Here is a 56,549-nt window from a genome sequence, read left to right on the forward strand (position 1 = left end):
CCCCGATTAGACGACTTCTGTTGGATCGCCGCCCAGGAACCGAACGTCTACGGCGGACTCGCCGTCGCGGCGCCGATGGCGCAGAACCGACCGCGAAAGTTCGGCGAGATAATGGGCGAACTGCTGTTCTGGCTCGGCGAGGATCGCATCATCTTCGGCTCCGACTACGCCCTCTGGAACCCCGACTGGCTGGTCGAGACGGTGATGAACGCCGAACTCACCGACGAGCAGAAAGACGAGTACGGCATCGAACTCTCGCCCGACGTGATGCGAAAGATCATGGGCGAGAACGTCGCGGAACTGTACGACATCGACATCGAGGCGAAAAAAGAACAGTTCCAGTCCGACGACGTCACCGAGGAGTTTGGGCTCGGAGACCACTACGGCGCCCCCGACGCCACCGCAGACTGATGTCGAGTCGAACACACAGCGAGGACGGTCCGTCCGTCCCGGACGTACGCGCCCGACTGGACCGCGTCACCGACCCGGAACTCGACGAATCCATCGTCGAACTCGGCTACGTCGACGACATCGTTCTCAGAGGCCCGGCCGTCGACGTGACGTTCTCGCTCCCGACGGCGTGGTGTTCGCCCGCGTTCGCGTGGATGATGGCGTCGGACGCCCGCGACGAGGTCGAGTCGCTCCCCTCGGTCGAGACGGCGACGGTCACGCTCCGGGACCACATGCACGAGTCGGAGATCACGCGCGGGGTCAACGCACGCGAGTCGTTCGCGTCGACGTTCCCGGACGCCGACGGCGACGTCGCCGGTATCCGCGCCTCCCTCGACGACAAGGCGCGCGTCGGCCGACAGTTCGAAGCGCTGAACGAACTCCTGGAGGCCGGCCTCACCGAGCGACAGATCGTCGCGCTCCGACGCGAGGACGTCTCGCCCGAAGACGGAGCGGTGTTCGTCCGGGACGGTTCGGTCGGTATCTCCGTCGAGCGGGAACCGCTCGCCGAGTACGTCGAGAAGGTCGAAGCTACGGGACTGGTCGAGACGGGCGAGGACGTGCTGTTCCGAACGCCGGAGGGTGACCCCATCCCCGCCGACGAGTTCGACCTCGTCCACAAGCGGAGTCGCCTCGCGAAGGTCAACATGACCGGGCAGGGAAACATCTGCGATGCGCTCAACGAAGCGCGGTTCGACCCGGACCGACCGGAGACCTACGGACCGCAGGCGGACGAGTCCTGAAGCTCCCTGTCCGTCTCGTCGGCTCTCGGAGGGTCCCAGTGGGTGGGTGGAGACGACGTACGACGGTTCGACCCGCGGATTTATAATGAATGATACGGAACTACCTCTTGCACCATGTTAGCAGCACGTTTGCACGAGTACACCGAGGACATGAGCGAACCCCTTTCTATCGACGAGGTCGACCGACCGTCCGTCGACGTCTCCGACGGCATCGTCGTCGAGGTGGAGGGGGCGGGATGGTGTCAGACCGACAACCACATCATCGAGGGGATGTGGACCGACTACGTCGAACAGACGCTCCCGATGACGCTCGGCCACGAGAACGCGGGCACCGTCGTCGAAGTCGGCGAGGAGGTAAACACGGTCGAGGAGGGCGACCGAGTCATCTGTCACCCCGTCGCGACGTGCGGGACGTGCCGGGCGTGCCGGCTCGGAAACGACATGTACTGCGAGGATCTGTCGTTCCCGGGACTCACGACGGACGGCGGCTTCGCGGAGTATCTCCTCACGAACGAGCGCGCCGTCATCCCGCTACCGGGCGACGTCGACACGGCGGACATCGCGCCGCACGCCGACGCCGGCATCACGGCCTACCACGCAGTGAAGAAGGCGGCCGACGAACTGAACCCGGGCGATACGGCCGTCGTCGTCGGCGTCGGCGGCCTCGGGCACATCGGGCTACAGTGTCTGGACGCGATGAGCGCCGCCGACATCGTCGCACTCGACGTGAAGGAGGCCGCCCGCGACCTCGCGTCGGAACTCGGCGCGAGGCACGTCCTCGACCCGACGGCGGAGGACATCCCCAGCGCCGTCGACGACCTCACCGACGGGAGCGGCGCCCAGCAGATTATCGACTTCGTCGGCGCCGACGAGACCACCTCGATGGGCCCCGACATCGCCGCGCCGGGAGCCGACCACCACGTCGTCGGCTACGGCGGCCACGTCCACGAGCCGTCTCAGACGCTCGTCGACGGCGAACTATCCTACCGAGGGACGCTCGTCGGCCGCTACACCGAACTGCAGGAACTCGTCGCCCTCGTCGACCGAGGGGACGTCGAACTCCGAACGAGCCAGTACGACCTCTCCGATATCAACAGCGTCGCCGAGCGCCTCGAACACGGCGAGATAGAGGGTCGGGCGGTCATCATCCCGTAGTCCGCCGGGCGTCGACCGCCCCCGCAGCCGCCGCACTCGAACGGCGCGCACTCCGGCGGTTTTCTTTCGATTCCGTCGAACGGCTACGACTGCCGTTCGCCGACTCGACGACCGATTCTGTCGGCGGTCCGGAGCGCGTCTCGGACCATCGGCGGCGTCACCTCGAACGGCTCGTTGTGAATCGTCTCTTCGGGGTCGCACGCCGCCTCGGCGACGGTGTCCAACTGCGCCGTCGTCGCGTCGTCGAGTCCGATATCGGCGAGCGTCACCGGGAGGCCGAGCGCCAGCGAGAACTCGACGTAGTCCTCGACGAAGCCGTCCTCGCGGCCTTCGAGCACGAGTTGCGTGACGGTCCCGACGTTCACCTTCTCGCCGTGTGTGGCGTCGTGCGTCTCCTCCAGTTGCGTCAGCCCGTTGTGTACCGAGTGCGCCGCGGCCAGTCCGCCGCTCTCGAAGCCGAGACCGCTGAGCAGCGTGTTCGCCTCCGCGACGGCCGCGACGCTCTCGGTGACCGCGCCCTCCTCGACGGCGTCCACGGCGGAGAGCGCGTGGTCGCGGAGCGTCTCGTAGCAGAGCTTCGCGAGTCGGTGTCCGGCCCGCGTCGGCGTCCCGCCGACGACGTTCTGACCGCCCGACCGGTACGTCGCGTCGGCCTCGAACCACGTCGCGAGTCCGTCCGCGACGCCGGAGCGGAAGAACCGGGTCGGAGCCCCGGCGACGATCGCGGTGTCCAAGAGAACGAGGTCGGGGTGTTGGTCGTAGAATCTGTACTCCTCGAACTCCCCGTGCTCGCTGTAGATGACCGACAGCGCACTCGTCGGCGAGTCGGTCGACGCGACGGTCGGCATGGAGACCATCGCTCCGCCCGTCTCCTCGCGGACCGCTTTCGCCGTATCGAGCGCCTTCCCACCGCCGGCACCGACGATGACGTCCGTGCCGCGTCCGTCGACGACGTCCGCAACTCGCTGTATCTCGGTCTCGGAGCTCTCCCCGTTGAACTCGAGCGTCTCGGCTTCGATATCCGCCGCTTCGAGACTCTGAACGACCCGCTCGCCGACGAGGTCGAGCACGACGTCGTCGGCTAGGAGGAGACACGCCGTCCCGAGCGACCCGACGTGTTCTCCGATATCGTCTACCACGCCCCGTCCCTGTACGTACGCCTCCGGTGACTCGAATACCTGCGGCATGCGAAGGACAACCACGCCGAAGGTGTTAAGAGTTCCCGTGGATGTGGCGGTGGTCGTGCCACGGGTCCGTCGGCTGATAGCGACGGAACGTGCGATTCTACGCACGGATTCAGGAGAACTCCGAAACGCTGGTTCGAGTCTGCGGCGTCGAGCGAATTCCACGATTCGAGTGAGTGTACAGGCATCACAGAATAGGTGTGGAAGGTCGTTTCTGGCACCATAATTCTGAATATATCTACATATGTCGGATAGATAGTATCAATATCCCAGATACAACTATACTAAGAGCGTTTGGTGAAACTGAGCGCCTTTTGAGAGGAATTCGACGACCGAAGTAGCCAGTCGAGACGAGTTCGAGACTCCGGGATCGCGGTCGATCGGGACCGGAGCGGTTCGTTCCGCCGTTCGCGAGGCGCCGGGACGACTCTCGCCGTTCGACGGCGTCCGTCGCGGTCGACTGCCCCCCAGAGAACGACACCTCTATTATCGCCCACGAGCGAAATCCGCCGATGAACAACGTTAGCATGCGGTGGTGTACGGATGAGTGAGGCGGACAGTACCGTCCAGTCGTACACGCTCCGTCTCGAACTCGTGGACGAACCGGGCGAACTGCTCCGTTCGCTCCAGCCCATCGCCGAAAAGGGCGGGAACCTCCTCTCGATCTTTCACGAGCGCGGAAACGTCACCCCGCGGGGTTACATTCCGGTCGTCGTCGACGTCGAGGCCACCCCGGACCGCTTCGAGAAGATCGTCGACGCGCTCAGCCGAACCAACGTCAACGTCATCCAGGCCGGCACCGAGCGGTACAGCCAGGAACTGACCGTTCTCCTCTCCGGGCATCTCATCAACACCGACTTCTCGAACACGCTCTCTCGCATTCAGGAGACCCGAAGCGCCACCGTGACGGACATCTCGATCTCTGCACCCCAAGGCTCCACCGAGATTTCCAGCGCGCGCATCCGGATGGCGACGCAGTCGGGGTCGAAAAACGAGGTATTGGCGGCCATCAGAGAGGTCGCCGAGGAGAAAGACCTTCGTCTCGTCGAACCGCTCGTCACCGGTGGTCACGCGTGAACGTCGGCGTCGTCGGGGCCGGCGACGTCGGCAGCGCCGTCGTCGAACTCGCCGAGGCGTACGGACACGCCGTGACCGGATTCGCGGACTCGCGGAGCGCCGTCGTGGACGCCGACGGTATCGACGTGGCGTCCGCCCTCTCGACGAAGCGCACCGAGGGTACGGTCGGGTCGGGCGACCCGGAGGCCGTGTTGGATGCCGAGTACGACGTGCTCGTCGAGGCGACGCCGACGACGCTCGGCGACGCCGAACCCGGATTCTCTCACGTTCGGACCGCGCTCGAACGGGACCGACACGTCGTGCTGGCGAACAAGGGTCCGATCGCGGAGCGGTACGGCGACGTTCGGGAACTCGAAGCCGAGAGCGCCGGGTCGGTCCGGTTCGAGGCGACGGTCGGGGGTGCGATCCCGGTTATCTCCACCATCGAGGGGTTCGGAACGTCGCGGGTCGACTCGCTCCACGGCGTTCTGAACGGGACGGCCAACTTCGTCCTCTCGCGGATGAGCGCCGAAGGACTGGACTACGAGCACGTCCTCGCGGAGGCGCAGGACTTGGGCGTCGCGGAAGCGGACCCGACGTTCGACGTCGACGGGACGGACACCGCGCTCAAGGGAGTCATCGTCGCCAATCTCCTCTTCGACGGGGAGTACAGCATCGAGGACGCTTCCGTGGACGGTATTCAGGCGCTCCCCGGGACCCTGCTCGAACTGGCGCGGGAGGACGGCCAGACGATTCGGCTCCTCGCGGAGGTGCGTAACGGGAGCGTTCGGGTGAGTCCGCGTCTCGTCCCCGTCGAGAGTCCGGTCGCCCCCACCGGAACGCACAACGCCGTGCAGTTGGACATCGAGAACGCCGGTCAGATGAACCTCTCGGGTCGCGGAGCGGGCGGCGTCGAGACGGCGAGTGCAGTCCTAACCGACATCGGGCGTTTGAGCGGAAAACAGACGAAACGATAACTTCGGAATCGGGTCTTCAACGGGGCTACTCTGACAGCGGAATCTCCTTCGGTACCGATACCTCGCTCCGAAGCGTGTCCATCACGTCGTCGTCGACGCTGTTGTTCTTCGTGAGTTCGATGAGCGACGCGAGTTTTTCGAGCGGAATCTGGCCCGGCGCGTAGTCGACGTCGTCCGCCAGCAGCGGCGCGTATCCGAGTTTGGAGCCGTAGAGATGACCGATGACGCGGGTGTGGCTTCCGATCTCACCCATCGAGATTCCCGCGACGTCGATTCCCTTCTGCGTGGCGGCGTGGACGGCTTCGAGAAGCGTGAGCGTGTCCGATTGGTCCCGCGGGAACGTCGCCACCTTGGCGATGTCGCCGTACGCCGCGCACTGTTCGATGATGGCGTCGAGCACCGCTCTCTCGGGCGTGTCGTCGAAGTCGTGATGGGAGATGATGAGTTGCACGTCGTTCTCGCGGAACTCTGCGGCGAGCCACTCCTTCGAGCGAATCGTCTCGTACTCGATATCGACGAACTTCACGGAGTCGAACCGCGACGCGGAGAAGAGGTCGTCGAGTCGTCCCGTGTCGTTCGCCTTTCCGCCGAACCATCGCGCCCGGTTCGTCGCGATGATCGGCAGTTCGCCGTCGTACGCCTCCAGTTGTTCGATCGGATTCTCCGCTTTGTCCATCCGGAACTCGATGAGGTCGGCGATTCCTCGAGCGTCCTTCTCTCGTGTTAGGTCATTTGTTGTTGCAGCGAGAGCCGATTCCTCGATTTTCATGTGAGGTCTTATCACTCTGTCGGGTATAAACGTTGGCTCTTTCCGCAATATCGCGCCCGTGTGTCTCTCGCTCGCGAACGCCACGGGCGACTGACCCGACAGCCCCGAAGCGAAAACAGTACAAGAAATTATATTCACTACGCAGTATCTGTTTCAAGTCGAAATAGAAGATCACCACACGATAGCGGCTACAAACTTTCCGCGAGTTCGTCTCCGCGGCTAATTCCTTGCGCATCCGCGATCGTATTTAGCACATCGTTGAGTTGTTTCAAGCTGATGTCTCCCGACCCGGTGTCGGGTCGGATGGGGGCGTAGGCTAATCTCGACCCGTAGAACGCGCTGACCACGCGAGTGTGCTTCCCGGCCGCTCCGCTCCCATACCCCGCAATGTCCGTCTCGCCCCGCGAAGCGTCGTTCAAACACTCCAGCAGTACCAGCGCGTCTCTCTCGTCCTCGACGAGGATGACGACTTTGATGAGGTCCCCGTGCTCTCCGCACTCGGAGATGGTCTCCCGGAGTTCCTCTTTCGACGGAGCCGCTTCGTTGCTGTAGCTCGATATTAGTAATTGGATCTCTCGGCTGCGGAGCCGTTCGAACGTTTCGCCCCGTTCGTCCGCATCGGCCAACGGCACTTCTACTATCTCCACGACGCCCGGTGGCGCGGCGGCGGCGATGCTGGCCACGTCGTCCGGCTCAAGCGTATCCCCGCCTTCGGTGGCCGCTCTTGGTGAGAGGATAAGCGGGACGCCTGGGGTATAGTTCGAGAGTTGGGCCCGCGGGTCCTCCGCACTCCCCAATCGGAACTCGACGTAGTCCGCCAGCTCGCGGACCGCTTGTACCGTTGCTAAATCGTCGGTCACACCCACCAGTCGACACTCATCAACGTCCATGTCATACGTAGCTCTCTGCGGATTCAAAAATGTTTCTCAGGTTCGGAACCTCGTTACCTCCTCTCTGTTTCGATGGATGCACGGAACGATCGTTCCTTACTGTAGCGTTCTCCCCTCCTTTGAGCATCTTGCAACGATGAAATCTGCCCCGTACCGGCCGCTCTCGGACGAATCAGTGATACTATTACAGTACTAACCATGTAACATCTGCCAGATACTGTCCAACGCATTGCTTCAATAATATCGAACCGAGGTCTTGGTGGGCGAACCGTGCTCTTCGCGGAACTACTGACGGAAACGCAAATGTCAAAATCGACCGAGGGGCGAGACCGTACGGCGACAGCGTGAATCAGTTGTCTCTGTTGTCCGAGTTCTCTCTCGGAGTCAGTGTTGTCACTCGCGCAGCGTCGCCGTGCACTTACTGGATGGAGTCTTCCGGTCCGACGATGGTTAGGTTGTCGAACAGTTCGTCGTAGCCGTTGAGTTCGTACAGGTACTCTCCCTCAAGCACTTCTTCGCGCACGGAATCCTCCGAATCGAGCTTCGCGCGGGAGCGCTCCAGCACGTCTTCGGCTCCTTCGGGCGGGATGACGGCTACTCCGTCGTCATCGCCGATAACGATGTCGCCCGGGTCCACGCTCACCCCGCCGCACGCGACTGTGACGTTTATCGAACCCGGGTCCTGCTTGAGCGGTCCTTGAGGGTTGACTCCGCGTCCGTACACGGGAAACTCCATCTCGGCGATTTCCCGGCTATCCCGGTACGCGCCGTCGATGATGATTCCGGCGAGTCCGTTCGCCTGACAGGACGTGCACATCAGTTCGCCGATGTGGCCTGTTTCGGTGTACCCGTTGCAGTCGATGACGAGGACATCACCGGGTTCGGTCATCGTGATGGCCTTGTGGATTATGAGGTTGTCCCCAGGCGACGCGTTGACGGTGACCGCCGTTCCAGCCATCTCCACGCCGTCGTACGCCGGCCGGACCCCCGAGTCCATCGTCAGTCCGATGTTCCCGGTGACGTCGGAGACGATGGTGCTCGGAACGTCTTCGAACGCCGCAACCACGTCGCTGTCGGGACGGTCTACGTCATGCTCTACCGTGTGCATGTGGCGAACGATGCGTACGGCTCACGTTAAACTATCGGTGTTCCGAGAAAGACCTGACCGCTCCCCTCCCATCGATGTGGGCGGGTCTTTCAACGAGGGGCGACCGAACGGTGAAGCGGTCGCGCGACGGAGGCGGGACCAGCGCACTCTGATGAGAATATGGGCTCCCGAAATCTCTGCACTTCCCGCTGAGCGCGTCTCCGTCCCCGAATTCTTCTCTCTCCCAATCCATAGAATTATATCCGCAGGGCTGCCACGATGCTGTATGCGTGGATTAGCGAAGACGGAGCGTACTGAAGGGTACGTCGAACTTATCGAACGGGAGCGTCCGACACCGGCGTCCGACGAGGTGCTCGTCGAGGTGGAGTACGCCGGCATGTGCGGTAGTGACGCCGGCATCTACAAGTTCAAAGCGCCCTTCGAGCGGATGAACCTCCCGACGGTCATCGGCCACGAGTACTCGGGTCGCGTCGCCGAAGTCGGCGCCGACGTGACGGCATTCTCTCCCGGCGACCGAGTCGTCGAGCGACCGATTCGGCCGTGCGGCGACTGCTATCAGTGTCAGATAGGCGAGGAGAACGTCTGTCAGCACACGGAACTCACCGGCATCGACCACGACGGCGCCTACGAGGAACTCATCGCCGTTCCGGAGCACGTCCTTCATCCAGTCCCCGACGGCGTCTCGGCGAAGCACGCCGCGATAGTCGAACCGACAGCCATCGCGACGCGCGCCGTCATCGAGAACTCGCGGGTCAGCCCCGGTGACCGCGTCTTGGTCGAAGGGCCGGGGCCCATCGGACTGCTGTGCGCGCAGGTCGCCGACGCGCAGGGTGGCGACGTGGTCATCTCCGGCGTCGGACGGGATTCGAAGTACCGTCTCCCGCTCGCTCGGGAACTCGGATTCGAGACGCTCAACGTCGCCGAAACGGACGTCGCGTCGCACCGCGACCGGCTGACGGACGGCATCGGGTACGACGTGGTGTTGGACACGACGGGCCACCCGTCGGGGTTGACCACCGCCGCGGACGAGACACGCAAAGGCGGCCAGATAGTGCTCGTGGGGCAGACCGGCGAGACGACGATGCCGTACTCGCCGCTCGTCCGCGCCGAAGTCGACCTCCAGTGCAGTTACGGGGCGACGTACGAGGACTTCGAGCGCGGACTGCGACTCATCCAGTCCGGAGACATCGACTGCGAGACGTTCATCGACGACCGATTCTCGCTCCTCGACGCCGACGGGGCGTTCGAGGCGTTTCTCGCCGGCGAGACCTGCAAACCCGTCTTCGACGTCTTGGAACTGTAGTCTTCAGTGGCCTTGACTGCGGACTGACGAGCAGAGCGACGATCGAATTCCTTCGAACCCGCCCGTACACCATTCTGTGAGCCGTCGTGCGCGAGGTTGGAGATTGCTCTCCGAAGTCACGACCGAAGAGGAGAGCGGCCGGCGTCCTATACTCGCGTACCGACCGTCGCACCGCGTTACCGGTCGTCGAACCCAAACGACGTTCTGACCGGGGTCATCGTTTCGACTCGGGGGAAGGGTCCTCCGCCTCGGGCGGACCGTCCCACCGACACCCGTCGTCCTTCGGTTCGTATCCGAGAACCTCCTTTGCGTGCTCGGTGTCGAACCACCGAGACTCGTTGTCGCTGACGGCGTAGAAGGTGTCGTACGTCACCGTCTCGTTCTGGAGGCAGCACTCGATGAGGTGGGCGAAATCTCGCTGGGAGGTCCACGTCGCTTTCAGCCGTTTCACCATCCGTTCGTACTCCTCGCTCCCGCGCTCCCAAGACCCCGTTTGCGATTGGTCCCAGACTTCGTCGCCGTCAAGTTTGTGCTCGTCACCCCTGTCGACGCCCCGTTCGGCGTCGCCATACGGATGGTCGTACCGCTCGGTGCGGACGCTGGAGATGCGGAGCGAGAACAGCCGTTTCGGATACGAGTCGCGTCGCGCGTGCGACCGGAGGACGTTTTCGCCGAAGACCTTCGACGCGCCGTAGTATCCGTCCGGTTTCGGCAGCGACTCGTGATCGAGCAACAGCGGATGGTCCTTCTCGTAGAGTTCCGGCGCGTGGTCCTCCTCGTACAGACCCATGACCCGTTGTGAGGACGCGTACACTAACTTCTCCACTTCGGCGTCCTGGGCCGCCTTGAGGACGTTGTACGTGCCGACGATATTCGGTTGGACGATGTCCTCGAACTCCGCCCCGGCGTCGGACTGAGCGGCGAGGTGGACGACGGCGTCCTGCCCGTCGAAGGCGGGCCGGATCTCCTCGTAGTTGCTGACATCGGCCACGTGCGTCTCGTAGTCGGGGTGCTCGTTCCGGTCGAGGAAGGTGAACTCGTATCGCTCCTTGCCCACCAGGTGGTTGCGCAGGGCTTCTCCCGCCTCGCCGAACGGACCGGTAATGAGGACTCTTTGCGTACTCATCGATAATGGAGGTTGAGACTGGAGATATTTATAGCTTCTGCGAAGTGGAATCGGTCCCTCAGGCTCCGACGAGACCTTTAACAGGTGTTTTCGGAAGAAAAACCACTATCTCTACTTCAATAATATTGAACCAGTGGCGAACGTGAGAATTACGAACATAGGAGCGTAACGGAAAACGGGAGAGGGAACGAACGGTACGGCGATAGAGTCAGAAACGAGAGAGCTACCGTTGGGAGAGTTTGAGTTCGATGATGTTCTTTTTGTTCAGTATCGCCGGGGCGAGCGTTTCCTCGATGCGCTCGTCTCCCATCCGGCTGAGGGGGCCGCTGATGCTGATCGCGCCGACGACGCCGCCCGAGTTCGATAATATTGGAGCGGCGACGGCGCTGACCCCGACGAAGTGCTCTCCCCGGTTCACGGCGTACCCTCGTTCTCGCGTCTCCGCAAGTTCCTCGAACAGCGCCGCTCTGTCGACGATGCTCTCCTCGGTGAGCGCCGGGAGCCCCCGCAGGTCGAGGATAGCCTCCACTCTCTCGTCGGAGAACTGAGACAGCATCGCCTTCCCGAGCGCCGTGTTGTGCAAGTAGAGGTGCGCACCCAAGGCCGCGTTGTCGTCTATCGATTCGGGTCCCTCCGACTTGTAGAGTTGTACCATGTACCCGTTCTGTTCGGTCCCGACATTCGCGATTTCCCCGGACTGCGTTCGGAGGTCGTCGATCTCCGATTTCGCGGCCTGATACAGCGGCAACTGGTCGCGCAGTTGACCACCGGTGCGGAGAAAGAGGAAACTGCACTCGTACCGCCCGTCGCGCTTTATCACGTAGTCGTTCTCGACGAGAGTGACGAGGTGGATGTGGGCGGTGCTCATCGGCGTGTCGAACTCCTCTGCGACCGCCGAGAGCGTGGCCGGCCCCTCCGTCCGCAGATACTCCACGATGTCGAACGCTCGAGAGACGCTCTTCAACTGCCGCGCGCCCGACGGGTCGTTCTCGCTCATACCTCCGCATTCGGTCGTCGTATCTTAAGTGCTAGGAATCACTTCAACGATGTTGAAGTGGGGTGTGGCCGAACACGCGGACGGCGGCACGGAGTCTGGGAGAGAACGGCTGTACCCTCGCTCATCGGTAGTTTTATTTTTTCCGCGAAGCGAGTCGCCTACGAACATGAGCGCGGAGAGCGTCGTCAAAGGTATATCGCTGATCCAGTTCGAGCACGTCCGCGTGTACGTACTGGAGGACGTACCGAGCGGAGAGACCACCCTCATCGACACGGCGTTCGAGGAGAACGGCGAGGAACTCGTGGCGGTGCTCCGGAACGAGTTCGGCGGCGTTGACCGCGTCATCCTGACGCACGGTGACCACGGGCACCACGGCGGACTTCCGTATGTGATGGATGCGTTCTCGCCGACGCTGGCGGCTCCCGACAACGAGACGAAACTGTACGAGGCCATCGAGTACGAGCCGGACGTCCGCTACGAGGACGGGGATGTCCTCGACGGCAATATCGAGGTGATACAGGTCCCCGGCCATACGCAGGGGACGTCCGCGCTGTTGCTCCGAGACCGGGATATCCTCATCTCGGGGGACGCACTCGACGGCGCGGACCGCGCCGGTCTCCCGGCCGGCTACCTCCTCCCGCCGCCGGCACTCTTCAACGACGACCACGAAGCGGCCGAGATCAACCTCTATAACCTGCTTCAGTACAATTTCGAGACGCTGTTGGTGTTTCACGGATCGAACGTGTTCGAGAATCCAAAGGGGAAACTCGACGACTTCCTCGTCGAACGCGAGTGGGACCCGCGCCCCTGAGCAACCGGTTGCTGTCGAGACGGTACGGAACGCTCCTCCTCCCGCGTCAGTTTTCGTCGTCGACGAACGACGTGACGACGGGACAGGTCGCGTCCAGCAGGATGGACTGTGCGACGCTCCCGAACAGAACCTTCCCAGTGGGAGAGCGTCGTCGGGGCCGAACGACGATATACCGGGCGTCCCGCTCCTCGGCGTAGTTGATGATTTCGTCGGCCGGATCGCCGACTAATCCGACGGTCTCGTACTCGACCGAGATGTCGGTCACCGCTTCCTCCGCCATCTCCGCCGCCGCGCTGCGGACCTGGCCCATGTCGAGGGGTTCGTCCGCCTGCGCGCTGGTCCGCCCCAGGTTCACGAACTCCGAGCGGGTCAGCGCGTGGACGAAGTGAATCGTATCGTCGAACGCCTCTGCCAGTCGCTCGGCCTCTCTTACCACGGTCGTCGTTCTGTTCGATTTGTCTACCGCTCCGACGATTACCATGCCTCCTACTGATTCGTAGCTCCCACATCATTGTTTCGCCCTCGAACGTCGATTTCCCGTCGCGTCTCTTGTCATCGGATGATAGAAAAACCTAAATGATAGTCCCCACACGATAGAGTAGAGATGACAGACGACAGTATCTCTGCCAGCGCTGGGGACAGCCAGGCGAGTACGTACGGTGGCAGTGTGAACCGACGGAACGTCCTGAAGGCTCTCGGTGGGACGGGCCTCGTGGCGACCGCGGGATGTACCGGGCAGCTATCCGGCGGGTCGAACCAGGAGTGGCCGTCCCGTCAGGTCGAAGTGGTCTCTCCGTGGTCGGCCGGCGGGGGAGCTGATCGGACGAGTCGGGCGGTCGCAGACGCCGGGGAAAGCAATACCGACGTCTCGTGGAACGTCAGCAACCAGACGGGCGGGTCGGGGTCGGTCGGGATGAGCGCGGTGGCGAACGCGGAGCCGACCGGACACACGCTCGGCTGCACCGCTCCCGAAATCTGCCTGTATCAGCACCTCGGAATCGCGGACCTGGGTCCGGACGACATCACGCCCATTATGCAGTACACCCAGATGCCCGCAGCCATCGTGGTGAGGGAGAACTCCGATTACACGACGGTCGACGAGTTCCTCTCGTACGCGAAGAACAACAAGGTGCAGATGGCCAACTCGGGAATCGGATCCTCGTGGCACATGGCGGGTGCCGCCTGGGCGTACGAGGCGGGCATCGACGTCCAACACGTCGCCTACCCCGGTGCGGCCCCGGCTATCACCGCGACCGTGAACGGCGAAGCGGACTGCGCGACGGTCGGCGCGGTGGAGGTCGCTTCGCAGGTCCGCGACGGCCCCCTCACGGCGCTCGGCGTCATGTACGACGAACAGCTCGAATCGCTCCCGAACACGCCGACGATGCAGTCGCAGGGCATCGATATCGTCATCGGATCGTGGCTCGCGCACTTCGCGCCACCGGACCTCCCGGACGACGTGAAGCAGTCCATCGTCGAGACGTACAACACCGTCTACGAATCCGAATCGTTCAAGACGTTCATGGAGAACAACAACTTCATGCGCGTCAAACGGGGTCCCGATGAGCTCCAGAAGTTCCTCGACGAGAGATACAAGTACTACGGTCAGCTAGTCGAGAAGCTGAACATCCAGGCCTGACCACTTCACAACCGACGACCCGAGGGACCGCGGGAGTCTCTTCGGTCGACACCAGTACCTTTTTATAAATCATGCGTGAAAATTTCACACAGTCACCAAATACATGAGCACCAGTAATGCACGTTCGGGGAATCGACCGACTGACCCCCGAGAGAGACGCGTTCGAAGCGAACGACGACGGAACCCGATGCCGACCGCTGTGTCGTCTTCTGCGATGGGAGACCCGCGACCGGTCGATACACGGACCGCGTCGACTCGGGAGTACCACCTCGAATCGGAGTCACACCATCTCGTATGAAACTCAGCACCAACGCGCTACGGTCGAGTCCGCTCGCAATCGCCTTCATCGTCGGTGCGGCAGTCGTGATACTCTTCGCGTCCCGCTTCCCGAGCGGCGGCGAGGTGGGACCGGGCTTCTTCCCCATCGGCATCTCGACCGGCATCATCCTCTTCGCGCTCGTCGAATTGGTCACCGAAGATGACGGCGGACTCGACGTGAGCGACCACGACCTTCGGGCCGCCGGCGTTGTGTTGGCCCTCGTCTTCGGATATCTCGTCGCGATGCCGCTCGCGGGATTCCTCGTGGGGACGATACTGTTCCTGCCGGTCATCCTCTACTACTCGGGCGTCCGCTCGCCGACGACGATAGCCGTGATTTCGCTACTGCTCCCTCTCGCGCTGTTCTATATCTTCAGTCAGTTCTTCTTGGTCCCGCTTCCGGAGGGCGTGATACCGTTCTCCAGACTGCTCCCCCGGCTTCCCGTCTGGGTGATGCTATGATAGAGTACATCATCGCCGGGTTGACGAACGTCCTCAACCCGTTCACGCTCTTCCTGATGGTCGCCGGCGTGCTCGTCGGTATCCTGATGGGGTCGATTCCGGGAATGACGGCAACGATGACCGTTGCGGTCCTGCTCTCGTTCACGTTCACCATGGACCCCGGCAACGGGATGATGCTCCTGCTCGGAATCTACGGCGGCGCGGTGTACTCGGGGTCGATTCCGGCGATTCTCATCCGCACACCGGGGACGCCGTCCGCGGCGGCGACCATCTTCGACGGCTACCCGCTCTCCCAGAAGGGCGAGGCGGGCAGAGCCATCCGAATCAGTACCGTCGCCTCGTTCATCGGCGGCGTGATCAGCGTCATCGGGCTGATGTTCTTCTCGCCCCTCATCGCAGACGCGGCCCTGCAGTTTCGCTCGCCGGAGTTCTTCGCGCTTGCGCTGTTCGGGCTGACGATAATCGCCAGCGTCAGCGGTGATTCGCTACCGAAGGGGATGATATCCGGCCTCCTCGGGATGCTCGTCGCCACGGTCGGCATCGATCCGCTCACCGGTTTCCAGCGGTTCACGTTCGGCGTCCCGGAACTGCTCACCGGCGTCCAGTTCATCGCGGTCATGATCGGATTGTTCGGCATCGCGGAAGGGATGAAGGCGTACTCCTCGGGTATCGACGACGAGGGGAAGAAAGTCGATCAAGACATCGATGGCATCCTCCCGTCGCTCTCGGATCTGAAAGCGATCGGTCCCGTCTCGACGGCGTCCGGCATCGCCGGCGTTCTCATCGGTTCTATCCCCGGCGCGGGTGGTGACATCGCGGCGTTTATCACGTACAACGAGGCCACTCGATGGATAAAGGACGCCGTTCCCTCGTTCGGCGAAGGCAACGTGCGCGGCATCGCGGCCGCGGAGTCAGGGAACAACGCGAGTACCGGCGGCGCGTTGATTCCGACGCTCACGCTCGGCATTCCGGGTGACTCGGTCTCGGCTATCCTCATCGGCGCCCTGATGGTTCACGACGTTCAGCCCGGTCCGGCGCTGTATCAAGAGGAGACGACGCTGCTGTACACCATCTTCGTCGGGTTCCTCCTCATCTACGTCCTCATCCTCGTGTTCGGATTGCTCGGGGCGCACTACTGGGTTCGACTCATCAACATCCGCGAGTCGCTTCTCTGGCCCGCCATCTTGGTCCTCTGTGTCATCGGTGCGGTCGCCCTCCGAGGGAACCTGTTCGACGCGTGGGTCATGCTCGGTGCAGGTGCGCTTGGATACGTGCTCCGTCTCCGCGGGTATCCGTTGGCGCCGATGGTGCTCGGACTCATCCTCGCGCCCATCGCCGAGACGAATCTCCGACGTTCCCTCTCGCTGTCCGGCGGGTCGTTCGACATCTTCTACACCAGTCCGATCGCACTCGTCATCATCCTCCTCAGCGTCGCGACCATCGCTGTCCCGGCGGTTCGCTCCCTGTCTTCGCGCTCTTCCGCCTGAACGGCGGTTCCTTCTTTTTGTTCTATCCTCGTTTTACAAACATAAGATTGTACCCGGACAGTTAGAACCGCCTCTGCTTTTTCTGATGATAAAAACCACAATATGTACTTAAAATTGCGCAAAGGAGGATATAAAATAGGGGTAGGAGAATATAATTGGGAATAGCTACATATGCCCGTATATCTGGAGTTATAGGTCCACAATGTGTTTGCATTTATGTTCATGAGAGGTCAACCCGACGCAAGAGTTTCCTCTCGATGGCCGCCCACTACCCAAACCACCGCCGTTTTTCCTCCTGCTCTCGATTTCTCCGCTCATCGCTCGATCTTCTCCCAACCTCGCACCATTAAAATACAAGTTATAAATATATAAGATTAATTCTATTTTCCTCAACACTTTACTGGCCGCCCTCTCGAGAGTAGTTTGTCATGTCCTCGCTTACCAGACGCTCCCTCCTCAAGGGAGTCGCCGGCAGCACACTCGCTCTCGGTGCGATGGGAACCGCCACGGCCGCGGACGGCCGCGAGCAGTACGTCGTGACCGCGCCCGGCGACGGCGCTCTGAAGAGACTCGAACGGCGCGGCGCGGAGGTGGTCGCCTCTATCGCCGACGATACCGTCCACCTCGTCCTCGCGGGCGAGGAGACGGATCTGAACGGCGTCGGCGGCGTCACGTCCGTCGACCCGAACGGGGGGTATCGACTGCTCGGCCCGGCGAAGCAGGCGACCAGTACGGCGGAGTCGCTGGACGACCAGTACGCCTCGCTCCAGTGGGACAAGATGGCCGAGACGACCGGCGCGTTCGAGGCCCACGACACCGCGACGGGCGACGGCAGCACCGTCGCCATCATCGACACCGGCATCGACGAACAGCACCCGGACATCCCCGCCGTGATGGAGAAGGGAAGGCTGTTCCGCGCGGACGGGCTGACGAGCCCCGACGGCGAACCCACCGTCGCGGGCGACGAGACCATCGAGGCGAATCTCCATCCCGATTCCGAGGAGGTGGAGCCGTACGTCTGGCGCGGCCCGCCGGAGACGCGCACCCAGTCGGCGGCCGACGACGTGCAGTCACACGGGAGCCACTGCGCCGGCATCGCTACGGCTAAAAACGACGTCGACGCCGACGGCGTCCCCGAGGACGTGGGCGTCGCCGGAATGGCGCCGGACGCCGACGTGGTTCCCCTCCGCGTGTTCTACTGGAAGAAACTGGAGGAGTACGAACTCGACGCCGACGGCGACGGCGAGGTGGAGGAGACGATTCCGGTCGTCACGACGCTGTTCACGACTGACTTCGACATTTTGAGCGCCATCGACTACGCGCCCGACGCCGGCGCCGACGCCGCGAACATGAGCCTCGGCGGCGGCGTCATCAAGGGTGCAGAACACAGCACCGGCGAGCACGTCGCCTACCAGCGCGTGACGCAGGACGCGGTCAAACGAGGAACGGTGGTGACCGCCAGCGCGGGTAACGCGAGCGCGAACCTCCAGCAGGGCGGCTTCTACACGCTCCCGAACAGCGTCCCCGGAGCGCTCAGCGTCAGCGCGACCGGACCGAACAACGAACTCGTGTTCTACTCGAACTACGGCACCAGCGACATCGACGTGGGCGCGCCCGGCGGCGGGTACGAGACGCTGGAGAAGACGCTCGCGGCGGACACCGAGTGGCCCTTCCCCACGAACCTCGTGCTGTCGACGGTACCGCCGGACCTCAACGACGGACTCGCCTACGATTGGTACGCCGGGACGTCGATGGCCGCCCCGCAGGTGGCCGGCCTCGTCGCCCTTGTTCGCGAAGTCGCCCCCGATATGAGCGCCAAGAAGGTCCAGAACGTCATCGAACGGACCGCTCGGCACAGCAACGGCAAGAGCAGCCCCGAACTCGGCGCGGGCGTCATCTACGCGCCGGACGCCCTCGAAGAGGCCCAGCGCTAGCACACCTGCCGACCCATCGTTTTTCGGTATCGTACGACACGCTCGCGTCCGATTCCCCCCGGTATAGACAACATACCAGATACATCGATATCCAAAATTGATAATCCGACGAATACCGTTATGAAGCCGCTTCGGTTTTTCCCGTATACACTATGGAACATGTCTCGCAGCGGGTGGAATCGCGTCTTCCCGATCGAATTCGGCAGAACTACTTGTGGCGATTGGTGGCCATCTTCCTCGTCATCAGCGTCATCGTCGGCGCCGTCGGCATCTATCAATATCAGCAAGTGGAATCGACGGTCGAGGCGGAGGCGGAGGAGCGACTCCTCCAGACGGCCAAGGAGAACGTCGAGGTGCTCTCGGCGTGGCGCGCCGACCACATGAAGACGGTCGGACTGCTCTCTAACTCCGAGACGTTGACGGGCGACGACGAGGCGCGGATGAACGCCCACCTTGCCTCACAGCACGAGCAACTCCCGGCCGACATCATCGACCTCTCGGTCGTCGACCTCCAGTCCGGCGAGGTGCTCGCGAGCACGTCCGAGGGACAGGCCGGAACGACGATGGACCGCGTCACCGCGGCCGCACCGGTCTCTTACGTCGACCCGAACGCCGTCGGGTCGACCGCGAAGCACCAGTGGCAGGGCGACGGCGCGAACGTCATCTCCTTCTTCAGCCCCGTTCCGGGCGCGACCAACCGCGTGCTCGTCTACTCGGCCGAGACGGCGACCGTCGACGAACGCCTCAAGGGCGCCGAGGGGTCGGTCACGCAGTTGATCGGTACGACCGGCACCATCGACTTCGACGGCAGCGGCGAGAACGCCGGCGAGCAGTACCCGGTCGAGAACTCCGAGGCGGTCGAACGAGCGTGGGCGGGCGAGTCGGGCGTCGTCGTCCAAGACGCCGCGCCCGGCTTGATGGAAGAACGGCACCTCGTCGCGTACGTTCCCTACCACGCGGGTCTCATCCTCCTCGTGCACGAACCCACCTCCTCGGCGTTCGCGCTGGGTGACCAGGTTGCCGGCACGGTCGCGTTGCTCATTGGGGTAACGGTGGCCGGATTCGTCGCCCTCGGCCTGCTCATCTCGCGCAGCACGACCAAACCCCTGCGCGACCTCTCCGAGAAGGTGCAGTCGCTCCGCGAGGGCGATCTCGACGTCGACCTCTCGACCGGCCGCGAGGACGAGTTCGCCGGGGTGTTCCGCGGTATGGCGGCCCTCCGCGACGACTTGCTCGACCAGCGACGCGACGCCGAACGCTACGGCGACGTGATGAACGTCGCCGCGGATGGAGACCTCTCCGCGCGGATGGACGCCGACAGCGACAGCCGCGACATGCGGACCATCGCCACCTCGTACAACGGGATGATGGACGAGATAGAGGAGACGGTCGTCGCGGTCCGGCAGTTCAGCGGCGACGTGGCCTCGCTCAGCGAAGAAGTCGCGGCCAGCGCCGACGAGGTTAGCCGCGCCAGCAGCGAGGTCAGCACGTCCATCCAGCACATCGCGGACGGCGCGACCGACCAGAACGACAGCCTCCTCGCCGTCTCCGAGGAGATAGACACGATGACCGCCTCCGTCCAGCAGATCGCCGCCTCGGCGGACGAACTCGCCGACTACACGAGGAACTCGGCGGCGAAGGGCGACGAGGGACGGCGGGCGGCGAACGAGGCCCTGACGGGCATCGAGACCATCCAAAAGGAGACCGAGCACACCGTCTCCGAGATGGAGCAACTGGACGAACAGATGAGCGAGATCGGCGAGATCGTCGAGGTCATCTCCGACATCGCCGAGCAGACGAACATCCTCGCGCTGAACGCCAACATCGAGGCCGCGCGGGCGGGCGAGGCCGGATCGGGATTCGCCGTCGTCTCGAACGAGGTCAAGTCGTTGGCCGAGGAGACCCAGGACTCCGCACAGCGCATCGAAGAGCGCATCGCGTCGCTGCAGGACCAACAGCAGAGCGTCCTCGACGGGATGGCGCGGATGCGCACCCGCGTCGAGGAGGGAACCGAGTCGGTCGGCACGGCGATCGGTTCCTTCGAGGAGATCGTCGAGGAACTGGACGAGACGAACGCGAGCGTCGAGGAGATAAACGCTGCGACCAGTCGACAGGCCGAGTCCTCGCAGGACATCCTCAACATGACGGAGGAGGCGACGAGCATCAGCGAGGAGACGACCGCGGAGGCGCAGACGGTCTCCGCGGCGGCCGAAGAGCAGACGGCGACGCTCTCGGAGGTTTCGGAGGGTGTCAGTCGCCTCGCGGAGAACGCGAGCGAACTTCGGACTCATCTCGAACAGTTCGAGGTGCGCGACGAGGCGAACGGAGCGTCGGGGTCCGACGCCGTCGGCGACTCGACGGCAACCGATTCGACGGTCGCCGCGCCGGCCTCCCGCCCGACGGCGACCGACGGCGGCGCTAACGCGCAGTAAGGTCGTCAGAACGTTCGCGTACTTCTTTTCCGTTCCGCCGAATACGGTCAGCGGCCCGTTTCGAGCCGTTCGAGAAACTCTTCGCGCCGGATCGGTTTGGTTATGTAGGCGGTGATCCGGTCGCCGTCGCCGTTCAGGTGTTCGTCCGCCTCGTAGGCGCTGAGGACGAACACGTCGCCGTCGAACTCGGTTTCGTCGATTCGGTCTATCACCTCCGGCCCCGAGAGGTTCGGCATCCTGCGGTCGAGAACGAGGACGTCCACCGATTCGTCGATTTTCGACAGCACGTCCTCGCCGTCGGCCGCCTCCCGCACGTACCACCCTTCCTCGCTCGCCAACCAGATGACGAGCGTTTCGCGGAACTCCTCGTCGTCGTCGGCTAACAGGACCGTTCGTTTCGTCGTCTCTTTGCTCCGTCTGGATGTGGGTTGACTCTGCTGCATGCTTTTCACCCTCGTTTCGGCGTCCCACCCCTGTGACGCCCATCCGTCTCTGCGGATGAGTAGTGATGCGATTCTTCCTGTATGAACCTTCACCTTGTATGTACAACCCTATTCTTATATTCCGGCTTCTTCCTCCCTCATTCCGACGCAACGTTCTCAGCGCTCGTCGTCGTCCACGGAAGAGAGCGTCTCGCCCAGGATGCAGTTGATGCCGCGTCGGATTCGGGAGCCGACCGCCTGCTGGCTGATTCCGAGCTTCGAACCAAGTTCGGCCATCGTCACGCCCCGCGGCGTGTCGAAGTAGCCGCGCTCGTACGCCAAGACCAGCGCCTCGCGTTGGGCGTCGGTCAGTGTGGCCTCCGCCGACCGCTGCCGCGGGGTGAGCGAGTGGAGTTCGGTCATCGTGACCGGCACGCTCCACTCCTGACAGCGGTCGTAGAACGCGGCGACGTCGTGGCGCTTATCGCCGCGTATCCGGAACAGCCACCGCTCGCTCGTGCCGACCGCTTCGAGGAGCGGAACGCGCGTCGCGGCCAGCGCGCTCAGAACGCCTCGGTAGGAGGGGTCCCACTCGACGCGCAGGAGGTACTGGTCGTCGACGGCGTCCACGAGTCGGAGGCTCCGCACGCCGGGGTGCGAGGAGAACGCCGCCTCCACGTCGTCGACGCACACGCCGTACACCCACGCGTACGGTATCAGCACCTCATCGTTCGGAACGACCCGTTCCAACTCCACGGTCGCCGCCGGGAACTCCTCGAAGATGCTTCCCAGCGGGAACTCCGTGGCGCGGACCGTGAACGTCGCCTCAGTCGCCATTACTCGCCGGTCGTCGAGCGTTGACGGGCGGACGGTCGAAGAGAGCGGTGACCGCTCGCGTTCCCCCGCGCGGCGGGGGGCCGAATCGGATACAGTCTGCGTTCGGAAAGGAAATCGAGGCGGCAGAGAGCGTGCTGACCATCGAACCTACTCACTGTACAGTGATTAGCCACGTAACGAGCAGCTTTCCGTGTGAAAGGTGTTTAAATACCACCGACGTCGCGGTCGCGCTGTCGGTCAGTTTTCTCGGTCGAGAAGGGGAGTCGCGGCGACGGGAATCCCGCGCTCCTCACCGCGCGGTTCCACCCGCCACCGCCATCACCGACGCACGTCGTGCGCTCGCGACGCGCACTTCCGAGGACCGGGCGCCGTTCGCCGCCCTCACCGGCCCCCGCCGGTCGGGAGGCGAAGCGCCGCCGTCGCGTCGCCGTCGAAGTCGAGTTCGCAGCCGACGAGTTCGGCGCCCCAGCGGACCACCCAGAGGTCGAGGCTGCTGGCGTGAGTGAGCGCCGTCTCGGTGCCCGCTTCGACCGCTTCGACCTCGTGGGACGGGAGCGGTCCGGACCCACGGAATTCGAGGCGGCGAAAGCTCGCGTCCGTTCCCGCCCCGCTCTCGGATTTCGCTTCGACCCCGTCGATCAGGCGGATGACCACGTCGCCGCCGACGTACTCCTCGATGGCGCTCAGCAGGCGGGCCGCCGTCGTCGTCAGGAGGCGAGCGTCCGTCTCGACGACGGCGTCGGGGTTCACCTCCACGGCGGCGGCGTGTTCCACGCCGGCCGTCGCGACGGCGTCCGAAACGACGTCCCGGAGGCGGACCGACGCGCGTTCGACGTCGGCGCGGTCCACCACGCGATCGACGGCGCGCGCGTCCTCGGCGAGTCGGAGGAGCTTCTCGGCGGAGCGCGAAGCGGCCGCCAGTCGCCGGTCGCGGCCGCCGTCGGTCGGCAGTTCGGTCTCCTCGCGGGCGAGTTCGAGGTTCCCTAAGACCACGTTGAGGTCGTTTCGGATGTTGTGTCTGAGGACGCGGTTGAACACGTCGAGTCGCTGCTCGCGGCGGCGCTGGACGGTGACGTCCTGAAAGAGGACGCTGTAGCCGACGGGTATCCCGCTCGGGTCGACGTGTTCGGAGGGGCTGACGGCGAAGTCCCGGGGGACGCCGTCGACGCGGGCCGTGATGGTCTGGTCGGCCGCAGCGAGGTCGATATCGGACCCCACCACCTCGTCGAGGCCGGTTTTCAGCGCCGCCCGCTTCGAGGTTCCGAACGCGTCGGCGGCGGCGGGGTTGAGGTCGACGACCCGCCCTTTCGGGTTGACGACGACCACGGGCGATTCGAGGTAGTCGATGGCCGTCTCGTCGACGACGCGTCGCGTCGTGGGGTTGTACTCGAAGATGTCCGTGGCGAAGACGGCGTAGCCGTCGGCCAGCACGTGCGGGATGAACGCCAGCGGCATCAGGTTCAGATACGGGTACGGCCCCACCTCCGCGAGCCACATCACCTCCGCCAGTCCGGGCGGGATGGTGCTGAACACGATGGCGAGCGACTCCGCGCGGTACAGCGAGTAACTCGCCGCCGTATCGAGGAGTACGACCGCCGCGACGCCGACGAGAAACAGCCCGAGACCGACGAAGGCGACGCCGCCCGGGGCCGCGCTGTAGGTGGCGCTCGACAGCCCCAACACGGACTCGACGCGGAAGTTGGTCCAGAATAGCCCGTGCGTCCGGTTCGTCGCCAGCACCACGGAGATGACGAACGGGAAGGCGAACAGCGCTCGGAACCACGGGGTGCGGACGAGGTGACCCCGACCGCTGTACGAGAGCGTGAACGCGAGGAAGGCGACCACTTGCACGGCCAGCGCCGTCCACGCAATCGTCTCCAACAGCTCTCGGAGCGCCGGGTCGAAGACGAGGTAGGAGACGCCGACGGTGGCGCAGAACACCGCCTGACTCCCCAGCGTCGCGGCGAACCACTTCGCGCCGGGGCTCCCCCGGTAGGTGAGGAGCTTCCACCCCAGCCCTGCCGACCCGACGGCCGCGAGGAACGCGCCCGCGATGGGCCAGAGCGCGACGCTCATCCGGTCCGGGCCCCACCCGACTCGTCCCCGACCATCCCGCCTTTCGCTCCGGCGCCTCGGCGGACGGTCCCCTCGTCCCAACTCATCTCTGCCTCTCTATTCGTCTCGGAAGTAATAATCCTCTCCCTGAATTATCAGTTTCTATATCGGAGCGGTCTGCACCGGGGCGAGGCGAGAGGGGACGGGTGGTCAGTCGTCCGCCGAGATGGGGTCGCCGCTCGCGTCGGTCGGCGCGGGACTCTCACCGTCGTCGAACGGGTACCACGACTGCTTCCCGTCGGTGAGACAGGGGTCGACGTAGTCGGTCTCCTCGGGTTCGGCGAACTCGACGAGCGCCTCCTGACCGGTGGCTTCGACCCACTGTCTGAACGTCTGGCCGTTCTCGCGGTGGGCGGCGAACGCTTCGAGCAGGTTCCTGAGCAGGCCGGGCACCTCGTCGGCGGGAACGCGCTGGCGCACCCACTCGACGAACGTCGGTTCCGGACCGATGCCGCCGCCGACGCCCACGTCGAGCGCCTCCACCATCTCGCCGTTCTTCCGCGCTCGCATGCCTTGGAACCCGATATCGGCGGTCAGCGCCTGCCCGCAGTCGGCCGTACAGCCGGAGTAGTGCATCTTGATCTGCGAGACGTCGTCGGGCAGTTCGACGTTCGCGCGCAACCAGCGCAGCATGACCGCCATCCGCGCCTTCGTCTCGGTCAGCGCGAGCGAGCAGAACTCCGTGCCCGTGCAGGCCATCGCGCCGCGGGTGAAGACGCTCGGTTCGGGGCTGTGCGTCTCCAGCAGGTCCGCGGCCAACAGGTCGTCCAGTTCGGACTCGGGGACGTCCACGACGAGCGGGTTCTGCCGGCGGGTGAGCCGCACGGCGCCGGAGCCGTGTCGGTCCGCGAGGTCCGCCAGTTCGATGGTCTCGGCGGCGGTCAGTCGACCGACCGGCACCGAGAGGCCGACGTAGTAGCCGCCGTTCTTCTGCTCGTGGACGCCGACGTGGTCGTGCTTGCCCGCCTCGTCGGGGCGCCCGGCGTTGTAGGTGTACTCCTCCCGGAGGTTCGTCCCCTCGCGGTCGAGTTCGAAGTCGACGTACTCCGCCTGGAGCAGTTCGCGGATCTTCTCCGTTCCCCACTCGTCGACGAAGAACCGGCTTCGGTTCTTCTGGCGGTTCTCCCGGTCGCCGTGCTCGAAGTAGAGCTCTACGAACCCCCGCACGACGGCGTACGCCTCGTCCGGTTCGACGAAGATATCGAGACTCTGCGCCCGCCGCGGTTGGCGCCCGCCCAGACCGCCGCCGACGCGCACGTTGAATCCGCGGACCGCGTCGCCGTCGACGGTCTTCTCGGCGGGTTCGAGTCCGATGCCGTTGATGGAGTCCTGCGCGCAGCCCTCCCGACAGCCCGTGACGCTGATGTTGAACTTCCGGGGCATGTTGGCCAGGTCGTCGTCGCCGCGCAGTTTCTCCGATATCTCGTCGAGCACGGGTTGGGCGTCGACGAACTCCCGGTCGTCGCGGCCGGCGACCGGACAGCCCGAGATGTTGCGCATCGTGTCGCCGCCGGCCGAGCGCGAACTGACCCCGACCGACTCCAGTCGCTCCCATACCTCGGGGATGTCCTCCAGTTTGAGCCAGTGGAGCTGAACCGACTGGCGGGTGGTGAGGTCGATCCAGGCGTTCCCGAACTCGGGATTCTCGACCGGGCCGGCGGCGTAGTCGCGCGCCACCTCGCCGATGGCGCGCAACTGGTCCGGTTCGAGCACGCCGTTCGTGTTGGCGAGCCGCATCATGAAGTAACTCTCCTGACCCGACCGGTGGTGGAACACGCCCCAGAACTTGAACCGGGAGAACCACATCTCCCGTTCGTCCTCGGGTATCGACTCCCACCCGTCCTCGGCGAACTCGAGTATCTTCTCGCGGACCTCGTCGCCGTACATCCCCGCCTTCCACTCTTCTTTCTTATTCGCCATCGGCCACCTCCGAACTGGTCGTTCGGAACACTATAACACAGAAGTTGGGTGTTTGATTCATTAACAGATACAGACACCCACACCCACGCATAAAATACTGGTCCTTTAACAAATATACAAAATCGTCTCTCGAACTCGACGGACCGAAAACGCGGGGCGGGGCACCGGATATTTTTCGAGACTATCTGAGAGAATTTTTATTTCGGCGTTCGGTCCGTTCGAGAACTGACGATGTGCAACGGGACGGGCGGGCGGCCCCGTCCCCGAGAGACGCGGCGGCGTTCGCGTCGCACGCGGGAACCCTTAGCCACGCAATACAATATAATCACTTTTAGGCCCTGCTGTTGTCTTCATAGCAACAGCTATTGGGCGAGAGAGGAGACGGAAACACAGTCAGCGAGCGTAACAGTGGACGAACGTTTTATTCAAAACACCATGATAGTCGTCGACGGAATCCTCGCCACCCGACCATGACAAATAGACAAGCGCATGCCCTCGCCACAGTTTATCGACCGGTTGGCGTGTACCGCCGAAGAGTTCGGCATCACAGTCGAAGCGCGATCAGAAGCGTGGACGAGTCGGACGTGTCCGAACTGCGGGTCGACCGACCGAACGATTCGGCATCAGGACACGCTCACCTGCGAGTGCGGCTTCGAGGGCCATGCGGACCTCACTGCATCAGAGTCGTTCCTGAGGCGGCAGACAGCCATACCACGGCCGATGGCACGGCCCGTGCGATTCGAGTGGGACAGCCACGAGTGGCTGGAGTCACAACGCTCTCTTCGTCCCAAAGAAGTGCGCACGAACCAGAGTATCCACGGCTAGGAAAAAGTCGCTCACGTGGAGGGTGGTGCTAATGCCAGACCCCGAACGCGAGGATTCCCGCGCCTTTAGGCGCGGGAATAATGTCAATGATTCGAAACCAACCACCTGTATGCGATGTGCGGTCGGATGCGGCTACCTTCAAGCGGGCGCGGCCTCCGGTCAGGGCGTCGCCGACGTGTCCGGTCACGCGGAGCATCCGACGAGTCACGGCGGCACTTGCGGTCGCGGCGTGCGCGAGACGGTCGACCCCCGGGGGGAACGACTCACGACGCCGCTGATACGACGGGGGGATAGCTTACGGCCGACGGACTGGGACACCGCCCTCGGCGTCGTCGCCACCCGCCTCATCGAGGCGATTCGCGAGAGTCCGAGCAACGTCGCCGTGCTGGGAAGCGGCCAGCAGACGAACGAGGCGGCGTACGCGTTGGGGAAGGTCGCCCGCGGCGTCTTCGGGACGCCCCACTACGACGCGAACACGACGCTGTGCATGGCGTCGGCCGTCACGGCGTACTACCAGGCGTTCGGGAGCGACGCGCCCCCGCCGACGTACGACGACATCCCCGAGGCGGACACGCACGTCGTCTGGGGGGCGAATCCGGCCGTCGCCCACCCCGTCCTGTACCGCTGGCTCGCCGACAGCGCCCGGGCGGACGGCGGTCGGTTGATCGTCGTGGACCCGGTGTCGACGAAGACGGCCGCGGACGCGGACGTGCACGTCCAACCCGACCCCGGCACCGACCTCGCGTTGGCGCGCGCCGTGCTCGCGCACGTCGTCGAGTCGGGCGCGGTGGACGAGGCGTTCGTGGACGCGCACACCGAGGGGTTCGAGCGGATGGTGGAGTCGCTCCCGGACGCCGAGACGGCGGCGGCGACTGCGGGCGTCCCCCTCGACCGGGTTGCGGCGGTCGCCGCGGCGCTGGACGCGCCCACGATACTCTACTGGGGGATGGGCGTCAACCAGAGCGTGCAGGGCACCGCGACGGCGCGGGCGCTCATCGACCTCTGTCTGGCGACGGGGAACCTCGGCCCCGGTTCCGGTCCGTTCTCGCTGACCGGACAGGCCAACTCGATGGGCAATCGCGTCTGCGCCTCGAAGGGGACCTGGCCCGGACACCGGGCGTTCACCGAGGGGGCCAACCGAGAACGGATGGCGAAGGTCTGGGACGTGCCGCTGACCCGCCTCCCGGACTCCTCGGGGCCCGGATTCGTGAGCATCGTCGACGGCCTCGCCCGCGGCGACATCGACGTCTGCTGGACCGTGGCGACGAACCCCGTCGCCGGCATGCCGGACGCCGGGTACGTGAAGAAGGCGCTCGACGACGCCTTCCTCGTCGTGCAGGACGCGTTCCGCTCGGACACCCTCGAGTGCGCCGACGTGGTGCTGCCGGCGGCGACGTGGGGCGAGACCGAGGGGACCGTGATGAACATGGAGCGTCGCGTCTCCCCGGTGACCGCGGTGACCGACCCGCCGGGGTCGGCCCGACAGGACATCGACATCGTCGCGGCCGTCGGCAACCGCATCCATCCCGGCGTGTTCGAGGGTCCGCCGGTGGACCCGGAGTCGGTGTTCGACGAACTGCGGGAACTGACCGCCGGCACGACGGCCGACATCTCGGGGATAACGTACGACCGCCTGGAGCGGGACCTCGCCGTTCGGTGGCCCGCGCCCGACGCGGACACCGAGGGCGGCTATCGGTACTACGACGACGGGGCGTGGTCGTTCTACACCGACTCCGGCCGCGCCAGGTTCTCGACCGCGGTGCACAGCGCCGTCCCCGAACCCGTCGACGAGGAGTACCCGCTCACGCTCACGACCGGTCGGCGCTCGGACGCCTACAACACCGGCGTTCGGACGCGCGACAGCGGCGAGAGCGAGAAACCCACCGCGCGGATGCACCCCCAGACCATCGCGGACTGCCTGCTATCGCTCGACCGCGGTGAGACGGTCATCGAGTCGCGCCGCGCCAGCGTCGCCGTCGAGGTGGCCCCGAGCGACGGCGTCCCGCCGGGCGTCGTCTGGCTTCCCATCCACAACGCGGCCGCCAACGAACTGACGCTGTCGACCGTCGACCCGGAGTCGGCCGAACCGAACCTGAAGCAGTGCGCCGTCGCGCTTCACCCGCCGGAGCGGACGCGCGCAGAGCGAGAACGGAATACGGCGGTCCTGCCGACGTAGACAGACGCCGCCGACGACGACGCGCCGCTACCCTGCCGCGCCGGACGGCCGCTCTCGACGTCTCTTTGCTTCACCCCGTTGACGCGGACAACCGTCGCGCGACCGACACGCCGAGCGGCGCGACCACCCGGCGTACTCGCATCCTCATGGTTGTTCATAAAATTAAACTGTGATTGTCGATTCTAAACTAGATCGTCCAGTGATTGTCCGACAATTCATTTCAACTCCCAGAAATAGAATAATAACCCGGTTCGAGCGCCTAATTGAGAAACTCGTCTCTCGAATCATCTGACCGGTCGTTTGTCAACCGAATATCTTATTAAGTACCCATGTATGGCACGGAACTGTAATGGAGTGTAAGAACAGAAGATTTAGGACGGATTGCGTACAGGAGTCGCAAGCCGCACCGGTCGGTCGGTGGACGAACCGGCACGTCTCGGCGGGTTCGCGTTCGGTTCGGTCGGGTGCCGTGCTCGGCCGGACGGGCGTCGAGAAGCGGACGGCGGAGTGTCGCAGATGAACAGTCCGATCAAGATGACGAAGTACCGGACGCTGCTGCTCGCCACCGTCGGATTCAACTTCTCGTTTCTCATCTGGTTCTCCTTCGCGCCGTTCACCGGCCCGATGGCCGAGGAGTTCGGCCTGTCGCTGACCGAAATCGGCATTCTCGCCAGCGCGGCCATCTGGCTCGCGCCGTTCGGCCGCATCCTGACCGGGTGGCTCTCCGATAAGTTCGGCGCGCCCACGGTGTTCGCCATCGTGCTGGGCTACGTCGGCGTCTTCTCGATGGCCTCGGCGTTCGCCCAGTCGTACACGGTGTTCTTCGTCGAACGCCTCATCGTCGCCACGGCGGGCATCACGTTCGTCATCGGCATCCAGCACGTCTCCGAGTGGTTCGATGAGGGGGAACTCGGCACCGCCGAAGGCATCTACGCCGGTATCGGGAACGCCGGCGCCGCGGGTGGCGCGCTCATCCTTCCGCGCGTGTTCGGGTCGGACTGGAGCGGTCCGCTGTTCTCGACGAACTGGCGCGCCGCGTTCTTCTACACCGGCGTCGTCTCCATCGCCCTCGGCGTCGTCTACTTCGTGTTCGGCGAGGCGGCCAAGAGCGACGCCAAGCGGCAGGCGACGAAGGACAGCACGAGCTTCAAAGGCTGGTTCTTCACGGCCACGCGGTACGGCACCGTCGTCCTCGCCCTCGCGTACGTGATGACGTTCGGCCTCGAACTGTCGATGAACGGGTGGCTCGCCACCTACTACCGCGAGGGGTTCGACACGAACAACCTCGTCCTCGCGAGCACGTTCGCGGCGACGTTCTCCGTCGCCGCCGGCCTGCTCCGCCCCATCGGCGGCTACGTCAGCGACGTGCTGGCGCGAAAGGAGAAAGACATCCTGCCCGTGTTCACGGGCCACTACCGCGAGCAGTGGACGTTCGTGACCCTCTGTTTCGTCGTCCTGACGATGCTCGGGATGACCGCCGCGGGCCTCACCGGTCGGGTCCTCGTCGCCGTCGGCGCCGGTTTCCTCGTCGGCACGGCCTGTGCGCTGGCCGAAGGCTCCATCTTCGCGCAGGTTCCCGCGATGTTCCCCAACAGTTCGGGCGCCGTCGCGGGCGTCGTCGGCGGTATCGGAACCGTCGGCGGCATCGTCTACCCCCTCGTCTACTCCGCGCCGTACCTGCCGAACCTCCACACCGGCTACTCCGTCGTCGCGGTGTCGATGGTCCCCATCGTGCTCCTGACGGCGTGGGTGTTCCAGCCGAAGATAGCCAGCGTGGCCAATCAGGCCGGGTTCGTCGGCCGGCAGGAGACGACAGTGACCTCCGACGACTGAGCCGAACGGGGATTGCGCTCCGTCTCCCCTCAACCGTCTCGAATCGCGGGCCGTTCGATTTCCGTCCGCTTTTCTTCCGTTCGTTCACGCGCGCCGCGCGCCGCGACTCGTACCCGGTTCAGAACTGCTCGGCGGTGTCGACGCCGATGACGACGCCCGCCTCGTCGTTCGCGAAGCCCCCGTCGGCGTCGGCCGTGGAGGCGAACGTCAATCGCGCCTGTTCGGCGTGGGCGCGGTGGACGGCCTCCGCCACGTCGTCGTCGAACGAGAAGTCGGCGATTACCTCCTCCCACGACGAACGGGGGACGCGGTACGCCCGCACGTCGTCGACGGTGACGTAGTCGCCCTCTCGCTCGAACGTCGAGTGCTGACCGAGGAGGGCCGCGTTGAACTCGACCAGCGCGTCCGCCAGGTCGTCGGCGTCGACGCCCGTCTCGTCGGCGGCGCGATGTACGACCGCGTCGTCTATCGGCGCCTCTCGCGTCTCCGAGGAACTGTCGTCTGACATCTGACTGGTCGGGTCGACGGCGGCCTGCCGGTTCGGTCTTTCGGCCCGACCGGTCCGACGGTCGGGTCCGCCGCCCGCCTCGACGACGGCGACTCACCCCTCGTCCGCCGTTTCGAGCGCGAGTCGGTACTCGTAGTACGCGCCCCCGTATCGGAGCAGGTCTCTCGGCGGGTAGTCGTTCGCGCCGCCGTCCTTCGTCACGTTCCCGTCGATGTACGCCCGTTCGTCCAACCGCTTCAGCACGGAGACGAACGCGTCGGGGAACGGATGCTCGGCGGTGTACCCCTCACCTCGCGCCCGCCGGAACACCTCCCGTTCGGCCTCCGAGAGCGTCTCAGGGTCGATTCGCGCGCCGACGAGGCGTCCGCGGAGCGCCTCCTCTATCCCCGCCTCGGAGTCGGCGACGGGGTCGGCGTCCGGGCGGTAGACGGCCTCGTGGAACGTCTCACGGGCGACTTCGACCCGCCAGATGCGGTCCCTGTGGGCGACCCGCGACGGGCCGTCGTCGGCGAGGAGTTCGCTCTGGTTCGCAGTATCGTCGTCCCGATAGACGTAACCGCCGCGTTGGACGAGTCCCCACGGAACGCCGCCGGCGTTGCCGCGGGCGCGCGCCGCCATGTACGCTATCTGGACCGCGCGCTGGTCGACCTTCGGCAGGTCGTCTCTCTCCACGTACGTCGACTCGTCGGCGTCGTCGGTTCGCCCCGCCTCGTGTAGTCGTAGGACGGGGTGTGTCACCTCCTCCTCGCCGACGACCACCTCGTCGAGGCGGTAGTACGTTCCGTTCAGTTTCGCCCACGCGGGGTCGGGTCCCGGGAACGGCTGTCTGCGCTGCGTCGCGTCCTCGGTGCCGTTCACGGCCGCCGCGAGGGCCGCCTCGTCCCACGGGACGCGCGTCTCGTTCAGGTCCCGAACGTACTCCTCGCGGAGCGTCGAAGCGCGGTCGTAGAGGCGAAACGTGAGCGTCGCGGCGTCGCCGTCGGTCGTCTCGGACAGCCGATCCGCACAGCCACTCACGGCGGAGAGGCCGACTGCGCCGGCGAGTGCGAGGAGCCGTCGTCTGGACGTGGTGGAGGGCATTCGGTCTTCAGGTTCGACCAACACGTCAAGTATCTTCGGTATGTTCGGAGCGCTCCAACGCGAATCCCCGCGGGAGTCCGGGTCGGTCGACCGAGGGTGCGTCGCCACTGTCGAGGTTTCGCGTCGAAAAAGGGTGCTGTGTCGGGGGGTTGCGAATCGACCGGCATCCGCGCTCTCGTCTCGAATCAGGCCGACTGGACGGCGTCCAGCAGTTCCTCGTAGTCGGGTTCGTTCTCGGGGGAGTCGGCCTCCCACGCGTACGAGACGGCGCCGTCGTCGTCGACGACGTACACCGCGCGGTTGGCGACGCCGTACAGACCGAGGTCGCCGATGTCGGTTTCGAGGTCGTAGGACCGAATCGTCTCCCGGCCCATGTCGCTGACGAGGGGGAACGACAGGTCGTACTCCTCGCGGAACGCGTTGAGCGAGAACGGCGAGTCGGCGCTCAGTCCGTACACCGACGCGCCGGCGTCCTCGAACTCCTCGGCGTGCTCTTCGAGGGCGGACATCTCGTTGGAGCACGGCGGCGTGAACGCGCCCGGGAAGAACGCGAGCAGGACGGGACCGTCGCCGACGGCCTCGGACAGCGAGAACTCCTCGACGTCTCCGTTCGCGACCTTGTTCGTGAACTCGGGTGCGTCGTCGCCTTCTGAGACCATACCCCACCTTCGGGCTCTCGGGCGGATAAACCGTCGACAGGACGTCGCTCTCGCCGCCAGCGGGAGAGCTATATGTCGTCCGTAGACGGACCTTGAACGTTGTTGCCGGGACGGCGACCGTTCGGTCGGGACCCGTCGCTCACCGCACCCCGCGTCAGCACGCGTCTATGTGCGTTCAATACCTGAGCCGACGTACAGTGCGGTACCTACGGAACTCCTCCGCGGGAAACCATCATGAGTACTCACTACCCCACCGTCGAGACGAACGGCCCGCGCGACGGGCGCGCAATTCGCGCCGTCTTCGTCGCCGTCGGCCTGTTCGCCCTCGGCGTTCTCGCCAACCTAGTCCTGAGCGTCGCCGTCGCGGTGCCCCTGTTCCTCGCGGGCGTCGGCGTCACTTCGGCCGCGGCCCTCGTACTGCTGACGCTCGCCGGCCAACTCGGCTTCGCGGCCGTCGCCGTCGGCTACCTGCGGCGCTGGCTCTCCGGCGTACCTGTCCGCCGGCTCACCGGTTCGGACGCGCGCGTCGTCGGCCTCTACACCGTCGCCGTCCTCCTCGTCGCGTTCGGGTTCACGGCGCTGAGCGCCCTCCTCCCCATCGAACCCACGACGAGCGTCGTCGGCGACGTGGCAGCCTCCGCCCCCTGGGTGCTGCTCGCGTTCGCCGCGCTCTCGGTGCTCGTCGTCGCCCCCGCCGAGGAACTGCTGTTCCGCGGCGCCGTCCAAGGGCGACTCCGACGCGCGTTCGGCCCCGTCGCGGCCGTCGTCGTCGCGGGACTGCTGTTCGCCGCCATGCACGTCCTCAACTTCGGCGTCCTGAACGCCGGTGCGGCCGTCGCCCTCGGCGTCATCTTCCTCGTCGGCGCTCTCCTCGGGTGGGCGTACGAGCGCACGGGCAACCTCCTCGTCCCGATGGCGATTCACGGCGTCTACAACGCCGTGCTGTTCGGCGTCGCGTACCTCGCGGCCGTCCTCGCCTGAAACATCACCGCGCTCGACGGCGCTCTCGAAAAGAAGACCCTCGCAGACTCGCGTATCGGTCCGGGTAGGTTCGACCGCACGCGCCGTTCGAGAGGGAGTTCTACCGTCCTCGTCAGGTTTCCCTCACTCGCTGCCGGTGCCGCGGCCCTCTGCGTTGGAGTCGTCCCGTTCGTCGTCGGTGCTCGGCGTCCGCTCGTCCCCCTTCATCGACGGGAGGTCCATCTCCGGGTCGTGGGTTATCTCCTCTTTCTCCGATTCGCCGAGCACCTCGTCGCCGACGGTCAGTCCGAACTCCTCGGCGCGTTCGCGCCAGAACTCCCGGTACCCCTCGTGTTCGACGTCGCTCGTCACCGTCGTCTCGCCGCGTTCGACGCGGGCCTCCTTCTCGCGCACCTCGGCGATGAGGTCCTCGGTGAGGTCCCTCGATAGCTGGCCGCTCAGTTCCGCTTCGGTGATGGCGCTCTCCTCCGCCTGGAGGATGCGCGCCTCGCCCTGCAGGAGTTCCTGTTTCAAAAGCGAGGGCTCGGCCTCCAGCAGCGCCCGGATGACGTGGTTGAGCTCCTTTTTCTCGCGGCCGTACTCGCGTTGGAACCGCTCGTACACGTCCGTCCGAATCAGGTTGCGGTCGTGAAGTCGCTCCGCCTCGTCGAGCGCCTCGTCGACGGCCTTCGCTCGGGTGAGAAGCAGGCTGTAGAGCTTCTGTTCCTCCCCGGAGGTGCGGACGCCGACGGTACGGAGGAACCACTTCATCGAGAGCCCCTGCACGACGAGGCTGAACGCCGCGATTCCGAAGACGAGGACGCGCATCTGTTGTCGCGGCCCGACCGACTCGGGGAGACCGAGGACGAGGGCGATGGGGATGGAGCCGTGGAGGCCCCCCCAGACGAGGACGTGCTGGTACTTCCGTGAGACGTTCGCGTTGCTCAGTCGGTTGACTATCCCGGTGAGGGGGTAGACGGCGATGGCGCGCGCGGCGAGGACGAGGACGATGGCGGGAATCAGCACCTCGATTTCGGCGAGTATCTGCCGGATGGGCGTCTTCACGCCGAGGAGGACGAAGATGAACGTGTTGACGACATACGCCGCCGTCTCCCAGGTGTTGAACACCGCGGTCTTCGTCTGCGGCGACATGGCGTACTCGCGGCCGCGGTTGCCGATGAGGAGGCCGGCGGCGACGGTGGCGATGACGCCGCTGACGTGCAGGTAGTGCTCGGCGACGAGGAACGCGCCGTAGGCGAGCACGACCGTCAGAACGATTTCGGTCATGTGCTCGTCGAGGTTCGCCATCACGCGGTAGATGAGATAGCCGCACGCGAGGCCGACGACGGCGCCGCCGCCCGCGGAGACGATGATACCGCTCACGAGGTCCGTGACGCCCGACAGCGTCGCGAGGTCCGCGGCGCTCTCGCCCGCCTCGACGAGGGCGAGCAGCGCCGAGAAGATGACGACGGAGATGCCGTCGTTCATGAGGCTCTCGCCCTCCACGAGGACCGAGAGCCGTTCGGGTGCGCCGACCTGTTTGAACAACGAGAGCACGGAGACGGGGTCCGTGGGGAGGATGATGGTGCCGAACAGGAGCCCCATCAGGAGCGTGTAGCCGAGCAGGCGTGTCGAGACGACGCCGACGATGATGATGGAGAGCGCCAGCCCCACCGTTGCCATCACCGCCATTACGGGGAAGTTCGCTCGGAACTCGTCGATGTCAGTCGTCGCCGCGCCCTCGAACAGGAGCGGCGGGAGGACGACGAGTAGGATGATGTCGTGCGTCAGAGTGATGTCTATCCCGAGGCCGACGATGGAGGCGGCGAACCCGGCGAGCAGGAGCGCGATGGTGTACGGGACGCGCCCGATCTTCGCCAGTAGTGCGCCGACGCCGCCGGCGATGAGAAAGACGGTCAGGAGGTCGATGAGCTGTTGCTCGATTCCGCTCGTCGCCATTGGTCGTAGTTCTGGACGGCGACAGTTAGATGCGGCGGCCCTCGTGCGCATCGTTCACGTGGTGAACGATAGCCTCCGTCCCGGCGCCGCCGTTCAAGGCGACCGGGTGGACGCTACGTCCTCGACGGGCGTCGCGTCCGCCCAGACGTGGTCGAAGAGGTCCGCACCGAACGCCGCGGCGGCGGCGGTGTCCGCGACGAGTTCGGTGCTCGGGTCGTACGTCCCGTCGAGTCGGGGCAACGAGAGGAACGTTTTCTCGCCGACCACCGCCAGGGCGAACGACACGTCGGCGACGCGAATCGAGAGGCTCTCGGGGACGGGGACCACCGCCGCGTCGTGGCGGCGAATCTCCTCGACGACGGCGTCGGTGACGAGGAGTCGTCCCGGTCGGTCCGCGCACACCTCGCGGAGCGTCCGCCCGAGATTCGGGAAGTGGACGGGTGAGACGACGGACATGGCGTCGGCGTCGAGGAGGTGTTCGTGGATGAGACGCACCGCTCCCCCGGGGTCGGTCTCGGAGGCGCGAAACACCTCCGCGTCGGCGAGTTCGCCGAGGCGAGCGCGGAAGACGTCGGGGAGCGCGCGCACGTCGTGCGTCTGCCAGTAACAGGGGTCGGCCGCGAGCAGCGTCTCTAACTGTCGCCGGCGTTCCACCGCGTCGGCGACGACGAGTCCGAGACCGGTGAGGCGGAAGCGGCCGTCGACGGTCTCGATGAGGTTTCGCTCCCGCAGGTCGTTCGTCGCGGCGTACACGCCGGACTCGCTGGCGTCGAGTGCGGCGCAGAGTTCGCGGGCCGTCCGCGCCTCCGACCGCAGGGCCGCGACCACGGACTCGCGGGTCCCCGAACTCGTGACGTACTCGACGGTTCCCCCCTTCCGACTGTCGGTCACGTTCGCAGCGTCGACGCGGTCCGAACTAAACCCAGCGGTCGGCGGTCGATAGTCGACGGACAGTGGGCAGCGGTCGGCGGATTTCCACCCGTCCGAACGGGTGGAAGCCGGGTTCGATTCCGGGAGGGCCGAAGGAACGCAGGAAGGGCGGACGGCGACTGGCGGAAGTCGAACCACGGGGTCTCGGGTCCCGGCGAACGCACCTGTTGGGGTTCGTACCCGTCGGGACGGGTGAGTACAGGACGCTGCCCCACTTGAACGTTTATCAAATATGACAGCAATCTTCCGGCTCGATTCGAAATTTCCAGTCGTACTGGAGCACCGGTACGCTCACCGCGAGGGTGTAAACGGACGACTCGACCGGATTCGACGGACCGAGAACCCGTCAGCCTCGAAACGCATTTATCATGAGTCTCGGTATGTCGTGTCGTGGATAGAGACGCCGCCCGCACCGTCGGCCTCGCCCTCCTCGCCGTCCTCGCCCTCGGCGTCGCGGCGGCCACCATCGACACCGCCGTCACCGGCGGGAGCGGCGGGTTCGGCGGGGGGACCAGCGGCTCCGGTATCGGCCCGTCAGACCAAGGCGACATCGGTCTCTCGGAGACGCAAAGCGGCGGCGGTGCTCCGATCATATCGTTCTGTCTCCCGATACTGACGAGGCCGGCGGTGATGGCCGGACTGCTCTTCGTGTTCGTCGCTCTGCTGGCGTTGGTGTACTACGACACCCGGTCGCTGCTCCCCGTCACCGCGGTGGGCATCACGTTCGGCCTGCCGGGGTACGTGCTCTGGGTGCTGTTGACTACCTGCGGTCCCCTCAACTTCGGCGGCGCCGGGACGGGAGCCAGCAACGGGTCGTTCTCGCTCCCGGAGGGGGGCGGCCAACTCGGCGGGTCCGGCGAGGGCGCCGTCTCCGCGCCGACGGCCGTCTTCGGCGTGCTCCTCGTCCTCGCCCTCGTCGGGGCCGTCGCCCTCCTCGTCCTCTCGACCGGCGACGACGACGCGGCCGGCCGCGAGACGGTCGCAGAAGCGGAGGACCCGGACGTCGATGTGGGCGAAATCGGGCGGGCGGCCGGCGCCGCCGCGGACCGCATCGAAGACGACGCCGACGTGGGCAACGAGGTGTACCGCGCGTGGACGGAGATGACGGCCCTCCTCGACATCCCGAACCCGCGGACGAGCACGCCCGGCGAGTTCGCCTCGGCCGCCGTCGAGGTCGGGATGGCCCGCGAGGACGTGGACGAACTCACCCGCCTGTTCGAGGAGGTCCGGTACGGCGGCGAGTCGCCGACCGAGGACAGGGAAACGCGCGCCGTCACGGCGCTCAGACGCATCGAATCGGCGTACGCCGACGCTGAGGACGGCCCGTGAGAACCCGGTCGCTCGTCGCGGGCGTCGGCGTCGCCGCCGTCCTCGGAGGACTCGCGGCCCTCGCGGGGTTCGTCGTCCCCGGCCTGAGCGCGACGTTCGTGTTCGTCACTATCGTCGGCATCGTGGCCGGCGTCCAGGGCCTCCGCTACGCGCTGGGTCGCCGGAACGTCGACTACCGCTCGACCGATACGGGCGACCCCGAACTCCGCTACCGGGTGCCGACGCCGGGCGACGACGTCGACCGCAGACTGGTCGGCGCCGGCGGGTGGAGGCGGACGGGGGCGTCGAACCTCCGGACCCGCATCCGGGAAGTGGCCATCGAGTCCCTCGTCCTGCACGACAACTGCTCGCCCGAGGCCGCCGAGGAACACGTCGAGGCGGGGACGTGGACGGACGACCCCGTCGCGGCTCGTTACCTCGGCGCGGACGTGCCGCTCTCGTGGGTGACGCGACTCAGTCTCGTCGTCCGCGGCGAGTCGTCGACGCCGGCCCGCGTCTCCCGGACCGTCGCGGCCGTCGAGGCGATACACGACGGCGACGACTCGGTCACCGAACGGAGGCGAGAGCGGGGACGGGACTCGGCGGCGGACACCGTCGGGGAGGGCCGCCCGTGAGGGATATCGAGACGAACCGCTGGACCGGCATCGAGGGGGCGGCCCTCATCGCCGGCGCCGCGGGCGTCGTCCTCCAGCAGCCGTCGCTGCTCCTCGTCGCGGGCGTCGGCGTGGCCTACACCGCCTACGCGTGGCTCTCCGACGCGCCCGACCCGCGACTCGACGTCGAGCGGACGCTCTCGGAGACGACGCCGGACACCGAGGAGGAGGTGCGCGTCACCGTCACGGTCACGAACGCCGGCACGACGCTCACCGACCTCAGGCTGATAGACGGCGTCCCGCCCGCCCTCGAGGTGACCGACGGCTCCGCGCGCCTCGGCACGGCGCTCCGACCGGGCAAGTCCGCGACGTTCTCCTACTCCGTCGAGGCCGTCCGCGGCGAACACGTCTGGGAACCGCTCCGCGCCGTCGTCCGCAGTCCGAGCGCCGAACGGGAACACAGCGAGACGGTCGCCTCGACGGAGGAGACGACGCTCCGGTGTGCGCCGTCGCTGGAGGCCACCTCGGACCTGCCGCTCCGGGGGCTGACGACGCAGTACACGGGTCGGGTGGCGACGGACGTCGCCGGCGACGGACTGGAGTTCTACTCCACCCGCGAGTACCGCCGCGGCGACCCGCTCAACCGCATCGACTGGAACCGACGCGCCCGAACCGGAGAGATGGCGACCCTGGAGTTCCGCGAGGAACGTGCGGCCACCGTCGTCCTCGTCGTCGACGCTCGACGGGAGTCGTACGTCGCCGGGGAGGCGGGCGGACAGAACGCCGTCGAGCGCAGCGTCGACGCCGCGACGCGGGCGTTCTCCTCGCTCCTCGACAGCGGCGACCGGGTGGGCGTGACGGCGCTGTCGCCGCGGGAGTGCTGGCTCGCGCCGGCCACCGGCGCGGACCACCGCACGCGCGCGAGAGAACTGTTCGCGGCGAACCCCGCACTGGCGCCGACGCCGTCGGACGAGCCGTACTACCCCATCGTCGCCCTCCGCCGCCTGCGCCGCCGGCTACCGTCGGACGCGCAGGTGCTGTTCTTCTCGCCGCTGGCCGACGACCTCGCCGTCACCGCCGCGCGGCGGTTAGACGCCTACGGCCACCTCGTCACCGTCGTCAGCCCGGACCCGACGACGGGCGATACGACCGGTCATCGACTCGCGCGCGTCGAGCGACGGAACCGCCTCGCCCGCCTCCGACGGGCCGGACTGCGCGTCGTCGACTGGGGGGAGCGACCGTTGGCGACGGAACTCGCCCGCGCCGGACGGCGGTGGTCGCGGTGACCCGTCCGGCGGCGGCCGCGACGGTCCTCCCCGAGGGGTGGTCGGCGTGACCGAGATAACTCGGCGGCCGCCAGTGGCGGGCGTCTCCGTCGCCCTCCTGGCCGCCGCGTTCGGGTTCGCGGGCCTCGGCGTCGCCTCGGCGGGTGCGCTGGTGCCCGCCGGCGTCGGCGTCCTCGTCCTCGCGGTGGGGCTGTTCCGCGCCTCGCGCCGCGCCGTGACGGTCGGGGCGACGGCGCTGTTCCTCGGCGTCCTCTACGCCGGCGCTCGGGGCGGAGCGACCGAACCGATTCTGCTCGGTGCGCTCGGAACGGTCGTCTCGTGGGACGCCGCCGAGTACGCCATCGGCGTCGGCGAGCAACTCGGCCGCGGCGCGGACACGACGCGACTGACGCTCGTCCACTCCGCGACGACGCTGGCCGTCGGCGTCGTCGGCACCGCCGTCGCCTACTCGGTGTCCCTCTCGGTCGGCGGCGGCCAACCCGTCGCGGCGCTCGTGCTGTTGCTCCTCGGCGTCGTCGCACTGGTCGCGACGCTCCGCGGCGGCGCGGACGACGGCGGGTCGAACCGAACCCGGCGGTAACCGTTTTCGGGCCCGGACCGGTCCGGTCCAGTTCGGCGTTCGCCGCGGGCGTCGAGCGCCGGTCGGCCGTCAGTTCAGGTCGCGTTCCCCTTCCGCGTCCACCGTCGCGGCGAAGACCGGAAGCGCCGGTAGGACGGTCTCGACCGGCCCGGACGCGAACTGTCTGAAGAGGTCCTGCATCCCCGTCACGGTGTCCTCGTCGAACCCGGCCCGTTCGAGGTCGTCGGGGCCGAGTCGCGGGCGGTACGGCGCGGCGTCCACGAACGACGCGACGCGGTCGTCGGTTCGCTCGTACGCGCTCTCGAAGGCGTCGCCCTCCAGTCGGGGACCGACGTCCGACCACATCCGCTCGAAGAACGAGGGCCACTGCGCGAGCGTTCGGTAGATGCTCGGCAGTTGGTCGTCGAACCCGTGGAACGACTGGACGTCGTCGACCGTCCCCGTCAGTTCCTCGGGCACGTCTTCGAGGTCGCGTAGCGTCGGCGCGCGCCCGCGGTCGCGGTCGAGCCACTCGGGGAACGGTTCGGTGGCCGCCCGTTCGTCGACGGGATTCTCCCCGACCGGTTCGTCGTGGAGCGCCCGGTCCATCGTCTCGAACAGCACGGCCAACCGCGGCGCCACCACGTCGTAGGTGGCGAGTTGCCCGCGGAGTTCGCGGTAGGACGCCGGCGAGACGCCCGCCTCGTTCGCTCGGTACGTCGGGAGCGGCGTCTCGGCTTCCAGTTCGTCGAGGACGGCGCTCCGGTACTCGACCGTCAGCCGAGCGAACGCCCGCGTCTCGAAGAGGGGCTTGACCTGTCCCCACGCGTACCGCGTGAACTCGGGTTCGTTCGCCATCGCCGTCCGGAAGATCCAGTTGACTATCGGCGCGCGGAACGTCCGCTTGATGTCGGCGTAGACGCCGCGCCGCCACCCGCGGGCGTCCATCTCGTGGAGTTGCTCGTCGGTGTCCATGGCGGCGTCTCGGAGAGGAGTTACATAGGTGTCGTGCCCGACGCTACTCGGACTCCACCGTCGGCACCTCGACCCGTCCGAGAACGTCCGCGACCACGTCGCCCTTGTCCACGTCGTTGACGTGCGCATCCGGCGTGAGGACGAGGCGGTGCGCGAGGACGGCGGGGGAGACGCGTTTCACGTCGTCCGGCGTGACGAACTCGCGGGCCGAGAGGACGGCGCGGGCGCGCGAGGCTTCCAGCAGTCGCTGCGTCCCGCGTGGGGAGACGCCGACCTCGACGCGGCGGTCGACGCGCGTCGCCCGCGCCACCTCGGCCATGTATCGGAGCAGGTCCTCGTCGACGCGGACGTCCTCGGGGACGAGGCGCACGTCCAGCACCTCCGCTCTGCTCAGCACGGACCCGACGCTCGGACTGCGGGCCTCCCGGCCGACGCGCCGGCGGAGCAGTTCGACTTCGCCGTCGGCGTCGGGATACCCGATCTCCGTCTTGACGACGAAGCGGTCTATCTGCGCCTCGGGGAGGGGGAAGGTGCCCTCGCTCTCGACGGGGTTCTGCGTGGCGATGACGAGGAACGGCTTCGGGAGTTCGTGCGTCTCGCCGTCCACCGTCACCTGGCCCTCCTCCATCGCCTCCAGCAGGGCGGCCTGCGTCTTCGGCGGCGCGCGGTTTATCTCGTCGGCCAGCACGACGTTGGCGAAGATGGGTCCCTCGGAGAACTCGAAGGATTTCTCGCGTTCGTTGAAGATGTTCGTGCCGGTCACGTCGGAGGGGAGGAGGTCCGGCGTGAACTGCACGCGGGAAAAGGAGAGGCCGAGTGCGGTGGCGACGCTGCGGGCGCTGAGCGTCTTGCCCATGCCGGGGACGTCTTCGAGGAGGACGTGGCCGCGCGCGAGGACGCCGATCATGACCCGTTCGAGGAACTCTCGGTCGGCGATGACCGCCTTCGACACCTCGGCGAGGACGTCGCCGCACGCCTCGCTCGCTTCGGGGATATCCATACGATGCTCGCGTCGTCGTGCGACTTAGTACTCCGGGTGAGACCCACGTGGTCCGTCGAAATCGAAACCGATTAAACTCGGGCCGTCCCAGTTGGGGATGCGAGCCGAGGTAGCCTAGCCCGGCCAAGGCGGTAGATTCGAAATCTACTGTCCATTCGGACACGTGAGTTCAAATCTCACCCTCGGCGCTTTCTCAGCGAACTCAGCCCGCGAGAGACCTCCGTGTCTCTCGCTACGCGTGACGTAGATACGCGGTGTACCGAGATTTGAATTAGCGAGTGACCGGCAGGGAGCGAGTGGAGTTCAAATCTCACCCTCGGCGCCTTCTTACGAATACGGCACTCCAAGTAGCGCGTACCTCTCGATATCGGCGGTCAACCGCGAATCGGCTTATCGCCTCCGAACCCATCACGAATTCGACCTGAATTTGGGGGAGATTCTGAAGAAGGTACATCCCGCTTGGGACTCCATCTCTTGGTATGGCACGGAACCGTTCCGAGTGGCGTCACGGGTCGACGCTCCTCGTCGCCCTGTTCGCGGGAATCGCCGCCGTCGCCGGGTCGTACGCCGCCGCCGGGTTCACCCCGGCGTTCGTCGTCGCGCCGGTGGAGGCGTTCCTCACGCGGACGGTGCCCGACGCGGTGCTCCGGTTCGCGATAACCACGCTCGGCACGTTCGCCGGTATCGAGCACTTCGGGCAGCTACTCAACCTAGCGATGGCGCTCGGCTTCGCCGCGGCGCTCCTGGCGGCCGCGGCGCTGGCGGCGCTCGTCGTCGGGCGGCGACTCGACTCCGCCCTCGCGTCGGTCGGATTAACGGGCCTGTTCGCGTGGGGTCTCACCGCGTCGCTCACGGGCGCGCCGGCGCTTTCGCTCGGTGCGGGCCTCGGCGGTGCGCTCGTCGTCGCGGGCGCCGAACTCGCGTCCGCGTCGACGGGCGTCCCGTCCGGCGGCGCCGACGCCGCGCGCCGGAGACGACTGCTCGGCGGCGTCGGTACCGCCGTCGGCGTCGGCGCCGTCGGCTTCCTCCTCGGTCGGTCGTCCTCCTCCGCCGGCGCGGACGCCGGGAGCGGTCCGAGCGCCGACGTCGACGGGGGCGCGAGTGACGACGGCAGCGGCGGTGCCGACGCCGCGGACGCGGATGCGGGCGACGCGGACGCGTTCGGCGACCCGGAGGTCACGGCCCGGTATCTGGAAGAGGCCGAGAACCGGGCGCTCGACGTCGAGGGGTTGGAGGGACTCGTCAGCGGCAACTTCTACACCGTCGACATCGGGAACGTCGACCCGAAGGTCAGCGCCGACGAGTGGTCGCTCTCGGTCACCGGTGCGGTCGAACACGAACTCTCGCTCACCTACGCGGACCTGCGCGCGATGGGCGCCGAACAGCGGTTCGTCACGCTCCGGTGCGTCAGCGACAAGGTGAACGCGAAACTGATGGACACCGACCTCTGGACGGGCGTGGCCGTCTCCAAAATCCTGGAACGGGCGAACCCGCAGGCGAACTACGTGATGCTCCGCGCGGCGGACGACTACTTCGTGGGGTTCCCCCTCGACGCCCTGGAGACGGGCTTTCTCGCCTACGGGAAGGGCGGCGAAGCGCTCCCGCGGGCGCACGGACACCCCGTGCGGGCGCTCATCCCGGGGCACTGGGGGGAGGTCAACACCAAGTGGATAACCGAGATAGAGGTGCTGGAGAACGCCGAGAAGGGCTTCTGGGAGAAGCGCGGCTGGCACGGCACCGGTCCGGTGAACACCGTCGCCAAACTCCACGCCACGAACCGGCACGACGGCGAGATTCAGGTCGCGGGTCACGCCTACGCGGGCGTGCGCGGCATCGACCGCGTCGAAGTCTCCACCGACGGCGGCGAGACGTGGACGGATGCGACGCTGTCGGAACCGCTCCCGGCCGGCACCGACGAGGACGGCGACGCCGCAGAGGACGCCTGGCGGCAGTGGGAGCACACGTACGATGACCCCGGCACGAAGCACACCGTCGTCGTCCGCGCCGTCGACGGCACGGGGACGCTCCAACCCCGCGAGGAGGACGGACCCTATCCGAGCGGTGCGACCGGGTGGGTATCGAAGACCGTCTCAGGGTAGGACCGCCGACCCGCCGCACGGCCCTCCGACATCGTCACGACGCCGTCTTCCGAATTCACTTTCACCCCGCTAGGCTCGCCTACTTATCGGTTCTCGTGAATTTGTGGGTATGAACGCGCTCGCAGTCGAGCGACGGGACGACGGCAGAGAACGGACGCACCGCATCGAGGTCACCGAGGTCGAAACGGCGCGCGTCGTCGACTACGCCGCGAGGCGGTTCGACGCCGACGCGGACGTGCGTTTCCGGCGCCGTCCGGGGGCGACGTATCTCCTCGCGGACGAGCGTCGATAAAAGAGACGGGAACCGCTCAGTCGTCGGCGCGCGGCGGCGACTCGGCGGTTCCGCCGAAGCCGTCGTCGTCGGCGACGAGGAGTCGGTCGAGCGCTTCGACCATCGCCTCGACGCTGCACCGCGTGATGTCGGAGTCGCTGGTCGCCACGGTGACCGAGCGGTCGCCGTAGGACATCTCCACCTCGACGGTGACGACGGCGTCCGTGCCGCCGGTGATGGCGTCGACGTGGTAGGAGTCCAACTGCGCGTCGGCGTCCGGACCGAGCGCGGAGCGGACGGCTTTGACGGCGGCGTCGACCGGTCCGCTCCCGGTGCCCGACGCCACGCGTTCATCGTCGTCGACGCGGAGGCGGACGGAGGCCGTCGGCGTGCCGCCGCCGGAGGCGGCCGTGAGGTCGAGGAGTTCGACCCGGCGGTTCCGGTCTCTGCCCTGCACCTCCTCGGCGATGGCGAGGAGGTCGGCGTCCGTGACGCGCTTGCCCCGGTCGCCGACGGTCTTCACGCGTTGGACGACGGCCGCGAGGTCCTCGTCGGACACCTCCACGTCGTGTTCGTCGAGGGCGGCGGCGACGCCGGCGCGGCCGGCGTGCTTGCCGAGGACGAGACGACGCTCCCGTCCCACCGTCTCCGGCGGGTAGGGCTCGTACATCGCGTCGTCCTTCAGCGTCCCGTCGGTGTGGATGCCGCTCTCGTGCGTGAAGGCGTTCTCGCCGACGACCGCCTTGTTCGGCGGAAGCGGGACGCCCGTCGAGTGCGAAACCTTCTGCGCGAGCGGGTAGAGCTCGTCGAGTTTGGCCGTCTCGACGCCGTAGCAGTGCGACAGCGCGATGGCAACCTCTTCGAGGGCGACGTTGCCGGCGCGTTCGCCGATGCCGTTGACCGTGCCGTGGACCATGTCGGCCCCGGCGGCGAGGCTGGCGTAGACGTTCGTCATCGCCAGTCCGAGGTCGTCGTGCGTGTGCGTCGACACCGGGCCGAGTTCGGCCAGCGCCGAGACGTACTCGAACGTCGTCTCGGGGCTGGCGTGCCCGACTGTGTCGGCGTAACAGGTCCGGTCGGCGCCGGCGTCCAGCGCCGACTCCGCGATATCGACGAGAAAGTCGAGGTCCGCGCGGGAACCGTCCTCGCCGATAACCTCGACCCAGAGGCCGTGGTCCTTCGCGTAGGCGACGAGTTCGCCGGTCGTCTCGACGACGCCGTCGCGCGTCGTTCCGACCTTGTCCTCGACGTGGCGATCGCTGGCGGGGACGACGATAGTGACGCCGTCGACGTCGCAGTCCAAGGCGAGGTCGACGTCTTTCTGCACGCCGCGGGCGAAACTGGTTATCGTCGCGTCGAGACCGAGGTCCGTGACCCGCCTGATGGTCTCGCGCTCGCCTTCGCCGGTGCAGGCGCTGCCCGCCTCGATGAACGGGACGTTCGCCCGGTCGAGCGCGCGGGCGATGTCCGCCTTCTCCTCGGGAGACAGCGAGATGCCCGGCGCCTGCTCGCCGTCGCGCAGCGTCGTATCTAAGAGCTGTACCGTATCGTCAGAATCCAGAACGGATGCGAGGGGTGTTGTGGGGTTACCCCCGAATAAATCGACCACGAGTCATGTGCTCACACACTCCGTTACCGGCGACGTACTTAAACCAGCGGCTCCCGACAGTTTTCGCCGTTCGATTCGCCGCGACTGGTCGGTTCCGTCGGCGTCGGGCGTCGCCCTTCGCTCGGTTCGACCCCGTTCGAGGCGTCACTCGACGAGGCGGACGGTGTCGCCGCGTTCGACGTCGTCGGCGGCCCCGGCCGGAAGTTCCACGATTCGGTCGGCGAGTCCGAAGCCGATACCGACCCACCCCCGCAGGCGCTTTTTCTTCGTCACCTCCTCGCCGACCAGCCACAGGGCGTCGATGGGGAAAGGGACGAACATCATGTGGAGGCTCCGCCTGTCGGGGCTGTCGAACTCGAAGACGAGGCCGTAGTCGTCGCGTATCTTCCGGCGGAACATCAGTCCGAGCGACTTCGAGAGAAAGCCGTCCGCGACTTCCACGTCGCTGGCGAGCGTTCGAGCCGTTCCGTTCCGGCGGTGTTCGACGTGCACGAACGGGGTGTCATCCAGCGGATACATAAATCTCTCGCGCCGAATCTCGGCGGCGAGAACCCCCCGTCCAACCGGGCTTCGACGCGGATTCGGCCGCGGAGTCGGCGACGAACCCCGCATTGAAGACGGTCGGCGCGTACCGGTACCCATGGAGAAGACGCCCACGGGGACGCCCGTCGGCGTGGACGACCCGTACGACCACGCGGGCGTCTGCGACCACCTCACGGGCGACGGCCGGTGCCGGTTCGCACTCGACCGGGCCGGCGACGACCCCTCGTTCGCGGCCGCCCGGCGCGCCGACGACTACGCCTGCGTCGCCGCCGGCGAGGACCGCGAATTCCGCGACTGCCCGCACTACCGCTCGACCACCGACGGCCGCGAGTGCGTCCGGTGCGGCCTCGAAGAGGTCCGCATGGCCCACCGGACCGGCGCGCGCCCCCTCCTCGAAGAACACCACCTCTCGTACGGGGGCGCCGGCGGCGACGGCGACTCGGGAACGGACCCCTCCCACGAGATAACGGTCGCCCTCTGCCGGTGGTGTCACACGAAGGTCCACAAGTCGTTCGCCCGCGTCGACGACGACGCCTCGCCCGACCCCGAGGCGTTCGCCGCGCGCGAGGACCGCCGGTCGCGGGAGGCCGAGGAGTTCGGGTTCAGTTCGGCGGCCGAGCGGTACGGCTCCGGGGCCGAAGACGGCTGACTTTTGGACTCGGACTCCGCCTCACTCCGCGTACAGCGTGGCGAGCAGTCCCGTCGCGACGGCGTCGACGCAGACGACCGACCAGTAGCTACACACCCGGTAGAGGAGGGCGACGGCGGCGGCGGCGCTGACGGGGACGCCCGCCGTGGCGACGAGTCCGGTGGTGACCGCGACTTCGACGCCCCCGGACCCGCCCGGCAGCGGCGACCACCCGACGAGGCCCGACGCGGGCGCGACGAACAGGGCGGCCGCGACGGGGACGGACACGTCCAACGCGGCGCCGGCGCCGGCGAGGGCGGCGGCGAACGACACCCACCCAAGCGCGGCGAAGCACGCGACGGACGCGACGCGCCGCCGGTCGTCGGCCACCGCGTCCAGCGTGCGGAAGTAGCTCTCGACGCGTCGCTCGACCGAGTGAGGGTGAAGGTGGCGTTCGAGCGTCGTCGCGCCGAACCGCGCGGCGAGTCGGTGACCGACGGCGACGACGGCGACGACGACCCGTTCGAGCAGGTCGCGCCGCCGCGTCGCGAGGTACGCCGCGGCGCCGACGACGACGACGGCACCGGCGAGGCCGACGATGAACGTCAGCACGTCGCCCGTCGCCGACTCGAAGAGCAGCGACAGCCCGAACGCCGACACCGTCACCGCCGACAGGAGGTTCAGGAGGTCGGTGACCGTGACGGCCGCCAACGCCTCCTCGTACTGCACGTCGAACGGTCTGGAGACGGCGTAGCCGATGATGGCCGACCCGCTCAGACGGCCCATCGGGAGCACCTGCCGGGCGAAGTCGCCGGAGAGGTACGCGAGGCGGTAGCGGAGGCCGCCGACGGGGTGCGCGCGCTGAAGCGCGCGCCGGAGCGACTCGCCCCACAGCGAGATGGCGAGGACGCCCGCGAGGGCGGCGGCGACGGTCACTCCGGGGTCGGCGCGCGTGAGGGCGCGGAGGACGGCCCATCCGCCCGTCAGGGAGACGAAGACGGCCAGGACGAGGAAGGCGAGAGCGAGTCCGGCGACCGCACGGACGGCGGGGCGGGCGCGGGAGCGCGTGCGCGGAGAGTCCACGTCCCCTCGGAGGGGACCGACCGACTTGAGTTCCGTGCCGTCGTCGGGTTCGACGCTCGTTTCTGCATCGTCGGCACCGGCGCCGCGTTCCGGACGCTTTTTGGCCGCCAACCGAATATCCCCCTTCAACTGATGACTCGCATCGTCGTCATCGACAACCACGGTCAGTTCACCCACCTCGAACACCGGGCGCTCCGCGACCTGGGGGTCGACACCGACCTCGTGGACAACGACACCCCGGCCGAGGAGTTGGACGCCGACGGCATCGTGCTCTCGGGCGGGCCGGACATGAACCGCATCGGCAACTGCCCCGACTACCTCGACCTCGACGTGCCGGTGCTCGGCATCTGCCTCGGAATGCAGATTCTCGCCGCCGAACTCGACGGCCGCGTCGGCGGCGGCGACTACGGCGGCTACGCCGACGTGACCGTCGACATCCTCGACGAGGACGACCCGCTCATCGGCTCGCTCGCCCCCGACACGCGCGTCTGGGCGAGTCACGCCGACGAGGTCAAGGAGGTTCCCGAGGGGTTCACCCACACCGCCTCCTCCGACGTCTGCGACATCGAGGCGATGAGCGACGTCGACCGCGACCTGTACGGCGTCCAGTGGCACCCGGAGGTCGCACACACCGAAGAGGGCGAGGCCGTCTTCGAGAACTTCCTCGCCATCTGCGAGTCCTGACCGCGCCGGTCTCCACCAGCGTCCCCGGATTCTCCCTACACGATGACTGCTACTCAAAGCGACTTGGCGGGGCTGTCGCGGTATATCTTCCGCGCGCCCAGTTGGTACACCAGCCTCGCGTTCGCCCTCCTCATCGCCGCCATGGCCGGCGTCGCCGCGTTCGACTCCGGCGCCTCGGTCGGGACGTGGCGCGGGTTGTTCTTTCTCGGCAAGGACGCCTGGGAGGGTATCTTCTTCATCGGCGTCCCCACCGTCATCGCGGCGTTCGGCACCTCCGGCGTCGACCGCTTCGTCGGCGGAACGCTCACCCCGAACCGCTCGTCGCTGCTCGCGTTGGTCTGTGAGATACTCATCGTCGCCATCGTCATGCTGGCGGCCATCGTTTCGGTGTTCACGGGGCTCGGTCAGCGGTTCATCTTCGACGCTCTCGTCGTCGCCCTCGCCTCCACGTTCGCCTTCCGCCTCCTCGTCATCATGGCCGTCTCCCGGTCGTCGCTGCTCGTCGCGGCGGTGCCGGCGAGTCTCCAAACGGCGGCGGCAGCGGTGCTATTATTCATCTACAGCGGAACGCTCACCTTCCTCTCGGTGGGCGGTCCCATCCTCGACGCCTACCTGCTCCCGTACCTGTCGCGGGCCGACCAGGCCCCGGCGGCGCTGTCGTACATCGGGCCGAACCACTTCCTCCTGCTCGGTCTCACCTGCGCCATCTACGCTCTCGGCGTGTACGTCTTCGTCGCCGTCGTCGACCGGCCGTGGCGGCGGAGCCTCGGCGTCTCGATGCTGGATTTCCTCCGCGGGTTCATCGGCCACATCGCCGAGGGCTCCCGCGAACTTGAGGAGTTCTTCGAGCAACTCGGCGAGGAGGCCATCGTCCCCGTCACCGTGCTCTCGTTCCGGACGGCCGACGAGGAGAAGGCGCGGTTCATCCTGCCGATGATCCACCCCGGACCGATGGGCGAGATAGGCGGCGGTAACTTCCCCGAACGCGTCGCCGCCCGTTCGGAGGGGCTGGCGTTCCCGCCGCACGCCACCGCGGGGCACGACTTCAACCTCGTCACCGAACGCGAAGTGGACACCATCCTCGAAGCGGCCGACGCCGCTCACGACCGAATCGAGTACGGGTCCGAGGCGACGCAGAGCGTGCACACCAGTTCCGGCGAAGCGAAGATGCTCGGGCAGGCGTTCGGCGACGACGCCGTCCTCGTCTCGACGTACGCGCCGTCGTTCGCCGACGACGTGGACTACGCCGTCGGCCTCTCGGCGTCGGCGGAGGCGCGCACCACCGGACTGGACGACGTGCTCCTCGTGGACGCCCACAACAGCAACGACGGCCTCAGCGGGCCGGACCTCGGACACGTCACGCCGGGGTCGAAGCGCTCGTTCGACATGATAACCGCCGCCGGACGGGCGGGCGAGACGCTGGCGGACGCGCCGCGCGACGACCTCTCGATGGGCGTCGCCTGGGAGGCGACGCCGTGGACGCCGGCGGAGGGAATCGGTCCGCTCGGCATCCGCGTCGCCGTCACCGAGGTGGACGGGCAGGCGACGGCGTACGTGCTCGTCGACGGCAACAACATGGAACCGGGCCTCCGCGACGCCATCGTCTCCGACCTGACCGAGGCGGGCGAGAGCGACTCTGCGCTCGGAGACGACTCACTCCTCGACGTGGCCGAGGCGATGACGACGGACACCCACATCGTCAACACGGTAAAGGCGGACAACCAGGTCGGTGCGGCGCTCGACAAAACGGAACTCCGGGAGCGAATCGTCGCGCTCACCCGCGAGGCGCTAGCGGACGTCGAACCCGTCGAGGCGGGGATGGCCGTCGAACGCGTCGAGGTGACCGTCTTCGGCAACGACCGGACGGAGACGCTCGCCAGTCACGCCAACGCCGTCGTCGCCATGGGCGGCGCCTTCGCCGCCTCGATAATTCTCGCGGCGATGGCCGTGAGCGTCCTCATCTTCCTGTTCGCCTGAAGCGCCTACTCGTCGGTTGTCTCTCTGTTGATGACCACCTCGTCGACGTGGTCGCAACTCGGACAGACGTGCTCGTACGATATCTCGCCGCCCGTCGTCGACGCCGTCCACCGCCCGTCGGTGTCGAGATATCCGCACGCCGTACACTGCATCCGAGTCTCGTTGTAGCGTTCTCGGAGACTGTCCAGCGTCGTAGTGCCGATCCCGCTCTGATACGACATATGATACCATACAGCATCAATCGTGTTAGTTGTTACCCCCGAGCGCGCCGTCGAGGGGGTCACGATGTCTCGTTGAGAAGACGGATAAGTGGGCCGACCGTACCGGAAAGCAGCATGGTTGACCTCCTGTCCGTCGGCGGTGTCCTCCTCGCGTTCTTTCTCGTGTTCATGAACGGGCTGTTCGTCGCCGCGGAGTTCGCACTCGTCAAGGTCCGCCCGACACAGATCAACGCGCTAGTCGAGGACGGAACGGCCGGCGCCTCGCTCGTACGGGACGCTCTCGACAACTTGGACGGCTACCTCGCGGTGAGCCAACTCGGAATTACGCTCTCCTCGCTCGGTCTCGGGTGGGTCGGCGAACCGGCCGTGGCGGCGCTCATCGAACCCGTTCTCGGCGGCTACCTCCCGGAAAGTTCGATCCACCTCGTCTCCTTCGCGGTCGGCTTCGGGTTCATCACGTTCCTGCACGTCGTCTTCGGCGAACTCGCTCCGAAGACGTTCGCCATCCAGGAAGCGACGCGCATCTCCCTGCTCGTGGCTCCGCTGATGAAGTTCTTCTACTACGTCTTCATGCCCGGCATCATCGTGTTCAACGGGACGGCCAACCAGTTCACCCGCCTGTTCGGCGTCTCGCCCGCCTCGGAGGGTGGAGAGACCCACTCCGAAGAGGAGATTCGAATGATCCTCGCCCGCTCGGAGGAGACGGGCCGCATCGACCTCGAGGAGGTCGAGATGATAGAGAGCGTCTTCGAACTCGGCGACACCGTCGCGCGCGAGATCATGGTGCCGCGACCCGACGTGCAGACGGTTCGCGCCTCCACGCCGCTGGACGAACTCCGAACCGTGGCCGCCAACGGGCGCTTCACGCGCTATCTCGTCCTCGAAGACGACGGCGACCAGGTCGTCGGCTTCGTCCACGTGAAGGACATCCTGAAAGCGATGGAGGCGGGGTCCGAGACCCCGCCGACCGCCGCCGACCTCGCCCGGGAGGTCCTCGCAGTCCCGGAGACGCGACGCATCGACGAGATCCTCGCCGACTTCCAGGCGCGCGGCGAGGGACAGATCGCGGTCGTCATCGACGAGTGGGGCGTCTTCGAGGGCATCGTCACCATCGAGGACGTCCTCGAGGAGATCGTCGGCGACATCAGAGACGAGTTCGATACGGGGGACGACGAACCGTCCATCGAGCGGCAGTCGGAGGGGGTCTACGTCGTCGACGGCGGCGTCCCGGTCCAGCGCGTGAACGAGCGGTTGAACACCGTCTTCGCGAGCGACGACGTCGAAACCATCGGCGGGTTCGTCTTCAGCCACCTCGGGCGCGTGCCCGAGGTCGGCGACGAAATCGAACGGGAGGGCTGTCTCCTCCGCGTCGAGGCGACCGAGGACGCCCGAATCGAGTCTCTCTCGATACGGCGCACCGAGAGCGGTCCGGACCGAGACGAGGACGGCGACGACGCTGACGAGACGAGCGACGACGATTCGGACCGAGACGAGGACGGCGACGACACGGACGGGACGGACGACGACGGCACGGTGCGAGCGAGCACGTAGCGACGACCGGCGTCCGGAAGCGCCGACGCGTCGCTATCGGGGAGATTCGTCCGCTCGCGGACACGCCGTCGTTCGCGTTCGGCGACGGTCCGCGAGCGACGCTTCGAAAAAACGAGACGCGGTTCAGACCGCGTCGGTGTCCGCATCCGCGTTCGCGTCCTCGGCAAATAGTTCGTCGACGGCGTCCTGCGCGGCGCGCGCCGCCTCGTCGGCGACGGCTTCCGAGTCCGACTCCCCGTCTTCGGGGGCGTTGACGTAGACGTCGACGTCGAGGACGCCGTCCTCGAACGTCACCGTCACGTCGAAATCTCTGACCTCGGACTGTTTGTACCGCGCGAAGATAACGCCCTCGGCCGCCTCTGCGGCCGTTTCGACGACTTCTGCGTCCGTGGGCATGCGCTTACGCGCCACCTGCGCCGCCGGGGCCCATCGGACCGCCGCCCGCGCCGCCCGCGCCGCCCTGCAGCATCTGCTGGAGCTCGCTCTGGAGGTCCTCGAACTGCTCCTGCACGCGCTCTTCCTGCTTTTGGAGCTGTTCGACGCGGACTTCGAGGCTATCGACCTTCTCGCTCAGGTCGTCGTGGGCCGCCTCGTACTCCGTCTCGACGAGGAGTTCGCCGACTTCGCGGTACATGAGCGTGTCCTCGTCGATGTCGTCGAGGGCTTCCAGGGCCGTCTCCGACTCGTTGAGCGTGGACTCGGCCTGCTGTTTCTGGGCGGAAACCTTCTGTGCGGTCTCCTGAAGGTCCTGCAGTTCCTCGAGCTTCTCCTGTGCTTCAGGCGGTAGATTACCCTGCATAGTGGATGCCAGGAGACCCTGACTGAAAAAGACCAGTATTCTCCGCTCGCAGCCTCGTCGCGCGAGCCTACGCCGCCCGCTCGGAGACGGTTTCCGCGGTTCCGACGAGGCGCGTCCACGTGTTCACGCCCGCGCGGAGGGCGACGAGGTCGGACGCTTCGACGCGGACCCGAACGACGCGGCCGTCGCGTTCGACCGACGCCGAGGAGCGAGCGTCGGCTATCTCGCCCTCCTCGACGCGGACGCTCTCAGCGACGACCCGCGCGCGCCGCTCCTCGGGGTAGCGAAACGAGAGCGTCACGTCGTGACGGCGGGACATCTGCGAGAAGCGAAAATCGGGGTCGTTACCGGACCGGGACTTCCTTGACGGTCGGTGCGCGCTCCTTCAGGAGCACGCGGTGACCGCAGTACGGACACCGCACGCCGCCGTACTCGTCGAGTTCGACGTCGCGTTTGCACCGAGAACATTTGTAGCTCATCGTATGTTAGAGGTAGTGGTCGGGCGTGATGTATCTTACTCGCCGTCCTCGTCGCCGTCGCTGGAGAGAGCGGCGCGGATGGAGCGGCGGACCTGCTTGCCACCGGGCGTCTCGGGGCGGTACGTTCCGCCGGTGAACTTCTCGCCCGTCTTCTCGTTCTTCCAGATGCCGGTGCCGACGCGGGTGACGTCCTCGCCGTCGACCTTCGCGTCGCGCATCTCGGCTTCGATCTCCTTCACGCGGCGGCGGGCGACGCGCCCGTAACGCGCGCCGAAGCGCCCGGCACTTCCCGTCTGTCGCGCTTTGTTTTCGGCCATAGTATCGCCTCCTATCCGCGGTACCGGGATAAACCCTGCGAGTCCGACTCGCCGGCGGCGGCGTCGGTCTCGGCCCTCCGGCACGCTTATCTCGGCGTCCCGTGCACGCACGTGACGTGCCAACGATTACCCTCGTCGGAGCGGGGAGCATGGTGTTCGCGAAGACGCTGGTCGGCGATCTCCTCTCGTTTCCCGAACTCTCCGACAGCGAGATTCGCCTGATGGACGTGGACGAGACCCGCCTGTCGAAGACGGCGCGCGTCGCCGAGGCGATGGTCGAGAACGAGGGGTTGAACGCGACGATTCGCGCGACGACCGACCGGCGGGAAGCCCTCGAAGACGCCGACTACGTCCTGAACATGATCAACGTCGGCGGGACGGAACCGTTCGAGAACGAGATTCGCATTCCCGAGAAGTACGGCGTGAAACAGGCCATCGGCGACACCATCGGCCCGGGCGGCATCTTCCGCGGCCTGCGCACGATTCCGACGATGCTGGAGATGGCCCGCGACATCGAGGAGTTGTGTCCCGACGCCCTCCTCCTGAACTACACGAACCCGATGTCCATCCTCTGTGAGGCGATGTTCGAGGCGACGGACGTGGAGACGGTCGGCCTCTGTCACTCCGTCCCGCACACTGCCTCCGCCATCGCGGACTACCTCGACGTTCCGCGGGAGGAACTCGACTACTGGGTCGCGGGGCTCAACCACCTCGCGTGGTTCCTCGAACTCGAACGCGACGGCGAGGACCTCTACCCCGCCCTGCGCGAGTCGATGGCGGACGAGGACGTCTACCGGCGTGACACCGTCCGGTTCGAGATGCTGCGGCACTTCGGCGCGTTCGTCACCGAGTCGAGCCACCATATGAGCGAGTACGTGCCGTACTTCCGGACCGACCAGTCGACCATCGACGCGATGCGCGGCGAGGGCTACGCCGAACGGATGGGAACGGCGACGTACCTCGAAGGCTGGACCGCCCGCTCGGAGGCGCGCGACGACCCCGAAATCGAGGCGGACCTGGACGATATCGGCGTCGAACGCTCCGAGGAGTACGCCTCGCGCGTCATCCACTCCATCGAGACGGACACCCCGCGGCGGTTCAACCTCAACGTCTCCAACGGGACGAACGCCATCGAGAACCTGCCGGCGGACGCCTGCGTCGAGGTGCCCTGTCTCGTCGACGGGACGGGCGTCCGGCCGTGTTCGGTGGGGGAACTCCCGACCGAACTGGCGGCGTTCGACCGACGGCACGCGGCGGTCAACGGACTCGTCGTGGCGGCGGCGTTGGAGCGGGACCGGGAGAAACTCCACCGCGCGGTCAAGTTGGACCCCCTGACCGCCGCGGCCTGCTCGCTGGACGAGATTCACGAGATGACCGAGGAACTCCTCGACGCTAACGCGGCGTATCTGCCGGCGTTCGAGTAGCCTAGTCCTGTAACTCCGCCTCGCGCAGCGCCTCGTTCAGGTCCTCGCGGACGAACT

General features: G+C 66.5%; 54 protein-coding genes, 1 tRNA gene and 1 pseudogene (2 of these 56 cut by a window edge). 28 read left to right on the forward strand and 28 right to left on the reverse strand.

Translation table 11 applies throughout. The annotated features are described in order from the left end of the window. The 3 genes from C474_RS16590 to C474_RS16600 form a co-directional block, all read left to right on the forward strand. Positions 1–411, forward strand: partial view of an amidohydrolase family protein gene (locus C474_RS16590; RefSeq protein ID WP_008388914.1) — the 3' portion only. The gene continues 648 nt to the left of window position 1, outside the view; the window shows 411 of its 1,059 coding nt (coding positions 649–1,059); its start codon lies beyond the left edge, outside the window; it ends in the stop codon at positions 409–411. Continuing rightward, positions 411–1,193, forward strand: a complete 783-nt coding sequence (locus C474_RS16595) for an iron-sulfur cluster assembly protein (protein WP_008388915.1) — start codon at positions 411–413, stop codon at positions 1,191–1,193. Before C474_RS16590 ends, C474_RS16595 begins: the two co-directional genes overlap by 1 nt. A gap of 114 nt (positions 1,194–1,307) precedes the next feature. Continuing rightward, on the forward strand, positions 1,308–2,348 hold the full coding sequence (locus C474_RS16600) for an NAD(P)-dependent alcohol dehydrogenase (protein WP_008388917.1): 1,041 nt from the start codon (positions 1,308–1,310) through the stop codon (positions 2,346–2,348). Between the two features lie 83 nt (positions 2,349–2,431). Here the strand turns inward: C474_RS16600 and C474_RS16605 are convergent, their stop codons facing one another. Further along, positions 2,432–3,535, reverse strand: a complete 1,104-nt coding sequence (locus tag C474_RS16605) for a glycerol dehydrogenase (protein WP_049917135.1) — start codon at positions 3,533–3,535, stop codon at positions 2,432–2,434. Positions 3,536–4,075: 540 nt separating this feature from the next. On the opposite strand from C474_RS16605, the gene C474_RS16610 reads away from it, so the two are divergent. After that, entirely contained in the window at positions 4,076–4,609 is a 534-nt protein-coding gene (locus C474_RS16610) for an amino acid-binding protein (protein ID WP_008388921.1), read from the forward strand. Beyond that, complete coding sequence (locus tag C474_RS16615; RefSeq protein ID WP_008388924.1) at positions 4,606–5,565, forward strand: homoserine dehydrogenase; 960 nt, start codon at positions 4,606–4,608, stop codon at positions 5,563–5,565. The genes C474_RS16610 and C474_RS16615 overlap by 4 nt, the downstream gene beginning before the upstream one ends. A 25-nt stretch (positions 5,566–5,590) precedes the next feature. On the opposite strand, the gene C474_RS16620 is transcribed toward C474_RS16615, so the two are convergent. The 3 genes from C474_RS16620 to C474_RS16630 all read right to left on the reverse strand — a co-directional run bounded on the left by C474_RS16620 (position 5,591) and on the right by C474_RS16630 (position 8,332). Further along, positions 5,591–6,265, reverse strand: coding sequence for a type I 3-dehydroquinate dehydratase (locus C474_RS16620; protein ID WP_193363660.1), 675 nt, complete (start codon positions 6,263–6,265; stop codon positions 5,591–5,593). A 257-nt stretch (positions 6,266–6,522) separates the two neighbouring features. Further along, positions 6,523–7,224, reverse strand: coding sequence for a type I 3-dehydroquinate dehydratase (locus tag C474_RS16625; protein ID WP_008388927.1), 702 nt, complete (start codon positions 7,222–7,224; stop codon positions 6,523–6,525). A gap of 418 nt (positions 7,225–7,642) precedes the next feature. Further along, positions 7,643–8,332: a 4-carboxy-4-hydroxy-2-oxoadipate aldolase/oxaloacetate decarboxylase gene (locus tag C474_RS16630; RefSeq protein WP_008388929.1), complete on the reverse strand. Its 690-nt coding sequence runs from the start codon at positions 8,330–8,332 to the stop codon at positions 7,643–7,645. Between the two features lie 265 nt (positions 8,333–8,597). Here C474_RS16630 and C474_RS16635 point away from each other — a divergent pair, with 265 nt between their 5' ends. Further along, the gene (locus C474_RS16635; protein WP_008388930.1) at positions 8,598–9,635 is read left to right on the forward strand and encodes a zinc-dependent alcohol dehydrogenase; all 1,038 of its coding nucleotides are present in this window, start codon (positions 8,598–8,600) and stop codon (positions 9,633–9,635) included. Positions 9,636–9,849: 214 nt separating this feature from the next. Here the strand turns inward: C474_RS16635 and C474_RS16640 are convergent, their stop codons facing one another. Both C474_RS16640 and C474_RS16645 read right to left on the reverse strand, forming a co-directional pair. Continuing rightward, the gene (locus tag C474_RS16640) at positions 9,850–10,761 is read right to left on the reverse strand and encodes an NAD-dependent epimerase/dehydratase family protein (protein ID WP_008388932.1); all 912 of its coding nucleotides are present in this window, start codon (positions 10,759–10,761) and stop codon (positions 9,850–9,852) included. 223 nt (positions 10,762–10,984) lie between these two features. Beyond that, complete coding sequence (locus tag C474_RS16645) at positions 10,985–11,758, reverse strand: IclR family transcriptional regulator (RefSeq protein ID WP_008388934.1); 774 nt, start codon at positions 11,756–11,758, stop codon at positions 10,985–10,987. A gap of 166 nt (positions 11,759–11,924) precedes the next feature. Here C474_RS16645 and C474_RS16650 point away from each other — a divergent pair, with 166 nt between their 5' ends. Then, entirely contained in the window at positions 11,925–12,569 is a 645-nt protein-coding gene (locus C474_RS16650; protein ID WP_008388935.1) for an MBL fold metallo-hydrolase, read from the forward strand. Between the two features lie 46 nt (positions 12,570–12,615). Here C474_RS16650 and C474_RS16655 read toward each other — a convergent pair whose 3' ends face one another. Beyond that, on the reverse strand, positions 12,616–13,050 hold the full coding sequence (locus tag C474_RS16655) for a universal stress protein (RefSeq protein WP_008388936.1): 435 nt from the start codon (positions 13,048–13,050) through the stop codon (positions 12,616–12,618). Positions 13,051–13,173: 123 nt separating this feature from the next. Here C474_RS16655 and C474_RS16660 point away from each other — a divergent pair, with 123 nt between their 5' ends. The 5 genes from C474_RS16660 (at position 13,174) to C474_RS16680 (ending at position 20,841) form a co-directional block, all read left to right on the forward strand. Further along, positions 13,174–14,208, forward strand: a complete 1,035-nt coding sequence (locus C474_RS16660; protein WP_049917137.1) for a Bug family tripartite tricarboxylate transporter substrate binding protein — start codon at positions 13,174–13,176, stop codon at positions 14,206–14,208. Between the two features lie 294 nt (positions 14,209–14,502). Then, positions 14,503–14,988 (forward strand): tripartite tricarboxylate transporter TctB family protein, encoded by a 486-nt coding sequence (locus C474_RS16665; protein ID WP_008388938.1) that lies wholly within the window; start codon positions 14,503–14,505, stop codon positions 14,986–14,988. Further along, positions 14,985–16,475, forward strand: a complete 1,491-nt coding sequence (locus tag C474_RS16670; protein ID WP_008388939.1) for a tripartite tricarboxylate transporter permease — start codon at positions 14,985–14,987, stop codon at positions 16,473–16,475. The genes C474_RS16665 and C474_RS16670 overlap by 4 nt, the downstream gene beginning before the upstream one ends. A 428-nt stretch (positions 16,476–16,903) precedes the next feature. Next, a complete protein-coding gene (locus C474_RS16675) occupies positions 16,904–18,409 on the forward strand; it encodes a S8 family peptidase (protein WP_239640449.1) in 1,506 nt (501 codons plus the stop codon). A gap of 152 nt (positions 18,410–18,561) precedes the next feature. Beyond that, entirely contained in the window at positions 18,562–20,841 is a 2,280-nt protein-coding gene (locus C474_RS16680) for a methyl-accepting chemotaxis protein (protein ID WP_008388941.1), read from the forward strand. Positions 20,842–20,888: 47 nt separating this feature from the next. Here the strand turns inward: C474_RS16680 and C474_RS16685 are convergent, their stop codons facing one another. The 4 genes from C474_RS16685 to C474_RS16700 form a co-directional block, all read right to left on the reverse strand. Further along, positions 20,889–21,284 (reverse strand): response regulator transcription factor, encoded by a 396-nt coding sequence (locus C474_RS16685; protein WP_008388942.1) that lies wholly within the window; start codon positions 21,282–21,284, stop codon positions 20,889–20,891. Between the two features lie 156 nt (positions 21,285–21,440). Beyond that, a complete protein-coding gene (locus C474_RS16690; protein WP_008388943.1) occupies positions 21,441–22,100 on the reverse strand; it encodes a helix-turn-helix domain-containing protein in 660 nt (219 codons plus the stop codon). 381 nt (positions 22,101–22,481) lie between these two features. Further along, positions 22,482–24,176 carry a histidine kinase N-terminal 7TM domain-containing protein gene (locus C474_RS16695; protein WP_008388945.1) on the reverse strand — a complete coding sequence of 565 codons (1,695 nt, stop codon included), beginning with the start codon at positions 24,174–24,176 and terminating at the stop codon, positions 22,482–22,484. A 189-nt stretch (positions 24,177–24,365) separates the two neighbouring features. Then, positions 24,366–26,135, reverse strand: a complete 1,770-nt coding sequence (locus C474_RS16700; protein WP_008388946.1) for a nitrite/sulfite reductase — start codon at positions 26,133–26,135, stop codon at positions 24,366–24,368. Positions 26,136–26,639: 504 nt separating this feature from the next. Between C474_RS16700 and C474_RS21785 the strand changes: the two are divergent. From C474_RS21785 to C474_RS16710, 3 genes and pseudogenes are all read left to right on the forward strand, one after another. Further along, positions 26,640–26,960, forward strand: a pseudogene (locus C474_RS21785) (transposase); the annotation flags it as partial. 31 nt (positions 26,961–26,991) lie between these two features. Next, complete coding sequence (gene nasA / locus C474_RS16705; RefSeq protein ID WP_275039820.1) at positions 26,992–29,136, forward strand: assimilatory nitrate reductase NasA; 2,145 nt, start codon at positions 26,992–26,994, stop codon at positions 29,134–29,136. A gap of 534 nt (positions 29,137–29,670) precedes the next feature. Further along, a complete protein-coding gene (locus C474_RS16710) occupies positions 29,671–30,969 on the forward strand; it encodes an MFS transporter (protein ID WP_193363661.1) in 1,299 nt (432 codons plus the stop codon). Between the two features lie 118 nt (positions 30,970–31,087). Here the strand turns inward: C474_RS16710 and C474_RS16715 are convergent, their stop codons facing one another. The 3 genes from C474_RS16715 to C474_RS16725 all read right to left on the reverse strand — a co-directional run bounded on the left by C474_RS16715 (position 31,088) and on the right by C474_RS16725 (position 33,216). Then, positions 31,088–31,477, reverse strand: a complete 390-nt coding sequence (locus tag C474_RS16715; protein WP_008388953.1) for a hypothetical protein — start codon at positions 31,475–31,477, stop codon at positions 31,088–31,090. 93 nt (positions 31,478–31,570) lie between these two features. Further along, on the reverse strand, positions 31,571–32,557 hold the full coding sequence (locus C474_RS16720) for a hypothetical protein (RefSeq protein ID WP_008388955.1): 987 nt from the start codon (positions 32,555–32,557) through the stop codon (positions 31,571–31,573). Between the two features lie 185 nt (positions 32,558–32,742). Continuing rightward, on the reverse strand, positions 32,743–33,216 hold the full coding sequence (locus C474_RS16725) for a redoxin domain-containing protein (RefSeq protein WP_008388957.1): 474 nt from the start codon (positions 33,214–33,216) through the stop codon (positions 32,743–32,745). A gap of 234 nt (positions 33,217–33,450) precedes the next feature. Between C474_RS16725 and C474_RS16730 the strand changes: the two genes are divergently transcribed. After that, positions 33,451–34,197 carry a CPBP family intramembrane glutamic endopeptidase gene (locus C474_RS16730; protein WP_008388958.1) on the forward strand — a complete coding sequence of 249 codons (747 nt, stop codon included), beginning with the start codon at positions 33,451–33,453 and terminating at the stop codon, positions 34,195–34,197. A 123-nt stretch (positions 34,198–34,320) separates the two neighbouring features. On the opposite strand, the gene C474_RS16735 is transcribed toward C474_RS16730, so the two are convergent. Next, complete coding sequence (locus tag C474_RS16735; RefSeq protein ID WP_008388959.1) at positions 34,321–36,135, reverse strand: cation:proton antiporter; 1,815 nt, start codon at positions 36,133–36,135, stop codon at positions 34,321–34,323. A gap of 93 nt (positions 36,136–36,228) precedes the next feature. After that, positions 36,229–37,026, reverse strand: coding sequence for a helix-turn-helix transcriptional regulator (locus tag C474_RS16740; protein ID WP_008388960.1), 798 nt, complete (start codon positions 37,024–37,026; stop codon positions 36,229–36,231). 429 nt (positions 37,027–37,455) lie between these two features. On the opposite strand from C474_RS16740, the gene C474_RS16745 reads away from it, so the two are divergent. From C474_RS16745 to C474_RS16760, 4 genes are read left to right on the forward strand one after another with little or no spacing between them, the layout of a single operon-like run. Next, positions 37,456–38,394 (forward strand): DUF4129 domain-containing protein, encoded by a 939-nt coding sequence (locus tag C474_RS16745; protein ID WP_008388961.1) that lies wholly within the window; start codon positions 37,456–37,458, stop codon positions 38,392–38,394. Then, positions 38,391–39,008 carry a DUF7269 family protein gene (locus tag C474_RS16750; protein WP_008388962.1) on the forward strand — a complete coding sequence of 206 codons (618 nt, stop codon included), beginning with the start codon at positions 38,391–38,393 and terminating at the stop codon, positions 39,006–39,008. Before C474_RS16745 ends, C474_RS16750 begins: the two co-directional genes overlap by 4 nt. After that, on the forward strand, positions 39,005–40,273 hold the full coding sequence (locus C474_RS16755) for a DUF58 domain-containing protein (protein ID WP_008388963.1): 1,269 nt from the start codon (positions 39,005–39,007) through the stop codon (positions 40,271–40,273). Before C474_RS16750 ends, C474_RS16755 begins: the two co-directional genes overlap by 4 nt. Positions 40,274–40,319: 46 nt before the next feature. Beyond that, positions 40,320–40,853: a DUF7519 family protein gene (locus tag C474_RS16760; RefSeq protein WP_049917158.1), complete on the forward strand. Its 534-nt coding sequence runs from the start codon at positions 40,320–40,322 to the stop codon at positions 40,851–40,853. Positions 40,854–40,922: 69 nt separating this feature from the next. Here C474_RS16760 and C474_RS16765 read toward each other — a convergent pair whose 3' ends face one another. Together C474_RS16765 and C474_RS16770 are read right to left on the reverse strand one after the other, a co-directional pair. Next, on the reverse strand, positions 40,923–41,807 hold the full coding sequence (locus C474_RS16765; protein WP_008388966.1) for a halocarboxylic acid dehydrogenase DehI family protein: 885 nt from the start codon (positions 41,805–41,807) through the stop codon (positions 40,923–40,925). 43 nt (positions 41,808–41,850) lie between these two features. Then, positions 41,851–42,807 carry an AAA family ATPase gene (locus C474_RS16770; RefSeq protein ID WP_008388967.1) on the reverse strand — a complete coding sequence of 319 codons (957 nt, stop codon included), beginning with the start codon at positions 42,805–42,807 and terminating at the stop codon, positions 41,851–41,853. 103 nt (positions 42,808–42,910) lie between these two features. Here C474_RS16770 and C474_RS16775 point away from each other — a divergent pair. The 3 genes from C474_RS16775 to C474_RS16785 all read left to right on the forward strand — a co-directional run bounded on the left by C474_RS16775 (position 42,911) and on the right by C474_RS16785 (position 45,198). Continuing rightward, a tRNA-Ser gene (locus C474_RS16775) sits at positions 42,911–42,995 on the forward strand. A gap of 291 nt (positions 42,996–43,286) precedes the next feature. Beyond that, a complete protein-coding gene (locus C474_RS16780; RefSeq protein ID WP_008388971.1) occupies positions 43,287–44,906 on the forward strand; it encodes a molybdopterin-dependent oxidoreductase in 1,620 nt (539 codons plus the stop codon). Positions 44,907–45,015: 109 nt separating this feature from the next. Beyond that, complete coding sequence (locus tag C474_RS16785; RefSeq protein WP_008388972.1) at positions 45,016–45,198, forward strand: hypothetical protein; 183 nt, start codon at positions 45,016–45,018, stop codon at positions 45,196–45,198. Positions 45,199–45,214: 16 nt separating this feature from the next. On the opposite strand, the gene C474_RS16790 is transcribed toward C474_RS16785, so the two are convergent. Both C474_RS16790 and C474_RS16795 read right to left on the reverse strand, forming a co-directional pair. Then, complete coding sequence (locus C474_RS16790; RefSeq protein ID WP_008388973.1) at positions 45,215–46,786, reverse strand: (R)-citramalate synthase; 1,572 nt, start codon at positions 46,784–46,786, stop codon at positions 45,215–45,217. 144 nt (positions 46,787–46,930) lie between these two features. Beyond that, positions 46,931–47,305: a DUF192 domain-containing protein gene (locus tag C474_RS16795; protein WP_008388974.1), complete on the reverse strand. Its 375-nt coding sequence runs from the start codon at positions 47,303–47,305 to the stop codon at positions 46,931–46,933. A 121-nt stretch (positions 47,306–47,426) separates the two neighbouring features. Here C474_RS16795 and C474_RS16800 point away from each other — a divergent pair, with 121 nt between their 5' ends. Beyond that, complete coding sequence (locus tag C474_RS16800; protein WP_008388975.1) at positions 47,427–47,978, forward strand: DUF7097 family protein; 552 nt, start codon at positions 47,427–47,429, stop codon at positions 47,976–47,978. Positions 47,979–47,999: 21 nt separating this feature from the next. Here the strand turns inward: C474_RS16800 and C474_RS16805 are convergent, their stop codons facing one another. Continuing rightward, on the reverse strand, positions 48,000–49,202 hold the full coding sequence (locus tag C474_RS16805) for a lysylphosphatidylglycerol synthase transmembrane domain-containing protein (RefSeq protein ID WP_239640450.1): 1,203 nt from the start codon (positions 49,200–49,202) through the stop codon (positions 48,000–48,002). On the opposite strand from C474_RS16805, the gene C474_RS16810 reads away from it, so the two are divergent. Next, positions 49,173–49,724 (forward strand): GMP synthase subunit A, encoded by a 552-nt coding sequence (locus C474_RS16810; protein ID WP_008388977.1) that lies wholly within the window; start codon positions 49,173–49,175, stop codon positions 49,722–49,724. The two genes, C474_RS16805 and C474_RS16810, sit on opposite strands and share 30 nt — an antisense overlap. A 42-nt stretch (positions 49,725–49,766) precedes the next feature. Continuing rightward, complete coding sequence (locus C474_RS16815) at positions 49,767–51,701, forward strand: DUF2070 family protein (RefSeq protein ID WP_008388978.1); 1,935 nt, start codon at positions 49,767–49,769, stop codon at positions 51,699–51,701. 5 nt (positions 51,702–51,706) lie between these two features. Here the strand turns inward: C474_RS16815 and C474_RS16820 are convergent, their stop codons facing one another. Further along, positions 51,707–51,922, reverse strand: coding sequence for an HVO_0649 family zinc finger protein (locus C474_RS16820; RefSeq protein WP_008388979.1), 216 nt, complete (start codon positions 51,920–51,922; stop codon positions 51,707–51,709). Positions 51,923–52,036: 114 nt separating this feature from the next. Between C474_RS16820 and C474_RS16825 the strand changes: the two genes are divergently transcribed. Then, positions 52,037–53,473, forward strand: coding sequence for a hemolysin family protein (locus tag C474_RS16825; RefSeq protein WP_008388980.1), 1,437 nt, complete (start codon positions 52,037–52,039; stop codon positions 53,471–53,473). Between the two features lie 123 nt (positions 53,474–53,596). Here the strand turns inward: C474_RS16825 and C474_RS16830 are convergent, their stop codons facing one another. From C474_RS16830 to C474_RS16850, 5 genes are all read right to left on the reverse strand, one after another. Beyond that, positions 53,597–53,869, reverse strand: coding sequence for a DUF3194 domain-containing protein (locus C474_RS16830; protein WP_008388982.1), 273 nt, complete (start codon positions 53,867–53,869; stop codon positions 53,597–53,599). A 4-nt stretch (positions 53,870–53,873) separates the two neighbouring features. Then, positions 53,874–54,272, reverse strand: a complete 399-nt coding sequence (locus C474_RS16835; RefSeq protein ID WP_008388985.1) for a prefoldin subunit beta — start codon at positions 54,270–54,272, stop codon at positions 53,874–53,876. 67 nt (positions 54,273–54,339) lie between these two features. Beyond that, positions 54,340–54,591, reverse strand: a complete 252-nt coding sequence (locus tag C474_RS16840; RefSeq protein WP_008388988.1) for a KEOPS complex subunit Pcc1 — start codon at positions 54,589–54,591, stop codon at positions 54,340–54,342. 25 nt (positions 54,592–54,616) lie between these two features. Further along, entirely contained in the window at positions 54,617–54,751 is a 135-nt protein-coding gene (locus tag C474_RS16845; protein ID WP_008388991.1) for a DNA-directed RNA polymerase subunit P, read from the reverse strand. Positions 54,752–54,786: 35 nt separating this feature from the next. Further along, on the reverse strand, positions 54,787–55,068 hold the full coding sequence (locus C474_RS16850) for a 50S ribosomal protein L37ae (RefSeq protein ID WP_008388993.1): 282 nt from the start codon (positions 55,066–55,068) through the stop codon (positions 54,787–54,789). 116 nt (positions 55,069–55,184) lie between these two features. On the opposite strand from C474_RS16850, the gene melA reads away from it, so the two are divergent. After that, complete coding sequence (gene melA, locus C474_RS16855) at positions 55,185–56,492, forward strand: alpha-galactosidase (protein ID WP_049917139.1); 1,308 nt, start codon at positions 55,185–55,187, stop codon at positions 56,490–56,492. A gap of 1 nt (position 56,493) precedes the next feature. Here melA and C474_RS16860 read toward each other — a convergent pair whose 3' ends face one another. After that, on the reverse strand, positions 56,494–56,549 hold the final stretch of the coding sequence (locus C474_RS16860; protein WP_008388998.1) for a DUF2103 domain-containing protein. It continues 667 nt past the right edge of the window; 56 of the gene's 723 nt are visible here — the last part of the coding sequence; its start codon lies off the right edge, out of view; it ends in the stop codon at positions 56,494–56,496.

The sequence above is a fragment of the Halogeometricum pallidum JCM 14848 genome, assembly GCF_000337095.1.
In the GTDB taxonomy this organism is placed as follows: domain Archaea; phylum Halobacteriota; class Halobacteria; order Halobacteriales; family Haloferacaceae; genus Halogeometricum; species Halogeometricum pallidum.

Bases quoted from the DNA above. Each gene is read 5' to 3' on its own strand.
- C474_RS16595 (WP_008388915.1), top strand. From the start codon at position 411: ATGTCGAGTCGAACACACAGCGAGGACGGTCCGTCCGTCCCGGACGTA.
- C474_RS16600 (WP_008388917.1), top strand. From the start codon at position 1,308: ATGTTAGCAGCACGTTTGCACGAGTACACCGAGGACATGAGCGAACCC.
- C474_RS16605 (WP_049917135.1), bottom strand. From the start codon at position 3,535: ATGCCGCAGGTATTCGAGTCACCGGAGGCGTACGTACAGGGACGGGGC.
- C474_RS16610 (WP_008388921.1), top strand. From the start codon at position 4,076: ATGAGTGAGGCGGACAGTACCGTCCAGTCGTACACGCTCCGTCTCGAA.
- C474_RS16625 (WP_008388927.1), bottom strand. From the start codon at position 7,224: ATGGACGTTGATGAGTGTCGACTGGTGGGTGTGACCGACGATTTAGCA.
- C474_RS16630 (WP_008388929.1), bottom strand. From the start codon at position 8,332: ATGCACACGGTAGAGCATGACGTAGACCGTCCCGACAGCGACGTGGTT.
- C474_RS16635 (WP_008388930.1), top strand. From the start codon at position 8,598: ATGCGTGGATTAGCGAAGACGGAGCGTACTGAAGGGTACGTCGAACTT.
- C474_RS16640 (WP_008388932.1), bottom strand. From the start codon at position 10,761: ATGAGTACGCAAAGAGTCCTCATTACCGGTCCGTTCGGCGAGGCGGGA.
- C474_RS16645 (WP_008388934.1), bottom strand. From the start codon at position 11,758: ATGAGCGAGAACGACCCGTCGGGCGCGCGGCAGTTGAAGAGCGTCTCT.
- C474_RS16650 (WP_008388935.1), top strand. From the start codon at position 11,925: ATGAGCGCGGAGAGCGTCGTCAAAGGTATATCGCTGATCCAGTTCGAG.
- C474_RS16655 (WP_008388936.1), bottom strand. From the start codon at position 13,050: ATGGTAATCGTCGGAGCGGTAGACAAATCGAACAGAACGACGACCGTG.
- C474_RS16660 (WP_049917137.1), top strand. From the start codon at position 13,174: ATGACAGACGACAGTATCTCTGCCAGCGCTGGGGACAGCCAGGCGAGT.
- C474_RS16665 (WP_008388938.1), top strand. From the start codon at position 14,503: ATGAAACTCAGCACCAACGCGCTACGGTCGAGTCCGCTCGCAATCGCC.
- C474_RS16670 (WP_008388939.1), top strand. From the start codon at position 14,985: ATGATAGAGTACATCATCGCCGGGTTGACGAACGTCCTCAACCCGTTC.
- C474_RS16675 (WP_239640449.1), top strand. From the start codon at position 16,904: ATGTCCTCGCTTACCAGACGCTCCCTCCTCAAGGGAGTCGCCGGCAGC.
- C474_RS16680 (WP_008388941.1), top strand. From the start codon at position 18,562: ATGGAACATGTCTCGCAGCGGGTGGAATCGCGTCTTCCCGATCGAATT.
- C474_RS16685 (WP_008388942.1), bottom strand. From the start codon at position 21,284: ATGCAGCAGAGTCAACCCACATCCAGACGGAGCAAAGAGACGACGAAA.
- C474_RS16690 (WP_008388943.1), bottom strand. From the start codon at position 22,100: ATGGCGACTGAGGCGACGTTCACGGTCCGCGCCACGGAGTTCCCGCTG.
- C474_RS16695 (WP_008388945.1), bottom strand. From the start codon at position 24,176: ATGAGCGTCGCGCTCTGGCCCATCGCGGGCGCGTTCCTCGCGGCCGTC.
- C474_RS16700 (WP_008388946.1), bottom strand. From the start codon at position 26,135: ATGGCGAATAAGAAAGAAGAGTGGAAGGCGGGGATGTACGGCGACGAG.
- nasA (WP_275039820.1), top strand. From the start codon at position 26,992: ATGCCAGACCCCGAACGCGAGGATTCCCGCGCCTTTAGGCGCGGGAAT.
- C474_RS16710 (WP_193363661.1), top strand. From the start codon at position 29,671: ATGACGAAGTACCGGACGCTGCTGCTCGCCACCGTCGGATTCAACTTC.
- C474_RS16715 (WP_008388953.1), bottom strand. From the start codon at position 31,477: ATGTCAGACGACAGTTCCTCGGAGACGCGAGAGGCGCCGATAGACGAC.
- C474_RS16720 (WP_008388955.1), bottom strand. From the start codon at position 32,557: ATGCCCTCCACCACGTCCAGACGACGGCTCCTCGCACTCGCCGGCGCA.
- C474_RS16725 (WP_008388957.1), bottom strand. From the start codon at position 33,216: ATGGTCTCAGAAGGCGACGACGCACCCGAGTTCACGAACAAGGTCGCG.
- C474_RS16730 (WP_008388958.1), top strand. From the start codon at position 33,451: ATGAGTACTCACTACCCCACCGTCGAGACGAACGGCCCGCGCGACGGG.
- C474_RS16735 (WP_008388959.1), bottom strand. From the start codon at position 36,135: ATGGCGACGAGCGGAATCGAGCAACAGCTCATCGACCTCCTGACCGTC.
- C474_RS16765 (WP_008388966.1), bottom strand. From the start codon at position 41,807: ATGGACACCGACGAGCAACTCCACGAGATGGACGCCCGCGGGTGGCGG.
- C474_RS16770 (WP_008388967.1), bottom strand. From the start codon at position 42,807: ATGGATATCCCCGAAGCGAGCGAGGCGTGCGGCGACGTCCTCGCCGAG.
- C474_RS16780 (WP_008388971.1), top strand. From the start codon at position 43,287: ATGGCACGGAACCGTTCCGAGTGGCGTCACGGGTCGACGCTCCTCGTC.
- C474_RS16785 (WP_008388972.1), top strand. From the start codon at position 45,016: ATGAACGCGCTCGCAGTCGAGCGACGGGACGACGGCAGAGAACGGACG.
- C474_RS16795 (WP_008388974.1), bottom strand. From the start codon at position 47,305: ATGTATCCGCTGGATGACACCCCGTTCGTGCACGTCGAACACCGCCGG.
- C474_RS16800 (WP_008388975.1), top strand. From the start codon at position 47,427: ATGGAGAAGACGCCCACGGGGACGCCCGTCGGCGTGGACGACCCGTAC.
- C474_RS16810 (WP_008388977.1), top strand. From the start codon at position 49,173: ATGACTCGCATCGTCGTCATCGACAACCACGGTCAGTTCACCCACCTC.
- C474_RS16815 (WP_008388978.1), top strand. From the start codon at position 49,767: ATGACTGCTACTCAAAGCGACTTGGCGGGGCTGTCGCGGTATATCTTC.
- C474_RS16820 (WP_008388979.1), bottom strand. From the start codon at position 51,922: ATGTCGTATCAGAGCGGGATCGGCACTACGACGCTGGACAGTCTCCGA.
- C474_RS16825 (WP_008388980.1), top strand. From the start codon at position 52,037: ATGGTTGACCTCCTGTCCGTCGGCGGTGTCCTCCTCGCGTTCTTTCTC.
- C474_RS16830 (WP_008388982.1), bottom strand. From the start codon at position 53,869: ATGCCCACGGACGCAGAAGTCGTCGAAACGGCCGCAGAGGCGGCCGAG.
- C474_RS16835 (WP_008388985.1), bottom strand. From the start codon at position 54,272: ATGCAGGGTAATCTACCGCCTGAAGCACAGGAGAAGCTCGAGGAACTG.
- C474_RS16840 (WP_008388988.1), bottom strand. From the start codon at position 54,591: ATGTCCCGCCGTCACGACGTGACGCTCTCGTTTCGCTACCCCGAGGAG.
- C474_RS16845 (WP_008388991.1), bottom strand. From the start codon at position 54,751: ATGAGCTACAAATGTTCTCGGTGCAAACGCGACGTCGAACTCGACGAG.
- C474_RS16850 (WP_008388993.1), bottom strand. From the start codon at position 55,068: ATGGCCGAAAACAAAGCGCGACAGACGGGAAGTGCCGGGCGCTTCGGC.